Annotated in this window: 48 protein-coding genes (1 of these 48 cut by a window edge); 29 read left to right on the top strand and 19 right to left on the bottom strand. The window is 74.1% G+C overall.

Annotated features, from left to right (window positions below):
- Positions 1-598 carry the 3' portion of an amino acid ABC transporter ATP-binding protein gene (locus tag OG472_RS29270; RefSeq protein WP_383562873.1) on the top strand. 167 nt of this gene lie to the left of the window's left edge, so 598 of the gene's 765 nt are visible here — the last part of the coding sequence; its start codon lies beyond the left edge, outside the window; the stop codon is at positions 596-598.
- A 91-nt stretch (positions 599-689) separates the two neighbouring features.
- Here the strand turns inward: OG472_RS29270 and OG472_RS29275 are convergent, their stop codons facing one another.
- Entirely contained in the window at positions 690-1472 is a 783-nt protein-coding gene (locus tag OG472_RS29275) for a class I SAM-dependent methyltransferase (protein ID WP_401607825.1), read from the bottom strand.
- A gap of 82 nt (positions 1473-1554) precedes the next feature.
- On the opposite strand from OG472_RS29275, the gene OG472_RS29280 reads away from it, so the two are divergent.
- Positions 1555-2184 carry a CGNR zinc finger domain-containing protein gene (locus tag OG472_RS29280; protein ID WP_383562879.1) on the top strand — a complete coding sequence of 210 codons (630 nt, stop codon included), beginning with the start codon at positions 1555-1557 and terminating at the stop codon, positions 2182-2184.
- Here OG472_RS29280 and sodX read toward each other — a convergent pair.
- Positions 2088-2510 (bottom strand): nickel-type superoxide dismutase maturation protease, encoded by a 423-nt coding sequence (sodX, locus tag OG472_RS29285; protein ID WP_383562882.1) that lies wholly within the window; start codon positions 2508-2510, stop codon positions 2088-2090. The two genes, OG472_RS29280 and sodX, sit on opposite strands and share 97 nt — an antisense overlap.
- A 171-nt stretch (positions 2511-2681) precedes the next feature.
- Here sodX and sodN point away from each other — a divergent pair, with 171 nt between their 5' ends.
- Positions 2682-3077, top strand: coding sequence for a superoxide dismutase, Ni (gene sodN, locus OG472_RS29290; RefSeq protein WP_030709803.1), 396 nt, complete (start codon positions 2682-2684; stop codon positions 3075-3077).
- Between the two features lie 135 nt (positions 3078-3212).
- Here sodN and OG472_RS29295 read toward each other — a convergent pair whose 3' ends face one another.
- Positions 3213-3401, bottom strand: a complete 189-nt coding sequence (locus OG472_RS29295; RefSeq protein WP_030709801.1) for a DUF6104 family protein — start codon at positions 3399-3401, stop codon at positions 3213-3215.
- A gap of 106 nt (positions 3402-3507) precedes the next feature.
- Here OG472_RS29295 and OG472_RS29300 point away from each other — a divergent pair, with 106 nt between their 5' ends.
- From OG472_RS29300 to fxsT, 7 genes are all read left to right on the top strand, one after another.
- Entirely contained in the window at positions 3508-5700 is a 2193-nt protein-coding gene (locus OG472_RS29300; RefSeq protein ID WP_401606580.1) for a trypsin-like peptidase domain-containing protein, read from the top strand.
- 38 nt (positions 5701-5738) lie between these two features.
- A complete protein-coding gene (locus OG472_RS29305) occupies positions 5739-6791 on the top strand; it encodes an AAA family ATPase (RefSeq protein WP_405942214.1) in 1053 nt (350 codons plus the stop codon).
- 6 nt (positions 6792-6797) lie between these two features.
- On the top strand, positions 6798-10205 hold the full coding sequence (locus OG472_RS29310; RefSeq protein WP_405942215.1) for an SAV_2336 N-terminal domain-related protein: 3408 nt from the start codon (positions 6798-6800) through the stop codon (positions 10203-10205).
- 101 nt (positions 10206-10306) lie between these two features.
- The gene (fxsA, locus tag OG472_RS29315) at positions 10307-10501 is read left to right on the top strand and encodes an FxSxx-COOH cyclophane-containing RiPP peptide (RefSeq protein ID WP_383562895.1); all 195 of its coding nucleotides are present in this window, start codon (positions 10307-10309) and stop codon (positions 10499-10501) included.
- Positions 10502-10637: 136 nt separating this feature from the next.
- Positions 10638-12242, top strand: coding sequence for an FxsB family cyclophane-forming radical SAM/SPASM peptide maturase (locus tag OG472_RS29320; protein ID WP_405831954.1), 1605 nt, complete (start codon positions 10638-10640; stop codon positions 12240-12242).
- The gene (locus tag OG472_RS29325; RefSeq protein ID WP_401606567.1) at positions 12239-13495 is read left to right on the top strand and encodes an HEXXH motif domain-containing protein; all 1257 of its coding nucleotides are present in this window, start codon (positions 12239-12241) and stop codon (positions 13493-13495) included. The genes OG472_RS29320 and OG472_RS29325 overlap by 4 nt, the downstream gene beginning before the upstream one ends.
- Positions 13496-13568: 73 nt before the next feature.
- Positions 13569-16589: an FxSxx-COOH system tetratricopeptide repeat protein gene (gene fxsT, locus OG472_RS29330; RefSeq protein ID WP_405831956.1), complete on the top strand. Its 3021-nt coding sequence runs from the start codon at positions 13569-13571 to the stop codon at positions 16587-16589.
- A 23-nt stretch (positions 16590-16612) separates the two neighbouring features.
- On the opposite strand, the gene OG472_RS29335 is transcribed toward fxsT, so the two are convergent.
- The 5 genes from OG472_RS29335 to OG472_RS29355 form a co-directional block, all read right to left on the bottom strand.
- Positions 16613-17101 (bottom strand): hypothetical protein, encoded by a 489-nt coding sequence (locus OG472_RS29335; RefSeq protein WP_405942216.1) that lies wholly within the window; start codon positions 17099-17101, stop codon positions 16613-16615.
- 283 nt (positions 17102-17384) lie between these two features.
- Entirely contained in the window at positions 17385-21263 is a 3879-nt protein-coding gene (locus OG472_RS29340; RefSeq protein WP_401606558.1) for a multifunctional oxoglutarate decarboxylase/oxoglutarate dehydrogenase thiamine pyrophosphate-binding subunit/dihydrolipoyllysine-residue succinyltransferase subunit, read from the bottom strand.
- A 259-nt stretch (positions 21264-21522) separates the two neighbouring features.
- Positions 21523-22638, bottom strand: coding sequence for an ATP-binding protein (locus OG472_RS29345; protein ID WP_405942217.1), 1116 nt, complete (start codon positions 22636-22638; stop codon positions 21523-21525).
- On the bottom strand, positions 22635-23375 hold the full coding sequence (locus OG472_RS29350) for a response regulator transcription factor (protein WP_327416279.1): 741 nt from the start codon (positions 23373-23375) through the stop codon (positions 22635-22637). Before OG472_RS29350 ends, OG472_RS29345 begins: the two co-directional genes overlap by 4 nt.
- 192 nt (positions 23376-23567) lie before the next feature.
- Positions 23568-25325 (bottom strand): glycoside hydrolase family 3 protein, encoded by a 1758-nt coding sequence (locus tag OG472_RS29355; protein ID WP_405942218.1) that lies wholly within the window; start codon positions 25323-25325, stop codon positions 23568-23570.
- Between the two features lie 146 nt (positions 25326-25471).
- Here OG472_RS29355 and OG472_RS29360 point away from each other — a divergent pair, with 146 nt between their 5' ends.
- A complete protein-coding gene (locus OG472_RS29360) occupies positions 25472-26137 on the top strand; it encodes a TetR/AcrR family transcriptional regulator (protein ID WP_401606551.1) in 666 nt (221 codons plus the stop codon).
- A 56-nt stretch (positions 26138-26193) separates the two neighbouring features.
- On the opposite strand, the gene OG472_RS29365 is transcribed toward OG472_RS29360, so the two are convergent.
- On the bottom strand, positions 26194-26736 hold the full coding sequence (locus OG472_RS29365; RefSeq protein ID WP_401606548.1) for a hypothetical protein: 543 nt from the start codon (positions 26734-26736) through the stop codon (positions 26194-26196).
- Between the two features lie 36 nt (positions 26737-26772).
- Here OG472_RS29365 and OG472_RS29370 point away from each other — a divergent pair, with 36 nt between their 5' ends.
- From OG472_RS29370 to OG472_RS29390, 5 genes are all read left to right on the top strand, one after another.
- Positions 26773-28155: a hypothetical protein gene (locus tag OG472_RS29370; RefSeq protein WP_405942219.1), complete on the top strand. Its 1383-nt coding sequence runs from the start codon at positions 26773-26775 to the stop codon at positions 28153-28155.
- 601 nt (positions 28156-28756) lie between these two features.
- Positions 28757-29644: a sulfurtransferase gene (locus OG472_RS29375; RefSeq protein WP_405943217.1), complete on the top strand. Its 888-nt coding sequence runs from the start codon at positions 28757-28759 to the stop codon at positions 29642-29644.
- 87 nt (positions 29645-29731) lie between these two features.
- Positions 29732-30484, top strand: coding sequence for a DUF4097 family beta strand repeat-containing protein (locus OG472_RS29380; RefSeq protein ID WP_405831963.1), 753 nt, complete (start codon positions 29732-29734; stop codon positions 30482-30484).
- A 140-nt stretch (positions 30485-30624) separates the two neighbouring features.
- On the top strand, positions 30625-33021 hold the full coding sequence (gene lon / locus OG472_RS29385) for an endopeptidase La (RefSeq protein ID WP_405831965.1): 2397 nt from the start codon (positions 30625-30627) through the stop codon (positions 33019-33021).
- A 184-nt stretch (positions 33022-33205) separates the two neighbouring features.
- Positions 33206-33646 carry a MarR family winged helix-turn-helix transcriptional regulator gene (locus OG472_RS29390; RefSeq protein WP_383562940.1) on the top strand — a complete coding sequence of 147 codons (441 nt, stop codon included), beginning with the start codon at positions 33206-33208 and terminating at the stop codon, positions 33644-33646.
- A 28-nt stretch (positions 33647-33674) separates the two neighbouring features.
- Here OG472_RS29390 and OG472_RS29395 read toward each other — a convergent pair whose 3' ends face one another.
- The gene (locus OG472_RS29395; RefSeq protein WP_401606536.1) at positions 33675-34448 is read right to left on the bottom strand and encodes a protein phosphatase 2C domain-containing protein; all 774 of its coding nucleotides are present in this window, start codon (positions 34446-34448) and stop codon (positions 33675-33677) included.
- A 410-nt stretch (positions 34449-34858) separates the two neighbouring features.
- Here OG472_RS29395 and OG472_RS29400 point away from each other — a divergent pair, with 410 nt between their 5' ends.
- From OG472_RS29400 to OG472_RS29420, 5 genes are all read left to right on the top strand, one after another.
- The gene (locus tag OG472_RS29400; RefSeq protein ID WP_405831967.1) at positions 34859-38116 is read left to right on the top strand and encodes a nitrate- and nitrite sensing domain-containing protein; all 3258 of its coding nucleotides are present in this window, start codon (positions 34859-34861) and stop codon (positions 38114-38116) included.
- Complete coding sequence (locus tag OG472_RS29405) at positions 38113-38601, top strand: roadblock/LC7 domain-containing protein (RefSeq protein WP_401606531.1); 489 nt, start codon at positions 38113-38115, stop codon at positions 38599-38601. The genes OG472_RS29400 and OG472_RS29405 overlap by 4 nt, the downstream gene beginning before the upstream one ends.
- Positions 38598-38987 carry a DUF742 domain-containing protein gene (locus OG472_RS29410; RefSeq protein ID WP_401606528.1) on the top strand — a complete coding sequence of 130 codons (390 nt, stop codon included), beginning with the start codon at positions 38598-38600 and terminating at the stop codon, positions 38985-38987. The genes OG472_RS29405 and OG472_RS29410 overlap by 4 nt, the downstream gene beginning before the upstream one ends.
- A complete protein-coding gene (locus tag OG472_RS29415) occupies positions 38968-39597 on the top strand; it encodes a GTP-binding protein (RefSeq protein ID WP_401606525.1) in 630 nt (209 codons plus the stop codon). The genes OG472_RS29410 and OG472_RS29415 overlap by 20 nt, the downstream gene beginning before the upstream one ends.
- Before the next feature lie 90 nt (positions 39598-39687).
- Positions 39688-40962 carry a styrene monooxygenase/indole monooxygenase family protein gene (locus OG472_RS29420; protein WP_405831970.1) on the top strand — a complete coding sequence of 425 codons (1275 nt, stop codon included), beginning with the start codon at positions 39688-39690 and terminating at the stop codon, positions 40960-40962.
- Here OG472_RS29420 and OG472_RS29425 read toward each other — a convergent pair.
- From OG472_RS29425 to OG472_RS29435, 3 genes are all read right to left on the bottom strand, one after another.
- On the bottom strand, positions 40899-42077 hold the full coding sequence (locus OG472_RS29425; RefSeq protein ID WP_405831971.1) for an NlpC/P60 family protein: 1179 nt from the start codon (positions 42075-42077) through the stop codon (positions 40899-40901). The two genes, OG472_RS29420 and OG472_RS29425, sit on opposite strands and share 64 nt — an antisense overlap.
- 193 nt (positions 42078-42270) lie before the next feature.
- Entirely contained in the window at positions 42271-42666 is a 396-nt protein-coding gene (locus OG472_RS29430; protein WP_405831973.1) for an SHOCT domain-containing protein, read from the bottom strand.
- On the bottom strand, positions 42666-43073 hold the full coding sequence (locus tag OG472_RS29435) for a DUF6325 family protein (protein ID WP_319727316.1): 408 nt from the start codon (positions 43071-43073) through the stop codon (positions 42666-42668). Before OG472_RS29435 ends, OG472_RS29430 begins: the two co-directional genes overlap by 1 nt.
- Positions 43074-43169: 96 nt before the next feature.
- On the opposite strand from OG472_RS29435, the gene OG472_RS29440 reads away from it, so the two are divergent.
- Positions 43170-44537 carry an FtsW/RodA/SpoVE family cell cycle protein gene (locus OG472_RS29440; RefSeq protein WP_405942220.1) on the top strand — a complete coding sequence of 456 codons (1368 nt, stop codon included), beginning with the start codon at positions 43170-43172 and terminating at the stop codon, positions 44535-44537.
- Positions 44534-45997, top strand: coding sequence for a penicillin-binding transpeptidase domain-containing protein (locus OG472_RS29445; RefSeq protein WP_405831977.1), 1464 nt, complete (start codon positions 44534-44536; stop codon positions 45995-45997). The genes OG472_RS29440 and OG472_RS29445 overlap by 4 nt, the downstream gene beginning before the upstream one ends.
- Before the next feature lie 344 nt (positions 45998-46341).
- Here the strand turns inward: OG472_RS29445 and OG472_RS29450 are convergent, their stop codons facing one another.
- A complete protein-coding gene (locus tag OG472_RS29450; protein ID WP_401606507.1) occupies positions 46342-47457 on the bottom strand; it encodes a ferritin-like domain-containing protein in 1116 nt (371 codons plus the stop codon).
- A 168-nt stretch (positions 47458-47625) separates the two neighbouring features.
- On the opposite strand from OG472_RS29450, the gene OG472_RS29455 reads away from it, so the two are divergent.
- The 3 genes from OG472_RS29455 to OG472_RS29465 all read left to right on the top strand — a co-directional run bounded on the left by OG472_RS29455 (position 47626) and on the right by OG472_RS29465 (position 49624).
- A complete protein-coding gene (locus OG472_RS29455; RefSeq protein WP_401606504.1) occupies positions 47626-48555 on the top strand; it encodes a diiron oxygenase in 930 nt (309 codons plus the stop codon).
- Between the two features lie 78 nt (positions 48556-48633).
- On the top strand, positions 48634-49347 hold the full coding sequence (locus OG472_RS29460; RefSeq protein WP_319733962.1) for a helix-turn-helix domain-containing protein: 714 nt from the start codon (positions 48634-48636) through the stop codon (positions 49345-49347).
- A gap of 10 nt (positions 49348-49357) precedes the next feature.
- Positions 49358-49624, top strand: a complete 267-nt coding sequence (locus tag OG472_RS29465; protein WP_401606501.1) for a hypothetical protein — start codon at positions 49358-49360, stop codon at positions 49622-49624.
- A 380-nt stretch (positions 49625-50004) separates the two neighbouring features.
- Here OG472_RS29465 and OG472_RS29470 read toward each other — a convergent pair whose 3' ends face one another.
- The 3 genes from OG472_RS29470 to OG472_RS29480 form a co-directional block, all read right to left on the bottom strand.
- On the bottom strand, positions 50005-51312 hold the full coding sequence (locus tag OG472_RS29470; RefSeq protein WP_405831979.1) for a histidine kinase dimerization/phospho-acceptor domain-containing protein: 1308 nt from the start codon (positions 51310-51312) through the stop codon (positions 50005-50007).
- Complete coding sequence (locus tag OG472_RS29475; RefSeq protein ID WP_405831980.1) at positions 51309-52025, bottom strand: hypothetical protein; 717 nt, start codon at positions 52023-52025, stop codon at positions 51309-51311. Before OG472_RS29475 ends, OG472_RS29470 begins: the two co-directional genes overlap by 4 nt.
- Before the next feature lie 141 nt (positions 52026-52166).
- Entirely contained in the window at positions 52167-52799 is a 633-nt protein-coding gene (locus OG472_RS29480; protein ID WP_401606492.1) for a hypothetical protein, read from the bottom strand.
- A gap of 186 nt (positions 52800-52985) precedes the next feature.
- On the opposite strand from OG472_RS29480, the gene OG472_RS29485 reads away from it, so the two are divergent.
- Positions 52986-53795, top strand: coding sequence for a nuclease-related domain-containing protein (locus OG472_RS29485; protein ID WP_401606490.1), 810 nt, complete (start codon positions 52986-52988; stop codon positions 53793-53795).
- A gap of 320 nt (positions 53796-54115) precedes the next feature.
- Here OG472_RS29485 and OG472_RS29490 read toward each other — a convergent pair whose 3' ends face one another.
- Entirely contained in the window at positions 54116-55237 is a 1122-nt protein-coding gene (locus OG472_RS29490) for a Ku protein (RefSeq protein WP_405942221.1), read from the bottom strand.
- A gap of 31 nt (positions 55238-55268) precedes the next feature.
- On the opposite strand from OG472_RS29490, the gene ligD reads away from it, so the two are divergent.
- Positions 55269-56165 carry a non-homologous end-joining DNA ligase gene (gene ligD / locus OG472_RS29495; RefSeq protein WP_401611819.1) on the top strand — a complete coding sequence of 299 codons (897 nt, stop codon included), beginning with the start codon at positions 55269-55271 and terminating at the stop codon, positions 56163-56165.
- On the top strand, positions 56165-57079 hold the full coding sequence (locus OG472_RS29500; RefSeq protein WP_401612174.1) for an ATP-dependent DNA ligase: 915 nt from the start codon (positions 56165-56167) through the stop codon (positions 57077-57079). The genes ligD and OG472_RS29500 overlap by 1 nt, the downstream gene beginning before the upstream one ends.
- Positions 57080-57160: 81 nt before the next feature.
- Here OG472_RS29500 and OG472_RS29505 read toward each other — a convergent pair whose 3' ends face one another.
- On the bottom strand, positions 57161-57556 hold the full coding sequence (locus OG472_RS29505; protein WP_401611821.1) for a DUF6479 family protein: 396 nt from the start codon (positions 57554-57556) through the stop codon (positions 57161-57163).
- Between the last annotated feature and the right edge of the window lie 115 nt (positions 57557-57671).

A 57671-nucleotide genomic window follows, 5' to 3' on the forward strand; every position in this document is an offset into this window, starting at 1 on the left:
GGTCAACGCCGGACGGCTGTACGTCGACGGCCAGCTCGTCGGCTACCGCCAGAAGGGCGACAAGCTCTACGAGCTGAAGGACAGCGAGGTCGCGGCCCAGCGCCGGGACATCGGCATGGTCTTCCAGCGCTTCAACCTCTTCCCGCACATGACGGCCATCGAGAACGTCATGGAAGCCCCGATCATGGTCAAGGGCGAGTCCAAGGCGGTGGCGCGCGAGCGCGCCATCAAGCTGCTGGACCGCGTGGGCCTCGGCGACAAGGGCGGGAACTACCCCACCCAGCTCTCCGGCGGCCAGCAGCAGCGCGTGGCGATCGCCCGCGCGCTCGCCATGGAGCCGAAGCTGATGCTCTTCGACGAGCCCACCTCGGCGCTCGACCCCGAGCTGGTGGGCGACGTCCTCGACGTCATGCGGGACCTGGCCGAGTCGGGCATGACCATGATCGTGGTCACGCACGAGATGGGCTTCGCCCGCGAGGTCGGCGACAACCTCGTCTTCATGGACGGCGGCGTGGTCGTCGAGTCGGGCAACCCGCGCGACGTGCTGGGCAACCCGCAGCACGACCGCACGAAGGCGTTCCTGTCCAAGGTGCTCTAGCGCTCCGGCGCCCGGGTGCCCCGGTCGCACCGGCGGACAGGTGAGGGGCGGTACGGGATTCCCGTACCGCCCCTCACACGTGCTCAAGTCCCTACTTCAGACCTAGGACCAGCGCGTCCGAGGGGGAGCGCCAGACGGTACGGGCCTCCGCGAAGCCGGCTCCGAGCAGGGCGGCGGTGTGCCAGGCCTCGGGCGGGGTGTCGCCGTCCGCGTGCTCCCCGTAGATCGCGAAGCGCTGCTTCACCGGCTCCGCGAGGACCGGGTCCGCGGCGGCCAGGTCCCACCACTCGCGCCAGTCCAGCGCGCCGGCCGCCTTGGCCCGGTCCATCCCGGCGTGCCGGTGGGCGTGCTCGGCGGCGTCGATGCGGGGGGTGGCCGGGTCGGGCATGTGGTCGGCGTTCATGAACACCCCGCCCGGGGCCACCAGCGGCGCGAGCCGCCCGTACAGGACGGCGAGGTCCTCGCTGTGCAGCCAGTGCAGGGCGGTGGCGGTCAGGACCGCGTCGTAGGAGTCGTGGGGGAGGGCGGCGGGCCAGTCCGGGTCCTTGAGGTCGGCGGTGACGAAGGCGACCCGCTCGTCGCCGGCGAAGTGGCCCTCGGCGATGGCCAGCAGCGCGGGGTCGAGATCGACGCCCGTACTGGTGGCTCCCGGGAACCTCTTGAGGACGCGGTCCGTGATACTTCCCGTACCGCACGCGAGATCCAGCACCCGGGGGGTGGGTCCGACCAGGGCCTCGACCATGTCCAGCATCACCCGGAACCGCTCCTCGCGGTCGGGCATGTACCACTCCTGCTGGCGGTCCCAGCTGTCCTGCCAGGTCTGCCAGTACCCCGCGCCGGTGGCCGTATCTGCCGTATTCGCCGTATTCGCCATCACGAACCCCTCCATACGTAATACCCTCGAAGACGTCTCAGCCGTTACCGGAGACATTAATCCGCAGCCGTAAGGACTACAAGTGGAACTGGCCCATTACTCGGACTTCGCCGTGCGCCTGGTCAACACCGAGGAGCCGGCCCGCAACAAGGACGAGCTCACCTCCGTGGACGCCGTCCGTGCCCTGTTCGGCGCAAGCGTGCAGATGGCCCGCCGCGTCACCGACACCGACGTCACCCGCTTCCGCAACGTACGGGCCCGGCTGCGCGCCGTCTTCGAAGCAGCCGACGGCGGTGACCACGTCCTCGCGGTCGACCTGCTGAACTCGCTGCTCATGGAGTTCCCGGTCAGCCCCCAGGTCTCCGGGCACACGACCATCGGCGAGGACGGCCGCCCCGACTGGCACATCCACCTCGCCGAGCACCCCTCGAACGCATCGGCGGGCTACGCCGCCATGGCGGCCATGGGCCTGGCCTTCGCCCTCACCGAGCACGGCCCCGACCGCCTCGGCCTGTGCCAGGCCGCGCCCTGCCGCAACGCCTACCTGGACACCTCCACCAACCGCTCCCGGCGCTACTGCTCTGACCGCTGCGCCACCCGCGCGAACGTGGCCGCCTACCGCGCCCGCAAGCGGCTGGAGGCCGAGACGTCCGCCCGCAGCGGGCGCAGCGCCGACGCCGCCCAGGACAGCCGGGCCCTCAGCGAGCGCTGATCCTCCTCGCGCGGCCGGAAGCGCAGCACCGCCGTCGCCAGCACCAGCTCGCCGGGCACCGGCCCGTAGACGGTGCTGTCGCCGGTCTCGTTGTACGGGTTGTCGCCCAGCACCCACCAGCAGCCGCCCGGCCGCCGCTCCACCGCCCGCTTGATCACCAGCAGGTCCTGCTGGAAGGGATGGCGCAGCACCACCACGTCACCCGGACGGACGGCGGCCCCGTACCGGACCACCACCTGGTCCCCGTTGGTCAACGTGGGCACCATCGACGCCCCCGTCACCTCCACCACCCCGAACCGCTTCCGCGGGCGCCCGTTCTCCACCATGCGTGTCCTCCTCGTCACCCCCGCATGCTGCCGCACCGGTCCGTACATTCGCTCACCGGTCCGGCCGCGCCCCTGGACTTTTGTCCTAAGCCCATGGGGGCGCCCGCGAAATCCGGTTGTTCAGCGAGTAATCTCCCCCTTGAGAAGACGATCACGAGGAGGACAAACTCCATGCTTTCCCGCCTCTTCGCCCCCAAGGCGAAGGTCTCCGCCCACTGCGATCTTCCGTGCGGCGTGTACGACCCTGCCCAGGCCCGCATCGAGGCCGAGTCCGTCAAGGCCGTGCAGGAGAAGTACCAGGCCAACGACGACGCCGACTTCCGCGCGCGCGCCATCACCATCAAGGAGCAGCGCGCCGAGCTCGCCAAGCACCACGTCTCGGTGCTGTGGAGCGACTACTTCAAGCCCCCGCACTTCGAGAAGTACCCCCAGCTGCACACCCTGGTCAACGACACCCTGAAGGCCCTCTCGGCCGCCAAGGCGTCCAACGACCCGGCGACCGGCGCCAAGGCTCTTGAGCTCATCGCCGAGATCGACCGCATCTTCTGGGAGACCAAGGCCGCCTGATCCGGCGCCCGGTACCCCTGCTCGCGCCTGCCCCGTCGGCCGGCGCGACGACGAGAACGGCCCGACTGCCTTCTGGCAGCCGGGCCGTTCTCGTTCTCGCTCCTCGGCTCCGCATCCTGCGGATACGCGCCGTGCTCACTCGTCGGCGTCGTCGTCCTCGTCGTCCAGGCGGGCCAGCCAGGTGGCCAGGCGTTCCACCGGGACCTCGAAGTCCGGGTTCAGGTCGACGAAGGTGCGCAGCTGCTCGGCGAGCCACTCGAAGGTGACCTCCTCCTCGCCGCGCCGCTTCTCCAGCTCCTCGATGCCGCGATCGGTGAAGTACAAGTCGGGCTCCGTGCCGTGATGTGGGTGTGCAGGGGGTGTTTCCCGCCAGGATAATCCGCGGGGCCGAAGAGGCCTCCCGCCCGTGGTGTTCCCGGGGCTAGCCTGGATGCCCAACGAGCGGGGGGCGCGGATGAGGGACGGGCGCACGACCGGCTCGGCGCACGCCTTCGAGCTCCTCGAGCCCCTCGTCCAGGCCGCGACCGTACGCGTTCACGCCCCGCCGGGCGGGTATGACAACCCCGGCAGCCATCGGACCGGTCCCACGTGGGGGAGCGGTTTCTTCATCGCCCCCGGCTGGGTCCTGACGTGCGCGCACGTGGTCGGCGAAGGGGGTGCTGCGGTGCGTCTGACGGGACGCGAGGTCGGCATCACCTTCTCCTCCGGGGCCCACGGGGCGACCGGGACGGTCACCGGGCGCGTGGAGTGCGTCCTGCCCGAGCGGCTGGAGGAGCGGCGCCCCCGCCGGGGCGCCCTGTGGGACCTGCCCGACCTGGCGCTGCTCAGGGTCCTGGCCCCGGTGTCGCACGCCTGCGTCTGGCTGACGGACCGGTCCAGACCCCGCTTCGACGAGGTCGCCTACTTCGGCTGCACCGAGGACCTCGGCACCCCCGAGATCACCGGCCGCACCACCCGGCTGCGCGGCAGCGCCGGGAACGGCGCGGCCATCCGGCTCGGCGACGACGACGAGATCGACCCCGGCATGTCCGGCGGCCCGGTGGTGGACCTGGCCCGCGGGGAGGTCGTCGGGGTGCTCAAGGCCCGGCGGCACGGGGCGGGCGGCGGGCTCGCCGTGTCCGTCGTGCAGCTGCGCACGCTGCCGATGCCCGCGCGCGGCCAGGTCGGGCTCTACCGCCGCGTCATGCAGGCCCACGACCTGCACCACTACGACCAGCACCTCAGCGACCTCGACAACCGCCGGACCTGGACGGACGTCCACGGCGAGCTCCCGCCGGAGGAGGGCGCCCCCTACGGCGGCCGCGGCCGGCTCACCCCCGGCGAGCGCACCACCCTGTGCGGGCTGCTGGCCGAACTGCCCCCGCCGGGTTCCTCCGAGGTCGTACGGGCCCTGGTCGAGGCGGCCCGCGGGGAGGAGCCGGACCCGCAGCCGCCCGCCCCGCTGAGCTGGCGCGACGGGCTGGGGCTGCTGCACGACCCGCCCGGCGGGGCGGCGGAGGCCGTGGCCATGCTCCGGTACGCGACGGACGTGAGCGTGGCCGACTACCGGGAGCCGCCGACCCCGGGCGCGGACGAGGAGCTGTGGGACTGGATCCGTGCCACGGCCGAGCGGCTGTGGCGCCCGCTGCGGCGGGAGCTCGGCGAGCGCCACGAGCGGGGCCTCGCGGAACGGGAGCGGCGCCGGCGGGCCTCGGCCGGCCGGGCGGTGGGCGGCCCGGCACGGCGGGCCGGCGGGCTGCCGCCCGGGGCCTCGGTGCTGCTGGAGGTGTGGGCGCACGGCTGGGAGGACGTCTACGACTGGCGGGTCTCCGTACTGGCCGGCCCGGCACAGCCCGGGCGGGTCACCCCGGTGGACTCGGGCGTGCGCGCCACCCTGGCGGGCCTGCCGGAGGCGTTACGGGTCCCGCTCGCCGAGGCCTTCCGGCGCTGCGACACCCACGAGGCGGCGGCCCTGCTCGAAGTGGCCGTGGCCCCGGAGCTGTTCGGGCTGGCCGTGGACGAATGGGTGGTGGCGGGCGGCGTACCGCTGGGCGTGCAGCGGCCGGTGGTGCTGCGCCACCCCGCCGGGCGGACCGGGGCCGGGCACCCGGCCGATCCCGGGCGGTCGGCGGATCCCGGGGATCCCGCGGGCCGCGCGCATCCGGCGGATCCCGCGGACCCCGAGGGCCGCGCGCACCCCGGGACGGCCGCCCGGTGGGCGCGGGTGCAGGCGGGACCGCTGCTGGACGAACGGGCCGACTGCGTACGGGGGCGCCCGCGCAGCCCCGCCGCCGAATGGCTGACGGGACTGCCCGACAACACCGTGCCGGTGCACTGCCGGGCGGCCGACCAGGAGCCCACGCTCGGCTCGCTGCACGCGGTGCGGGAGGCCGGGTACGGGGTGGCAGTGACCCGGCGGCCCCCGCCGGATCCGGGGGCCTCGTGCGCGCCGTTCCACCGCGGGCTGCGGGAGGAACTGGCCGACGCCGGGCGGGCGGAGGTGCTGCCGCTGCGGCTGCAGGCGCTGCGGGGGCGGGCGCACGGGGCGGACCCCGACGCGTACTGGGCGGCCGGGACCGGGCTGGTGTGGGAGGACCCGGCGCGGCCGCTGCCGGACGACGAACCGCTGCAGGGCGACCTGTGACGGCACCGGGCCCGGCCGATTCGAGTGAGGGAGGGGCAATGAACGACGAGTGGCTCATATACCGGGGGGTCGGTGAGCCCCATGACGGGATCGACGCCCTGCCCGACCCGCCGCCCTGGCGGGACTTCGACGGCGGGCCGGTGGCGGAGCCGGGCGGGCCGGCCGCGGCCGTCGACGGCAACGTGGCCCGGCGGCTCGGGGCGCACCGGCAGGCCGCCGAGCTGCACCGGCCGGAGCCCGAGGAGCTGGAGGCCGTCAACGCGGCGCTGTACCTGCGGCGGCCGCTGCTCGTCACGGGCTTCCCCGGAACGGGGAAGTCCACCCTCGCGCACGCCGTCGCCCACGAGTTGAAGCTGGGGCGGGTGCTGCGCTGGCCGGTGGTGTCGCGGACCGTGCTGCAGGACGGGCTGTACCGGTACGACGCCCTCGCGCGGCTGCAGGACGTACAGCTCGCGGCGAGCGGGGGCGCGGAGGCGGGGCCGGCCGACGGGGCCCCGGGCGCGGCAGCCGGCACCGGGACGGCACCCGGCATCGGGAAGTACATCCGGCTCGGGCCGCTGGGCACGGCCCTGCTGCCCACCGGGCGCCCCCGGGTGCTCCTCATCGACGAGCTCGACAAGAGCGACATCGACCTGCCCAACGACCTGCTGAACGTGCTGGAGGAAGGGGAGTTCGCGCTTCCCGAGCTGGAGCGGGTCGCCGACTCCGAGCCCGAGGTGCAGGTGCTCACCGACGACGGGACCAAGGTGACCGTCCGCGGCGGCCGGGTCCGCTGCCGGGAGTTCCCCTTCATCATCCTCACCAGCAACGGGGAGCGGGACTTCCCGGCCGCCCTGCTGCGGCGCTGCATCCAGCTCAAGCTCGGGCAGCCCGGCGAGAAGCGGCTCGCGACCATGGTCCGTGCCCACCTCGGGGAGGAGGCCGCCCGGCTCGGGGCGGACCTGATCCGGGAGTTCCTCAGCCGCTCCCAGACCGAACTGGTCGCCGCCGACCAGCTGCTCAACGCCGTGTACCTGACCCACTACGCCTCCCCGCCCACCCGGGAGGACCTCGCGGACCTGCTCATCCAGCGCCTCGACCGTCCGAGGTGACGGGCCGTGCCGCCGCCCGCCACACCCCCGCCCGCCGTGCCCCCGGCCGCCGTGCCCCCGGCCGCCCACGGACCCGGCCCCGCATCCCGCCAGGCCGCCCAGGCCGCCCCGGCCGTCCCGGGCGCCCCGGGCGTCCGCGAACTGGCCGCGCTGCTGCGCGCCGCCGGGCTCGACCCGAGCGCCGAGGAACTCGCCGACGCGCTGTGGCTGGCCGGGCACATCCGCGGGCCGGGGACGGCCGCGCCGGGTGCACGGGAGCCGGACCGGGACCCGGACGAGGACGCCGAGGACCGGGCCGGCAAGCCCGTGGAGCCCGAACGGGAAGAGGCGGACGCCGATGATCCGGTCCGGCTCTACGCATCCGGGGCGCGCCGCGCCGCAGGCGCCGAGGGGGACCGGCCGGAGGAGTCGCCCGAGGAGTACGGAGTGCCCGTACGGGTGCCCCGGGCCGCCGCGCTGCCGCGCATCCTCGACATCCAGCGGGCCCTGCGCGCCCTCCAGCGGCACCGCCCGCCCGCCCCGCCCACCCGGCTGGTGATCGACGAACCGGCCACCGCCGAGGCCAGCGCCCGGGCCCTCGGCCTGGTCATCCCGGTGCTCCGGCCGGAGAGCCGGCGCGAGGCGACCGTACGGCTGGTGATGGACGCGTCGCCGTCGATGGCCGTGTGGCAGGACATGTTCGACGAACTGCGCTCGGTGTGCGAGCGGTTGGGGGCCTTCCGGGACGTCCAGGTGCACTACCTGCACCGTCTCGCGGACGGTAAGGCGGTCCTCGGGCGCAGCCCCGTACCCGGCTCCGGGCTGCGCTCCGGCGACCAGTTGCGGGACCCGACCGGACGGGCCCTGACCATGGTGGTCTCCGATTGCGCCGGGCCGCTGTGGCGCGAGGGTGCCGCGCAGCGGCTGCTGTACCGCTGGGCCGAGTGCACCCCGTGCATGGTCGTCCAGCCGCTGCCGCAGCGACTGTGGGGCCGCAGCTGGCTGCCGACCGAACGGGGCACGCTCACCCGGCTGGAGGGCGGCGGACAGAAGCTGAGGTTCCGGCCGGACCGGCCGCTGCCGCCCGGACGTCTCACGGGCGGGCTGACCGTGCCCGTGCTGCCGCCGAGCCCGACCGCCCTCGGGGCCTGGGCCCGGCTCGTCGCCGGACTCGGCACCGGGCCGGTACCGGCCGAGGTGGGCCGGGTGCTGGCCGACCATCCGGCCGCGCCCGTGCCGCCGCCGCGCGCGGTACGGCCGCCGCGCGAGCTGGTGGCGCGGTTCCGGTCCTCGGCCGCGCCCCGGGCCGTACAGCTGGCGGTGTACCTGTCGGCGGCGCCGCTGACGCTGCCCGTGATGCGACTGGTGCAGCGCACGATGCTGCCGGACTCGGAGCCCTCCGACCTGGCGGAGGTCCTGCTGAGCGGGCTGCTGCGGCGCAGCGGGCCGGGGCCGGGGCACTGGTACGAATTCGTCCCCGGGGTGCAGGACGTGCTGCTGGGACCACTGGGACGGGACGAGGCCGCCCTGGTGCTCAAGCACTGCTCGGAGTACGTGCTGGCGCACTTCGGGCGGGGCGTACGGAACTTCCCGGCACTCGCGGTCTCGCAGCTCACCGGGGTGCCGCCGGCGGTGGTCGACCCCGGGCCGCAGGAGGCCGAGCGGGTGCCCGAGGGGCGGCTCCCGCAGGCCTTCGCACAGGTTTCGGCCAAGGTGGTACGGCGCTACCTGCCCGGCATGCCGGAGCAGGGCCCGGCCCGGCGCGAGCCCCCTCCCGTCCCCGTACCCGGGCGGGCCGGGGCGGTGCGCGCCGCACGGGACCGGCTCGCGGACGCGGCCGCGGACGGCGGCGCGGACGGCGGGGCGCGGGCCCTGCACGAGGCCGTCGCGGTGCTGCGGCGGGCGGTGACGGCTCCGGTGGCGCCCGGCGACCCGCCGGAGGAGGCGGAGACCGAGCTGGCGGGCGCGCTGCTGCGGTTGTGGGCCGCCCAGCGGGACCCGGAGCTCCTCGCCGAGGCGGAACGGGCCGTGACCGGGCTGCTGACCCCGGCGGCGCGGGCGGTCCTCGGCCGGGTGCTGTACGAGCGGGCGCTGGCCCACGGCCCCGACGCGGAGCTGCTGGCCGAGGCGGACCGGGAGTTCGCGGCGGCGGGCGCCACGGCCGGACCGGAGCTGCGGCGGGACTGCGCGGTGCGGCGGGCCGAGACCCTGATCCGGCTGAGCGGGCTGCGCGCGGACGCGGGCGCGCTCCGGGAGGCCCGCGCGGCCCTGGAACCCCTGGCGGGACCCCCGGCCGCCCCCGGCGGTGCGCTCGACGGGGACCCGGACGCGCACCCGGATCCCTCGGAGCCCGCCCCGGACCCCGAGCTGCAGCGGGCCCTGGGCCGGGTCCTCCTGGCCCTCCTGCCCCGCACCGAGGACCCGGCCGCGCGCACGGTCCTGGCCGAAGAGGCCGCGGCCCGGCTGGCCGTGCCGGCCGCGGGCACCGGCCCGGCCGGGGGCAGGGTCGCCGAGGCCCGGGTGCGCGTGGACCTGGCCGGCGCGCTGCGGTACCTGCCCGCCCGGCTGGAGGAGGCGGCCGGCCAGCTGACCACGGCCCTGGCGCAGGCCGGCGGGGACCCCGAGCTGCGGGTGGCCGCCCTGGTGTGCCTGGCCCGGGTGCACCGGGAGCGGTACGCGCGGGACGCCGACCCGGCGGCGCTGGAGGAAGCGGCCGAGGCGTACGGCCGGGCCCGGCGGCTGATCCCCCGCGACGGGGAGGCCTTCGGGGAGCTGCTGCCCGAGTGGGGCGAGGTGCTCCTGGAGCGGGCGCGGGCCGCCGACGGGCGGCGGTTCACCGGGGCTGCCGTGCGCGTGCTGCGCGACAGCCGGGCCGCGGTCCCGCAGTCGGACCCGGGGGCCGCGCACCGGCTCGTGCGGCTGGCCACCGGGCTGCGGCTGCGGCACGCGTACGAGGGCGACCCGGTGGACCTGCGGGAGGCGGAGTACCTGCTGGAAGTGGCCGTCCGGCACAGCCGCTGCCCGCTGGAGCAGGCCCGGGCCTGGCGGGACCACGGCGACGTGCAGCAGGAGATCCACGGCCACACCCGGGCGGTGGAGCGCCTCGACCGGGCGGCGGACTCCTACCGGCGGGCCTGGCGGGCGGCCCTGGAGGCCGACCGCGAAAGCCGCGCAGGCCGTGACGACCCCGAAGGCCGGGAGGCCGCTGCCGGAAGCGAGGGCGCCGCCGTCCGGCTGGCGGCCCGCGTACAGGAGTCGCGGGGAGCGGTGCTGGAGCGCCTCGCCCGCCCCCGGGCGGCCCTGGACGCCTACCGCTCCGCCCTGGAGCTGTGGACGCGGCCCGGTGCGGGTGCCGAGGGCGAGGGCGAGGCCTACGCCGAAGGGCGGACGGAGGCACTCCGTGCCCGGGTGCGGGCCCTGGAAGCCGGGCTCTGATGGCGGCGGCCGCGAGCGGAGCGCGCTGTTTCCGAGGACCGGCCGCAGGGAAAGGGCAGTGGACCGTCCGGTCCGCGACGCGACAGGGGGAGCAGCGGCACATGGTGACGAAGCGGCAGGAAGCGGAGGCGGCGACCCCGGCGTGTCCCGGGCGCCTGCCCGACCTCTCCGGGCTGGACCTGGCCGCGCTGCGCGGGATCGACCATCCCGTGCTGGCCCAGGTGATCGAGGGCATGGTCGAGCGGGTGACGCATCCGGCCGAGATCCTCAACGCCTTCGACTCCGGGGTGACCTGACCGGCGCGCGTCTGATCCGCCCCACCTTGAATGCGAGTTGACCACTTTCCGCCGTTAGCCGGGACCGTCCGAAGGGCAGGGATGGACCGTCCGCCGGGGGTTGCCTCCCGGAGGCACGGGGGAGGAAGGCGGGGCGATGAGGCGAGCGGTCACGAGCGACTCCGTCCTGCCCGCGCCGCCCGCGCGCGGCGGCGCCGGCTCCGCCCCGCACCAGGACCCCGCCCGGCCGAAGCCGGACCCCGCCGCGGCGCAGCGGCTGCGCCACGCCCGGTACGCGCCCTGGCCCTATGCCCGGCTCGACGTGGCCGCGGAGCGGGCCGCGGGCCACCGGCCGCATCCGATCCGGCAGTTCGTGCTCAAGACGCGCAGCCGCTGCAACCTCGCCTGCACCTACTGCTACGTCTACGAGATGGCCGACCAGGGCTGGCGCGGCCAGCCGCCCGCCATGACCGCCGCCACCGCCGCCCGCGCCGCCGAGCGGATCGCCGAGCACGCCGCCGCCCACGCCCTGCCCCGCGTCGACCTGGTGCTGCACGGCGGCGAACCGCTGCTCACCGCCCCCGCCGCGCTGGCCGGGCCCGTCGAGGCCGTACGGGCCGCCGTGGCCCGGGCGGCCCCGCGCACCCGGGTCACCGCCACCGTCCAGACCAACGGCACCCTGCTCACCCGCGGCCGCCTCGCCGCGCTCGCCGCCGCCGGCATCCGCGTCGGCGTCAGCCTCGACGGCGGACTGCCCGCGCACAACACCCGGCGCGTGGACCACGCCGGGCGGCCCGGCTTCGGCGCGGCCGCCCGGGGCCTGCGCCTGCTGGCACGGCATCCGGACAGCTACGCCGGGGTGCTGTGCGTCGTCGACCTCGGCCAGGACCCGGTGGAGACGTACGAGTCCCTGCTCGCCTTCGCCCCGCCCAGCGTCGGGCTGCTGCTGCCGCTCGCCAACTGGAGCGCCCCGCCCCCCGGCCACCACCCGGGCCTGGCCCCGTACGCCGACTGGCTGCTCGCCGTGTTCGAGCGCTGGTGGCACGACGGGGTGCGGCGCACCCGGATCCGGCTCTTCGAGGAGATCATCGCCCTGCTGCTCGGCCTGCCCGCCGCCACCGAGACCCTCGGGCTCGCGCCCGCCGCCACCGCCGTGATCGAGACCGACGGCTCCATCGAACAGGCCGATTCGCTGAAATCCGCGTACGAGGGGGCCGCCGCGACCGGCATGAGCCTCGACACCCACAGCTTCGACGAGCTCCTCGACCACCCCGGCCTCGCCGCCCGCCAGCTCGGACGGGACGCCCTCGCCGCCGGATGCCGCTCCTGCGAGCTGGTCGAGGTGTGCGGCGGCGGGCACTACCCGCACCGCTACCGCGCCGGCGAGGGCTTCCGGCAGCCGTCCGTGTACTGCGCCGACCTCCAGGTCCTCATCCGGCACATCGCCGCCGCCGTCCACAGCGCCGCGCAGCCTTCCGCGGCGGCCGTCCAGAGCGCCGCGCAGCCCCCCGCGGCGGCCGTCCACAACGCCGCGCAGCCTTCCGCGGCGGCCGTCCACAGCGCCGCGCAGCCCCCCGCGGCGGCCGTCCACAACGCCGCGCAGCCTTCCGCGGCGGCCGTCCACCGCTCCGGGCAGGTGCCCGCGACCGCCGCCCGGCGCACCGCGCAGACCGTCGCCGAGCGAGCCGCCCAGGGCGCCCAGAGCGCCACCCGGCGAGCCGCCCGGGCCGCCGCCGCCCACCCGCCGGCGGTCGCCTCATGACCACCGCCCTCACCGCCTTCACCGTCTCCTCCCGCACCCTGCGCGCCCTCGCTTCCACCGAGCCCTCCACGGAAGGCACCCGCCTGGTCCGCGACGTGCGCCGCTCCAAACGCCTCGTCCTGCTGCGCGCGGTCCTCGACGCCGCCCCCGGCGGCCCCTCCGGGGAGGCCGCCGACCACTGGGCCCTGCTGGAGGAGGCCGAGCGCCGGGACGCGGGCGCCGTGCGCGACGTACTGCACTACCCGGCCACCGGGGTCTGGGCCGAGGAGACCCTGCGCCGGCTGCACGCCTCCTACGGCCCCCCGCCCGACCTCGGCCACCTCGGAGCCCTCGCCGTCGCAGCCGCCCTGCGCGCCGGCATCGCCTTCACCCACACCCTGCGGCCCCAGCAGGGCCGGCTCGTCCTGCCCACGCTCGGACTGCTGCGCCCGGACCGCCCCGGCCCGCTCACCCTCACCGAACGCTCCTGGGACCCCGACGACCCCGCCACCGTGCCCCTGCACGCCCTGCCCGGGGGCCGGACCGCCCTCGACGACCTCGACCCCTACCGGGCGCCCGGCCCCGCGCAGCCCGCCCCCGTCCGCCCCGCCCGCCGTCTCACCCCGAAGGGGCACAAGCGCTGGGACACCCAGTGGTCCGGCGCGCTCACCCTGCTCCTGCGGTACGACACCGTCCGCGCGGAGGAGACCGCACAACTGCTGCGCTCCGTCGTACCGCTGTCCGGCGGCTCCCGCTCCCACGGCGCCACCCTGCCCGCGGCCGCCGGCTCCGTCCTGGCCCGCGCGCAGGCCCCGCCCGCCCTGGCCGCCACCCTCGTCCACGAGGTCCAGCACGGCAAACTCGCCGCCCTCGCCGACGTCCTGACCCTGCACACCGCCGACCGCACGCCCCGCCACTGGGCGCCCTGGCGCAGCGACCCCCGCCCGCTGGAGGGACTCCTGCACGGCGCCTACGCCCACCTGGCCCTGGCCGGGTACTGGCAGCGCGCCGCCCTCTACGGGGCCCGCGGCGCCTGGGCCCAGCACGCCCGGATCCGCGCCCAGGTGGCCGCCGTCCTGCCCGCCCTGCGGGCCCACGACCGACTGACCGCCGCGGGGCGGGAGTTCACCGAGGCGATGGCCGCCGCCGAGCGGGCCATGGACGAGCTGCCGCCGCCCGGCGACCAGCACACCGCGGCCCGCCGGGCCGTCGACCGGGAGCGCCGCGCCTGGTGCGAGGCGCACCCCGAACTCGCCCCGTTCGCCCGCGGTTGAGGGCCGCGCCCACCGGCACCGCTGCGGTACCTTTTCAGTCCCGTCCACTGCCCGGAGCCCAGGGAGACGGCGCATGACCACCGGTAGTCGGCAGGACCAGGGCACCACCCCGCACCCGTACCCGCACGCCCAGCCGCAGCGCTTCGTCATCAGCTTCGCCGGGTTCAACCGCCCCTGGGCCGTGTGGATCGGCCACCGCCTGGAGGAACACGGCCACCGCGTCGCCCTCCAGCGCTGGGACCCGCAGAACAGCCCCGGCATCGCCCAGGCCCTCGACGACCTCGCCCGCTCCGGCAGCCGGGTCCTCCTCGTCCTCAGCGAGCGCTACTTCTCCGCCGGCACCCACGCCGACGAGGAGTGGAACACCGCCCTGCGCGCCGTCACCGACCGCCACCCCGACCGGTTCGCGGCGGTCTGCCTCACCGACGCCCCGCTGCCCAGTGCCGTCGCCGTACTGGAGAAGACCGACCTGTGGGGCCTGGACGCGTACGAGGCCGAGTACCGCGTGCTGCGCCGGCTGGAGCTGCCCACCGACCGGATCGGCACCGAGACCGGCCGCCGCGGACCCCGCTTCCCCAACGACCCGCCCGAGATCTGGGGCCGCGTGCCGCGCCGCAACCCGCGCTTCACCGGCCGCAACGACGTCATCGGCACCCTGCGCGAAGCGCTCGCCGAGGCACCGGCCGGCGCGTCCACCGTCACCCTGCTCGGCCTCTCCGGCGTCGGCAAGACCCAGGTGGCCACCGAGTACGCGTACCGCTTCGCCTCCGAGTACGACGTGGTGTGGTGGGTCCCCGCCGAGGACCGTCCCACCCTGCGCGAACGCCTCGCCGACCTGGCCCCCGCCCTCGGGCTGCCCCGGGGCGCGGGCAGCTACGGCGAGCAGATCCGGGCCGTCCTCGAAGCGCTGCGGCGCGGATCCCCGTACGGCCGCTGGCTGATGGTCTTCGACGGCTGCGACAACCCCGACGACCTCATCGACCTGCTGCCCTCCGGCGCGGGCGACGTGATCATCACCTCCCGCAACCGCGAATGGGCCACCCGGCACACCAGCCTCGTCGAAGTCCCCCTCTACGCCCGCCCCGAGTCGATCACCTTCATCCGCCGGCGGGCCCTGCGCCTCACCGCCGACGAGGCCGACCAGCTCGCCGAGGCCCTGGAGGACTACCCGCTCGCCCTGGACCAGACCGCCGGCTGGCTCGCCGACTCCCCGCTCCCGGTGGGCGACTACCTCGCCCTGCTGCAGCGCCGCATGGACTCCCACGAGGCCGTCACCGTCTCCGAGGACTACCCGCTGCCCTTCCCCACCGCCCTCGCCATACTCCTCAACAACGTCCGGGAGAACTTCCCCGACGCCCTCTCCCTGCTGCGCCTGTTCGTCTTCTTCGCCCCCGGGCCGGTGCCGCTGCGGCTGCTGCGCGAATTCCCCGCCGACGACGTGCCCGAGGAGCTCGCCGGGCTGATCAACGATCAGATCCGGTGGAACGCCGCCCTCAACAAGCTCGTCCAGTTCTCCGTCGTCCGGCTGGAGTACTCCGACCTGCCCCTGGAGGAGGGCGGCGGCGGGCTGGAGACCGTACAACTGCACCGCATGGTCCACGGGATCGTCCGCGAGAACCTCTCCGAGGAGGAGGCCGAACCGTTGGCCCGGGCCGTCCGGCAGGTCCTCGCCGCCGCCGACCCCGGCGGGCCCTCCGACTCCCGGCTGTGGCCCCGCTACGCCGAACTCGTCCCGCACCTGGCCACCTCCGGGGTGCTCACCAGCGGCAACCCGCGCATCCAGAACTTCCTGCTGCGCTGCCTGCGCTACCTGATCCTCGCCGGGGAGTACCGCACCTGCCTGCGGCTCTCCGAGGAGACCGACCTGATCTGGCGGGCCGTGCTCGGCGAGGACCACCCCAAGGTGCGCGAGCTCAGCTACCAGTACGGCAACGCCCTGCGCAACCTCGGCCTGTTCCGGCGGGCCGAGACCCTCACCAAGGCCGTGTCCGGCCGGCTCACCGCGGAGCGCGGCGACCGGGACCTGGAGAGCCTGCGCGCCACCAGCGCGTACGGCGGCGTCCTGCTGTGCATCGCGAAGTTCGAGCCCGCCCGGGAGATCTTCGAGCACTGCCTGAGCACGTACCGGGAGCTGCTCGGCGAGGACGACTCCGTCACCCTGGACGCCCAGAACAACCTCGCCGCCACCTACCGGCTCCTCGGCCGCTACCAGGACGCCTACGACCTCGACCTGGACACCCTGCGCCGCCGCGAGCGGGTCCTGAAGCCCCTGCACATCTCCACCCTCGCCTCCGGCATCGCCTGCGCCATGGGACTGCGGCTGATGGGCCGCTACCGGGAGGCGCAGACCCGGCAGGAACAGGGGGTCAAGCTGAACACGCAGGTGCTGGGGCTGGGCCATCCGCAGACCCTGCGCGCCGAGCACAACCTCGGGATGTGCCTGCGCCGTTCCGGGGACATCCCCGGCGCGGGCCTGCGGCTGCGGACCGTGTGGGAGCGGGCGACGCGGGTCTTCGGGGTCGACTACCCGTGGACCCTGATGGTCGCCTCCGACTACGCCACCTACCTGAGGGAGTACGGGGACATCGGCGAGGCCCGCCGGATCTCCGAAGAGGTGGTCCGCGGCTACCAGTCGCAGCTCGGCCTCGCCCACCCGTACAGCATCGGCACGGTCGGCAACCTCGGACTGGTGCTCCGCGCCCAGGGCGAGCGCGCGGAGGCCCTCTCCCTGGCGGAGCAGGCCCTCGTCGGCATGCGGGGTGCGCTCGGCGACCGCCACCCGTGGACCCTGGGCTGCGCCCTGAACGCCACCGGCCACCGCAACATCACCGGCCGGCTGGAGGACGCCCTGGACCTGAGCCGGGACACCCTGCGCACCGCGGAACAGGTGCTGGGCCCGGACCACCCGATGACGCTGAGCGCGCAGATCGCGCTCGCGGCCGACCTCCGTTCCGTACGGGAACACACGGAGGCCGCGAAACACGAGGACGCGGGCATCAAGGGCCTGACCCGCACCCTGGGCGCCCAGCACGTCCACACGGTCTCGGCGAAGCAGCAGACCCGCCCGTACTGGGACTTCGAGCCGCAGCCGTAGGGTGCGCGCGGCCCCCGGAGGGGCTACGCGCCCGGTATCCCGGTGGTGTGGGGGCCGTTGTCGACCTGCCTGCCCTGGCCCTTGACCCGGTCGCGCTCGTCGGGCGTGACGCATTTGACGTCGCCCTCCCACTTCTCACGCCAGACGTAGCCGGGCTTGCACGTGGACGGCCCGTAGGCGCCGCCGCCGGGCTGGCGGTTCGGGTTCTGCGCGTGGTTCCAGTCGCGTATCTGCGGCGTGACGCAGTAGGAGTCCCCGTCGTAGCTGTCGCGCCAGACGTAGCTGGTCATGCAGGTGTTCGGCCCGTAGGCGCCGCCGTGGCGCGAGACGTGAGGGTTGGGGTCGACGCCGGAGCTCACGCCGACCGCGGACCGGGGCGGTGGGGCGGCCGCCGCCGATGCCGGCAGCGCGACGGCTCCGCAGATGACGGCGGCGCAGGCGACGGGCATCACGAAGCGGGCGATCCGCTGCTCGGGCCGGGCGGGGGTCGGGGCGTGGACGGCGGTGGACATGCGGGCTCCTCGAAGGCGCGGGTCCGGCGGCGGAGGGCGCCGCCGGGTCTCTGACGGGGGTCCGTGCTCACGCGGTCGTCGCCGCGTGAGCACGTTTCCAGTACGCGCGACGTCGACGGTCCCGGTCACGTCACGCAAGGACGTGGCTTGACGGGACGGCGCGGCAGTGGTGGGCCACCGGGAGGATGCGCCGGCCCGGGCCGCCTGGCCGGGGCTGCCGGGCCCGGAACGCCGGAAGGCCCGGCCCCCGTGAGGGGCCGGGCCTTCCGGCGAGCTGCGAGGACTACGCCTCGAAGACCTCGTTCAGCAGGAGCTGCTGCTCCGCCTGGTGGCGCTTCGCGGAGCCGACCGCCGGCGACGAGCCGTGCGGGCGCGAGATGCGCCGCAGGCGCTCGCCCGCCGGGACGTCCGCGCCGACCGCCAGGTCGAGGTGGTCGATCAGGTTCAGCGCGATGAACGGCCACGCACCCTGGTTCGCCGGCTCTTCCTGGGCCCAGATGTACTTCGCCGCGTTCGGGAACTTGGCGATCTCCGCCTGGAGCTCCGCACCCGCGAGGGGGTACAGGCGCTCGATGCGGATGATGGCGGTGTCGGTGATGCCGCGCTTCTCGCGCTCGGCCTCCAGGTCGTAGTAGACCTTGCCGGCGCAGAAGACGACCTTGCGGACCGCGTTCGCGTCCACCGTGCTGTCACCGATGACCGGACGGAACGAGCCGGTCGTGAACTCCTCCGCCTTCGACGCCGCCGCCTTCAGACGCAGCATCGACTTCGGGGTGAAGACGATGAGCGGCTTGTGGTGCGGGTTGTGGACCTGCCAGCGCAGCAGGTGGAAGTAGTTCGACGGCAGGGTCGGCATCGCGACCGTCATGTTGTCCTGCGCGCACATCTGGAGGAAGCGCTCGGGACGCGCGGACGAGTGGTCCGGGCCCTGGCCCTCGTAGCCGTGCGGGAGGAGCAGGGTGACGCCGGAGGTCTGGCCCCACTTCTGCTCGGCCGAGGAGATGAACTCGTCGACGACGGTCTGGGCGCCGTTGACGAAGTCACCGAACTGGGCCTCCCAGAGGACCAGCGCGTCCGGGCGGGCCAGCGAGTAGCCGTACTCGAAGCCCATGGCCGCGTACTCGGAGAGCAGCGAGTCGTAGACGTTGTAGCGGGCCTGGTCGTCCGACAGGTAGAGCAGCGGGGTGTAGTCCTCGCCCGTCTCCCGGTCGATGAGGACCGCGTGGCGCTGGCCGAAGGTGCCGCGGCGGGAGTCCTGGCCGGACAGCCGGACCGGGGTGCCCTCCATCAGCAGCGAACCGAAGGCCAGGGTCTCGCCCATGCCCCAGTCGATGGTGCCCTCGTCGATCATCGCCGCGCGGCGCTGCAGCTGCGGCAGCAGGCGCGGGTGGACGGTGACGCCCTCGGGGATGGTGACCTGGGACTCGGCGATCCGCTTGACGACGTCCTGCGAGATCGCGGTGTTCACGGCGACCGGGAACTCCTGCGCGGTCTGCGCGGGCGTCACCGGGGCGCCGGCGGCCGGAGCCGTGGAGGCCTCGCGGACCTCCGCGAAGACCTTCTCCAGCTGGCCCTGGAAGTCCTGGAGCGCCTGCTCGGCCTCTTCCAGGGTGATGTCGCCGCGACCGATGAGGGACTCGGTGTAGAGCTTGCGCACCGAGCGCTTCTTGTCGATCAGGTCGTACATCAGCGGCTGCGTGAAGGCCGGGTTGTCGGACTCGTTGTGGCCGCGGCGGCGGTAGCAGATGAGGTCGATGACCACGTCCTTGTTGAACGCCTGGCGGAACTCGAACGCCAGACGGGCAACGCGGACGACCGCCTCCGGGTCGTCGCCGTTCACGTGGAAGATCGGGGCCTCGATCATGCGGGCCACGTCGGTCGCGTACATGGACGAACGCGAGGACTCCGGGGCGGCGGTGAAGCCGACCTGGTTGTTGATGACCACGTGCACGGTGCCGCCGGTGCGGTAGCCGCGCAGCTGAGACATGTTCAGCGTCTCGGCGACGACGCCCTGGCCGGCGAAGGCCGCGTCGCCGTGGAGCGCGAGCGGGAGGACCGTGAAGTCCGTGCCGCCCTTGTTGATGACGTCCTGCTTGGCGCGGGCGACACCCTCCAGGACCGGGTCGACCGCCTCCAGGTGCGAGGGGTTCGCGACGAGCGAGACCTTGATCTGCTCGCCGTCCAGGCCGGTGAAGGTGCCCTCGGCGCCCAGGTGGTACTTGACGTCGCCGGAGCCGTGCATGGACTTCGGGTCGAGGTTGCCCTCGAACTCGCGGAAGATCTGCGCGTACGACTTGCCGACGATGTTCGCGAGCACGTTCAGGCGGCCACGGTGGGCCATGCCGATGACGACCTCTTCGAGGCGGGCCTCGGCGGCCGAGTCGATGACGGCGTCGAGCAGCGGGATGACGGACTCGCCGCCCTCCAGGGAGAAGCGCTTCTGGCCGACGTACTTCGTCTGCAGGAAGGTCTCGAAGGCCTCGGCGGCGTTCAGGCGGCGCAGGATCCGCAGCTGCTCCTCGCGCTCCGGCTTGGAGTGCGGGCGCTCGATGCGGTCCTGGATCCAGCGGCGCTGCTTGGGGTCCTGGATGTGCATGAACTCGACGCCGGTGGTGCGGCAGTACGAGTCGCGCAGCACGCCGAGGATGTCGCGCAGCTTCATCATCGACTTGCCGGAGAAGCCGCCGACCGCGAACTCGCGCTCCAGGTCCCACAGGGTGAGGCCGTGCTCGGTGATGTCGAGGTCGGGGTGCTTGCGCTGCTTGTACTCCAGCGGGTCGGTGTCGGCCATGACGTGGCCGCGGACCCGGTAGGAGTGGATCAGCTCGAAGACGCGGGCGGCCTTGGTGACGTCGTCGTCGTGCGAGGCGTCGATGTCGCGGTTCCAGCGGACCGGCTCGTACGGGATGCGCAGCGCCTCGAAGACGTCGTCGTAGAAGCCGTTCTCGCCGAGCAGCAGGTTCGCGACGATGCGCAGGAACTCGCCGGAGGCCGCGCCCTGGATGACCCGGTGGTCGTAGGTCGAGGTCAGGGTCATGACCTTGGAGATGCCCAGCTTGTTCAGGGTGTCCTGCGAGGTGCCCTGGAACTCGGCGGGGTAGTCCATGGAGCCGACGCCCATGATGACCGACTGCCCGGGCATCAGGCGGGGCACGGAGTGCACGGTGCCGAGGCCGCCGGGGTTGGTGAGGGAGACCGTCACGCCGGTGAAGTCGTCCATCGTCAGCTTGCCGACGCGGGCGCGGCGGACGATGTCCTCGTAGGCCTGCCAGAACTCGAAGAAGTTGAGGGTCTCGGCCTTCTTGATGCCGGCGACGACGAGCTGGCGGTCGCCGTTGGGCTTCACCAGGTCGATCGCGAGGCCGAAGTTGATGTGCTCCGGCTTGACCAGGGTCGGCTTGCCGTCCTTCTCCGCGAAGGAGTGGTTCATGCCCGGCATGGCCTTGATCGCCTGCACCATCGCGTAGCCGATCAGGTGCGTGAAGGAGATCTTCCCGCCCCGGGCGCGCTTGAGGTGGTTGTTGATGACGATGCGGTTGTCGAACAGCAGCTTCACCGGGACGGCGCGGACGGACGTGGCCGTCGGCACTTCCAGGGAGGCGTTCATGTTCTTGGCTACGGCAGCCGACGGGCCGCGGAGCGTCACCAGCTCGGGGCCCGCGGGGGCCTCGGTGGCGGGCGCGGCCTTCTGGGGGGCTACGGCGGAGGGGGCGGGCGCGGCCGGTGCGGCGGCCGGGGCCTGGGAGGTGACAGTCACAGCAGGGGCACCAGAGGGGGTGGCAGGAGCAGGGGCAGGAGCTGACACAGGCGTGGGCGCGGGAGCCGGGGCGGCGGTCGCGGGCGCGGCGCTCGCCGCCCCCGTGGCGGCGTCGGCGACCTGCGGGGCCTGGGCGACGGTGGTGGCGGCCTGTGCGGAGGCGCCGTCCGTCGTCGTCGTGGGCTTCTCCGCACCGTCGGACTTCACCGGAGCGGCGACGCCCCCCGGCTTGTAGTCGGCGAAGAAGTCCCACCAGGCCCGGTCGACCGAATTCGGGTCCTGGAGGTACTGCTGATAGATCTCGTCGACGAGCCACTCATTGGCACCGAAGCCTGAGGCAGGGTTCTTCCCGCCCTCTGCTGCTTCGGTCGTGGTGCTCGAGTTACTGGGGGACTGTGGCGACACGGCGGCAACCGCCCTCTTCCGCTTCACAAGGTATGGACAGCGGGAATAAAGGCTACGCCTCCTGGACCGTGAGATGCAGACCGGGCGGGACATCCGTCGCGCAGGTCACATCGAACGGCGGGTTTCACCGCCTGGAATGGCGGGAAACAAGTGTGGTTCGGGTAGGGGGCACCGAGGTTGCGGCCCCCTTGGCTTCGCACCCCTGACGGACCCCGGGTACGTGTGGCCGAGATCATGTCCTTCCCACTCGAACCCTACGTCAACACGGAGCCTGCGAGCTGCCCGGAAGCGTGACGAGGATGCGGCAGCCGCGTGACGATTCGGCCACTCCGATCCGCCCCCCGTGCAGCTCCACGGCCCAGCGGGCGATCGCCAGCCCCAGTCCGGTGCCGCCGTCGCCCCCGCGGGCGCTGCCCCGGTTGAACCGCTCGAAGACCCGGTGGCGCTCCGCCTCCGGGATGCCGGGACCCTCGTCCCGCACCTCCAGGACCAGGCCGCCGGGCGCGTCGCCGGCCCGGGCGCGGACCGTGACCCGGCCGTGCGGGGGGCTGTGCTTGACCGCGTTGTCGATCAGGTTCGCCACCACCTGGTGCAGGCGCTCGTTGTCCGCGTACGCCCACAGCTCGGGCGGGAAGACGTCCAGGTGCAGGTGCACGTCATTGCGGGTGTGCCCGCCCGAGCCGGAGAGCAGCCCCGGCCGTCCGGCGGCCGCCAGCCGCGACTCCTTCAGCACCCCCGAGAGGTACGGCCACACCTCGAAGCGGCGGGCGCGCAGCGGGACCACGCCGTTGTCCACCCGGGACAGGTCCAGCAGGGTCTCCACGAGCCCGCCGAGGCGCTCGGTCTGCTTCAGCATCGTGCGCATGGTCTCGGGATCGGCGGCCGAGACCCCGTCCACCACGTTCTCCAGCACGGCACGCAGCGCGGCGATCGGCGTGCGCAGCTCGTGCGAGACGTTGGCGACCAGCTCCTTGCGGTGCCGGTCCACGGCCTCCAGGTCGTCCGCCATGAGGTTGATGGTGGAGGCCAGGTCGCCCAGCTCGTCGCGGCGCCCGGCCCCGCGCACCCGGCGGGTGTAGTCGCCGTGGGATATCGCCCGGGCCACCGTCGTCATGTCGTCCAGCGGGGCCGTCAGGCTGTGCGCCACGAACTGCGTGATCAGCATCGAGGCGATCACCGAGAAGACGGTGATGAAGCGCAGCTCGGTGTCGGTGCGCAGGGCCACCAGCAGCAGGCCGGTCGTGATGAAGACCGAGACCACCACCAGCGTGCCCAGCTTGGTCTTGATCGAGAACGGCGAGAAGGGCCGCAGCCCCCCGGCGGGCCGCTGCCGCTGCCTTTGCCGCTGCCTCGGTCCGGCCGGCGGGCCGCTCACGGCTGGGCCGGGGTCTCCAGGGCGTACCCGACGCCGTGGACCGTACGGATCCGCTCCGCGCCGATCTTGCGCCGCAGGGCCTTGATGTGGCTGTCGACCGTACGGGTCCCGGACGCGTCGGCCCAGTCCCACACCTCGGCCAGCAGCTGCTCCCGGGAGAGCACCGCCCGCGGGGTCCCCGCCAGGCACACCAGCAGGTCGAACTCGGTCGGCGTCAGGTGCACGTCCTCGGTCTGCACGCGGACCCGGCGCTGCGCGTGGTCGATCTCCAGATCGCCCAGGCGCAGGGTGGCCCCGCGCGGGGTGTGCGCGGCGATCGTGGCCCGCTCCACGCGGCGCAGCAGCACGTGGACCCGTGCGGCCAGCTCGCGCATCGAGAACGGCTTCGTCATGTAGTCGTCCGCGCCGACCCCGAGCCCCACCAGCAGGTCGGTCTCGTCGTCCCGCGCGGTGAGCATCAGCACCGGGACCGGCCGCTGTGCCTGGACCCGGCGGCAGACCTCCAGTCCGTCGAAGCCGGGCAGCATGACGTCCAGGACCAGCAGCTCCGGCAGCCAGCTCTCGGCCGCGGCGACGGCGGCAGGGCCGTCCGCCGCCGTCTGCACCTGGAACCCCTCGGCGCGCAGGCGGGCCGCGATGGCCTCGGCGATGGTGTGGTCGTCCTCGACGACGAGCACACGCCGCTGGGCGCCGGGTGTCGCCGCGGCGCCGTTGTGCGTGGTGTGTGTCTGTTCCATGTCCGCCCCTGAAGATCCCGCGTGAATGGGGTGCAGCGTAGAGGAGGCACCGGCCTGCGGCTACGTGGGGTTCGGACATGGCATATGTGCTGGAGCAGCGTAAGCGGAATGATATGTACCGGGTGCCGGACCCCCCACGGGACCGGCACCCGGCGGGCGGGACCGGTCAGGTGCCCCGCCGTCTGCGGCCCCTCAGAGGGCCAGTCCGTGCCCGTGCGGGAAGACGGGGTCGAGGGTGTCGTTCGGCACATCGGGACGGGAGGCCGCGACCGCTTCCATCGAGCGCGGGAGCTCGAAGGGGAGGCGGCCCTGCGGGACGGCGCGGCCGAAGGCCACGTCCAGCAGGGCGGCGTCCGAGGCGCCGTAGTCGGCGATCAGGGCGGCCGCGCGTTCGGCGATCTCCGGGATGACGGCGGCCCGCTCCAGGTTGATGCAGACCAGGGTGGGGACCCGGTCCAGGAGGGCCAGGATCTCGGCCAGCTCCGGCTCGGGGAAGGCCAGCGAGCCCGAGTGGAAGAAGGACTCGAAGAGGTTCTCCCGGGGCTCGTACGGGGTCCGCAGGCGCAGGACGGCCAGGTCCGCGCCGGCCGGTCCGTCGACCACCTCGCCGTACCCGGCGGCCACCGCCTCGTCCACGCCCCGCACGTACAGCCTCGGCCGCCCGCGCAGCGGCAGCAGGCCGTCCGGATTGGTGAGGACGGTCAGGGAACGGCGCTGGGCCGCGTCGCCCAGGGCCGCGAAGTCGGCCCGGCCCACGGTCTCGGCCGCCGCGTCCGGGTCCACGTACGGGTTCTCGAACAGGCCGAGCGCGAACTTCTCGCGCAGCAGCCGGCGTACGGACTCGTCGATCCGGGACTCGGCGACGCGGCCCGAGCGGACCAGCTCCACCACGACCTCCGGGCACTGCTCGCCGCCGAACTGGTCGCAGCCGGCCTCCAGGGCGCGGGCCGCCCGCTCGGCCACGCTCAGGTGCTCCACGCCCCAGGCGCGCGCCGGATGCACCTGCCCGAAGATCGTCGCGTCGTTGAGCAGCCCCCAGTCGGTGCAGACGATGCCGTCGAAGCCGAGCTCCTCCCGGAGCAGGCCGGTGACCACGCCCTTGCTGAAGCCGAAGCCGACCTCCTCCCAGTCCGTGCCCATCGGCTGGCCGTAGTACGGCATCATCTGCGCGCACCCGGCGGCTATCGCGGCCTTGAACGGCTCCAGGTGGTGCTCCCGCATGCCGCCCGGGTAGACCTGCTCCTTGCCGTGCGCGAAGTGCGGGTCCTCGCCGTCCTTCTGGGGGCCGCCGCCGGGGAAGTGCTTGACCATGGCGGACACCGATCCGGGGCCGAGGGCCGGGCCCTGGAGGCCGCGTACGTACGCCTGGACGAGCCGGGCGGTCAGGTCGGCATCGGAGCCGAAGGTTCCGGTCTGGCGGGCCCAGCGGGGCTCGGTGGCCAGGTCGATCTGCGGGTGCAGGGCGACGCGGAAGCCGACGGCGAGGTACTCGCGGCGGACGGTGTCGGCGAACCGGTGGACGAGCTCGGGATCACCGATCGCGGCCAGGCCCAGCGCCTCCGGCCAGGCGGAGAAGGCGCCGGCGTTGAAGGAGGCGCCGATGTTGTCGGTGAAGGCGTGGCGCGGGTCGGTCGAGAGGGTGACCGGGATGCCGAGGCGGGTGGCCGCGGCCATCTCCTGGACGGTGTTCTGCCACCGGGCCATCTCGAAGGCCCCGTAGGTGCCGAGCAGGTTGAAGTGCGACAGGAAGCGGTCCTCGACCAGCTCGGGCGTGGTGAAGGGGAGCATCGAGCCGTCGGTCTCGGTGACCGGGCTGCCGTCCGCGTTCATCATCAGCATCGAGTGGAAGAGCTGGCCGGCCTTCTCCTCCAGCGTCATCCGGGAGAGCAGATCGGCCACGCGCCGGTCGACGGGGAGGGAGGCGTCCTGGTACTCGGGGATTGCGTTCACGGCGGGGCTCCTGGACTGCGTGACCGGGCGGATCGGCGGCGTGGCGTCACGGTAGAGGTGGAAACCTTGTACCCGCTAGGTTTTTGAAAAGTGACCTGGATCACTCCCCGTGAGGGCGGGAACGGGCGGCGTCTAGGGTGGTGCGCATGGCACGGGACACGGGGCGGGCGGCTCCGAAGGGCGCCGGGCGCGGGACCTACGCGGTGGGCGACGCCCGCCGGCAGAAGATCCTCGACACCGCCGTCGAGCACTTCGCGCAGTGGGGCTTCCACGCCTCCTCGCTGGCCCGGATCTCGGCCGGCTGCGGAATCACCCAGGGCGGGCTGCTGCACCACTTCCGAGGCAAGGAGGACCTGCTGCTTTCGGTGCTCGCACAGAGCGAGCGGCACGACGTGGAGCGGCTCTTCGGCGAACCCGCCGCATCGGTCGCCGCGTACTTCACCACCCTCGTGGGCCTCGCCGCGGACAACGAGCGGCGGCCCGGGATCGTCCGGATGTTCAACACCCTGGTCGGCGAGGCCGCCGACCCCGGGCATCCCGCCCACGGGTACTTCGAGCAGCGCTACGCCCGCGTGCTCGGCCACACCGTCGACGTGCTGGAGGCGGGCGTCGCGCGCGGCGAACTGCGCCCCGACGCCGACTGCGAGGCCGCCGGACGGGAGATCATCGCCGTCATGGACGGCCTGCAGATCCAGTGGGTGCTGACGCCCGGGAACGTGGACATGCCGGCCCGGCTGCGCGGGTTCCTGGACCGGCTGCTGCGGGAGCTCTCGGCGGCCGGGACGGACCGGCCGGCCCCGGCCGTGTCCTAGGCAGGGTGTCCCGGGCCGGGCCGTTTCCTGGGCCGGGTGTCCCGGGCCCTGGTGTCCTAGCCCGCCGTGAAGGAGGGCAGGGCGTCCACCACCTTCGTCAGGGCCGGCGGCAGGGAGCCCTGGTCGCCCGCCACCTCGTAGCCGCCGTGCACGAAGGCGTAGAAGTAACCGTCGTAGATCGTGGGGCCGCCCGTGGCGACCCTGGGCAGGTGGGCGAAGTCCGCCTCCTGCAGGGCGGTGCGCAGGGTGGCGAGCCCGGCCTCCGGCATCGTGCCGGTGCGCTCCTGCTTCGCCTTGGCGTCCAGCAGGGTCCAGGAGCCGTCGCCCTTGACGATGAGGGTGTGGGTCTGGCCGGCGAAGCCACCGCTGCGGGTGACGCGGACCAGGGTCTCGCCGGGGGCGGGGACCCGGCCGGCCGTGGGGCTCGCCGTGGGGCCCGGGCTCGTTCCGGAGCCGGGGGCGCTCCCGGTCGGACCCGGACGCGACTCCGCGGACGCCTTCGGGGGCGTGCCGTCACCGTCGCCGGAGGGGGACGGTCCGCATCCCGTCAGCAATGCCGCAGCCAGTACCAGGCCCGCCGCCGCTCGTAACGCGCCCACACCCACCTCCGCAGTCACTCCCGTCCAACCCCGAGTATGGAGTCCGCACACCCGTTCCGACAGCCCACGGAGGCCGACATCAGCCGGATCGCCCCCTGGCGACTGCTGCCGCCGCTGCTCGCCGTGGTCCTCGGCCTCTGGGGCCTGGAGCGCAACGGCAGCATGTGGCGCGACGAGTCCGTCACCTGGCAGGTGGCCCACCGGCCGCTCGGCGGGATCTGGGAGCTGCTGGGCGGCGTCGACGCCGTCCACGGCCTGTACTACCTGCTCATGCACGGGGTGTTCCAGCTCTGGGACGGCGGCCTGTGGGCGCTGCGGCTGCCCTCCGTCGCCGCCACCGCGCTCGCGGCCGCCGGGGTGGCCGCCGTCGCCCACCGGCTGGTGGGGGAGCGGGCCGCGCTGATCGCCGGCTGCGTGTACGCCGTCCTCCCGCCCGTACAGATGTACGCCCAGGAGGGGCGCTCGTACGCCCTGGTCGCGGCCGCCGTGGTGTGGGCGACGTACCTGATGCTGCGGGAGCGGTGGGCGGCGTACACGGTGGTGCTGCTGCTCGGCTGCTGGCTGCACGAGTTCGCCGTACTGGCCCTGCTCGCCCACGCCTTCACCGCGTGGCGCTCGCGCGGCTGGCGGTGGAGCGCCGCGGCCGTGCTCGTCCTCCTGCTGCCGCTGGCCGTGGTGAGTGCCCGGCAGGCCGAGCAGCAGCTCGGCTGGCTCGGCAGGCCGAGCTGGCAGGACTGGACGGCGTACGGGGTGGTGGGCGGCGCGGCCCTGCTGCTCGCGCGGGGGGCCGCGAAAGACCTCGTTCGGGTGGCGCTGCCCCTCACCCTGCTGCCGCCCGGGCTGCTGATGGTGATCTCCCTGCTGCACCCCTGGTACGTCGACCGGTACGTGCTCTATGCGCTGGCCGGACCCGCCCTGCTGGCCGGGGCGAGGCTGGCGGCGGCTCGCGGGTGGTGGCCGTGGGTGCTGGCCGGGGCGCTGCTCGTGCCGTTCGGCATCTGGTCGGTGTGGCTCCGTACGCCCGAGAGCCGCAAGGACGACGTCCTCGCGGTGGCCGCGGCGGTCCGGGAGCGGGCCCGGCCGGGGGACGCGGTGGTGTTCATGCCCTCGCGCCGGCGCGAGTGGCTGCTCTCCTCGCCCGAGACGTACGCGGAACTGCGCGACCTGGCTCTGGACCGCACCCCGGCCGCTTCGCACAGCCTCCAGGGCACCGAGCTGCCCCCGGACCGGATCCGCTCGGCCCTGCTCGCCTCGCCGCGGGTGATCGCCCTGCTGGACCCGCCCGGTCAGCCGCTGGACCCGTATCCGCGGGAGGCGGTCAAGCGGGAGGCCCTGGCCACCCGGTTCGAACTGTGCTCGACGACCGCCGTCCGCGGAGCCCGCATCGCGGTCTACGCCCACCGGGGCGCCTGCCGCTGACCCGGCCCGGCGGGTGCCGGCCCGCGTCCGCGCAGGGGGCGCCTGTTGTTGGCGTGCCTGCAGGCGGGCCGGTGTGCGGGCCGGTGCGCGGGCTGGTGTGCGGGCCGACCTGTCGGACGGGTGTCCCGGATGCCGCGGGTGCGCCGACCTGCGCTGGAACTGGTGCCGGCGGTCGGGCGGGTGCCCTGGCCCGGGTCCGCTCGCGGGGGCGCCCGGCGCCGGCGTCCCTGCAGGCGGGCCGGTGCGTGGGCTGGTGCGCGGGCCGACCTGCGGGGCGGATGCAACGGGTCTGCATGCGACCGGCGTGGCTGCCGCCGCCGCTGACCCGCCCGGCCGGCGCCCTGGGGCGCGGAGGAGGATGGGGCGACCCGCGTCGCACAGCCGGAGGTGCCGAATGCCCACGCCCCAGAACGCCGCGCCCCAGGAGCCCGTACCCGCAGCGGTGGGCGAACCGGCGCCGGGAGGACGGGCGGCCGGCGAACCGGCGGGACCGCTCGCCGGCGCGCCGCGCGGGTCGGAGACCGGGGCATGGGGCGGGGCGGAGGCCGGACGGCTGCCGAGGGCGGAGGCCGAATCGCCTTCCGGGCCGGAGGCCGGACGGATGCCCGGGTCGGGGGCCGGGTCCGAGGCCGGACCGCTGCCCGGGTCCGAGGCCGGACCGCTGCCCGGGGCGCTCGTCGGGGTGGAGTGGCTGGGCGGGCGGCTCGGGGCGGCCGGGCTGGTGGTTCTCGATGCCTCCGTCGGTGCCCACCGGGGTGCGGAGCGTCGGATTCCGGAGGCTCGCCCCTTCGACCTCGACGGAGCCCTGTCCGACCACGAGGCCCCCGCCCCGCACACCATGCCCGGGGCCCGGGCCTTCGCCGAGGCCATGCGCGCGCTCGGGGTCTGCGACTCGGACACCGTCGTCGTCTACGACGGCGCCGGGATCTACTCCAGCGCCCGCGCCTGGTGGATGCTGCGCGCCATGGGCTTCGACCGGGTCGCCGTCCTCGACGGGGGACTGCCCGCCTGGACCGCCGCCGGCCTGCCCGTCGAGGACACCGGCCCGGCCTACGACGGCCCGCGCGGCTCCTTCACCCCGCGGCCCCGCCCCGGGCTGCTGGTCGGCGCCGAGGCCGTCGCCGCGGCCCTGGCCGATCCGGCAGCGGCCGTCGTCGACGCCCGCACCCGCGGGCGCTTCGCCGGCACCGCCCCCGAGCCCCGCCCGGGCCTGCGCGGCGGGCACATGCCGGGCGCGGTCAACCTGCCGTTCGGCGAACTCCAGGACCCCGACGGCCTGATGCGCCCGGCCGGGGAGCTCCGCGCGGCCTTCGCGGAGGTCGTGGGCGGGCGCGAACGCCTCTACTTCAGCTGCGGCTCCGGGGTCACCGCCTGCGTGCTGGCCCTCGGCGCCGACCTCGCCGGATACGGACAGCTCGCCGTCTACGACGGCTCCTGGAGCGAGTGGGGCGTGCCCTCGCCGCTGCGCCCGGTCGTGACCGGCCCGTAGGCGCCCGGCCGGCGGGGGGTTAACCCCACCCGGGGTCCGGGTACCGGCCCCATCGGCCCGGCGGCGGCGGCGCGCGAGGATCGGTCCATGACTTCTCACGCCGCGTCACACCGCCTCGTCCGCACCGCGGTCGCCGTCCTCGGCGCCGGATTCCTGCTGGCCGGCTGCTCCTTCTCGGACGGACCGAAGAAGACGGCGACCGCCGACACCACGGTCACCGAGGCGGTCACGGCGGTCGAGGTGACGGACGCCCGGGCGGGCTCGATCGAGGTCACCCCGGGGACGGGTCCCGGCGTCACGGTCCGCCGCACCGTCCACTACCGCGGCGACCCGGCCCCCGCCCCCGGCCAGCAGGTCAGCGGGGGCGTGCTCACCTTCTCCAACGGCTGCTCCGGCAGCTGCTACATCGACTACCGCCTGGAGGTCCCCGCCTCCGCCAGGGTCAAGCTGGAGAGCAGCAGCGGCCGCATCACCGTCACGGGCGTGGCGGCCGCCGAGGTGGAGGCCGACTCCGGCGAGGTCCGCGCCGAGCGCATCACGGGCCCGCTGAAGATCCGTACCTCCTCGGGCGACATCATCGCGGCCGGCCTGTCCGGCCCGAACGCGGACGTCCACTCGGACTCGGGCGACGCCCGCATGGACTTCACCACGGCCCCGTCCTCGGTGCTCGCCGAGACCACCTCGGGCGACGTCACGCTGAAGGTCCCCACGGCCCCCTACCGGGTCGACGTCTCCACCACCTCCGGCGCCCGCGACATCACGCTGGGGGCGGACCCCTCGGCCCCCTCCCGGCTCTCCGCGAAGACCACCTCGGGCGACGTCCGGATCTCCGCCGTGTGACGGCCGCCACGAGAACGGCCTCCACGCGCTCCCACCGGCCCCCACCCCTGTTCGCCCCCGGCGAACGGGGGTTGGGGAACATCGGGGGGCGCACATGCATTGAGTCGGCATAGCTCAACTTCACTGCCGGAGGGAAGATCATGGCTTCGACGTCCGCCACACTCACCCTGCCCGTACTGCCGCTCGACGACGAGGTCGTGCTGCCCGGAATGGTCGTTCCGCTGGAGCTGTCCGACGCCGAGGTGCGCGGGGCCGTGGAGGCGGCACAGGCCGCGGCGGGCACCGGGAAGCCGCGGGTGCTGCTCGTGCCGCGGATCGACGGGAAGTACGCCGCGACGGGTGTGCTCGGGACGGTCGAACAGGTGGGGCGGCTCTCCGACGGGGACCCCGGGGCGCTCATCCGAGGCCGCGGCCGGGTCCGTATCGGCGCCGGCACCACCGGACCCGGGGCCGCCCTCTGGGTCGAGGGCGAGACCGTGGACGAGCACGTGCCGGACCCGCTGCCGGGATCCGTGGCCGAGCTCGTCAAGGAGTACAAGGCACTCGCCACCAGCTGGCTCAAGAAGCGCGGCGCCTGGCAGGTCGTGGACCGGGTCCAGCAGATCGAAGGGGTGTCCGCGCTGGCGGACAACTCCGGGTACTCACCGTTCCTGACGGTCGACCAGAAGGTCGAACTGCTGGAGACCGCCGACCCCATCGCCCGCCTCAAGCTCGCGATCAAGGCGCTCAGCGACCACCTCGCCGAGCAGGACGTGGCGGAGTCCATCGCCAAGGACGTGCAGGACGGCGTCGACAAGCAGCAGCGGGAGTTCCTGCTCCGGCGGCAGCTGGAGGCCGTACGCAAGGAACTGCGCGAGCTGAACGGGGAGAAGGACGGCGAGGAGTCCGACGACTACCGGGCCCGCGTCGAGGCCGCCGACCTCCCCGAGAAGGTGCGGGAGGCCGCGCTCAAGGAGGTCGAGAAGCTGGAGCGGGCCAGTGACCAGAGCCCGGAGGGGTCCTGGATCCGCACCTGGCTGGACACCGTGCTGGAACTGCCCTGGAACGAGCGCACCGAGGACCGGTACGACATCCAGGGGGCCCGGGCGGTGCTGGACGCCGAGCACGCCGGCCTGAGCGACGTGAAGGACCGCATCACCGAGTACCTCGCCGTCAGGAAGCGGCGCAGCGAACGCGGCATGGGCGTCATCGGCGGCCGCCGCGGCGGGGCCGTGCTCGCGCTCGTCGGGCCGCCCGGAGTCGGCAAGACCTCCCTCGGGGAGTCGGTCGCCCACGCCATGGGCCGCAAGTTCGTGCGCGTCGCCCTCGGCGGCGTCCGCGACGAGGCCGAGATCCGCGGCCACCGCCGGACCTACGTCGGCGCCCTGCCCGGCCGGATCGTCCGGGCCATCAAGGAGGCCGGGTCGATGAACCCGGTGGTGCTGCTCGACGAGATCGACAAGGTGGGCTCCGACTACCGCGGCGACCCGGCGGCCGCCCTGCTGGAGGTCCTGGACCCGGCGCAGAACCACACCTTCCGGGACCACTACCTGGAAGTGGAGCTCGACCTGAGCGACGTCGTCTTCCTGGCCACCGCCAACGTCCTCGAGGCCATCCCGGAGGCGCTGGCCGACCGGATGGAGCTCGTCCGCCTCGACGGCTACACCGAGGACGAGAAGGTCGTCATCGCCCGCGACCACCTGCTCCCGCGCCAGCTGGAGCGCGCCGGCCTCGGCTCCGACGAGGTGGTCCTGCAGGAGGACGCCCTGCGCAGGCTGGCCGGGGAGTACACCCGGGAGGCGGGCGTCCGCACCCTGGAGCGGTCCATCGCGCGCCTGCTGCGCAAGGTCGCCTCCCAGCACGAGCTGGGCCGGCGCGAGCTGCCCTTCAGCATCGGCGCCGACGACCTGCGCGCGCTGATCGGACGCCCGCACCACGTGCCCGAGTCCGCCCAGGACCCGGCCGAGCGGCGCACCGCGGTCCCCGGCGTGGCCACCGGCCTCGCGGTGACCGGCGCCGGCGGCGACGTGCTGTTCGTGGAGGCCTCGCTGGCCGACCCGGAGACGGGCGCCGCCGGCCTGACCCTCACCGGCCAGCTCGGCGACGTCATGAAGGAGTCGGCGCAGATCGCGCTGAGCTTCCTGCGCTCGCACGGAGCGGAACTGGAGCTCCCCGTCGCCGACCTGAAGGACCGCGGCGTGCACATCCACTTCCCCGCGGGCGCCGTGCCCAAGGACGGCCCGAGCGCCGGCATCACCATGACGACCGCGCTCGCCTCGCTGCTCTCCGGACGGCAGGTGCGCACCGACGTGGCCATGACCGGCGAGGTCTCGCTGACCGGGCGGGTCCTGCCGATCGGCGGGGTCAAGCAGAAGCTGCTGGCCGCGCACCGGGCCGGGCTGACCACGGTGATCATCCCGAAGCGGAACGAGGCCGACCTGGACGACGTCCCGGCGGAGGTGCTGGAGGGGCTGGAGGTGCACCCGGTGACGGATGTGCGCCAGGTGCTGGAGCTGGCCCTGGCACAGGCGGAGGCGGAGGTCGCCGCCGCGGCGTGACGGAGGGCCGCACGGCCCGCCGGGTGCCTCCCTCGCACTCCGCGCGCCCTCTGCGCGCCCGCCCCGCGCCCCCTCACACGGCCCGGCTCCCCGCTCCGGCGGGGTCCCGGGCCGGCGGCGCGCGCCCTGCGAAATACTGGCCCCTCACCCACCGAGGTGCCACACACCATCAAAGGAGCGGGACGTGCACGGGAGCGAAGACCAGGAGTTCCTTGCCCTGGAGCGGGAGCTGTCCGTCTTCCTCCGGCGGGCCCGCGCCTCCTCCGGCGAGATGGCCCGCGAACTCCACCCCGAGCTGGAGCCCGCCGCGTACGGGCTCCTCGTACGCCTGGAGGCGGCCGGCCGGCAGCGGGCCACCGACCTGGCCGCCTACTTCGGGGTCGGCAAGGCCACCATGAGCCGGCAGCTGCGGGCCCTGGAGGTCCTGGGCCTCGTGGCCCGCGAGCCGGACCCGGCCGACGGCCGGGCCTTCCTGGTCGGCCTCACCGAAGAGGGCCGCGAGCGGTTCCTGCGGGTGCGGGGCGCACGGCGCGAGCAGTACATGCGCAAGCTCGCCGACTGGGACCGCGGCGAGGTGGCGGAACTGGCCCGGCTGCTGAACCAGCTGAACGCGGGCGCCGAGTAGGGGCACCGGCCCGACCCGCGCCCGGGCTCTAGAGCTCGGCGTAGACCGCCGACGCGTCGTCGTGCCGCTTGTACCGGGCCGACGGCCGGGCCGGATCACACTCGATGGCGCGGACCCGGCCGATCAGGCCCTCCGCACCCTCCTTCCGCAGCACCGCCATGCACTCGGACCAGTCGCCCTCCCCGAACGTGTCCGTCCACCGGCTCGCCCCGTCCGTGAGCGCGGCCACCGCCCGCACCTGCCCGCGCGGGGTGCGCCCGGTCACCGCCCGGGCCGCCACCGACGGGTCCGCGGCCGCCGTGAAGAAGCCGCCCTCCGCGTTCCGCAGCGCGTCCGTCGCCGCCACCGAGCGCAGCACCTCGCGCGGCAACCGGTCCAGCCGGTCGTCGAGCACTGCCGTCACCTCGCCCCCGGGCGCCTGGAGGAGCAGTACGGAGTCCGAGAGCACGAGGTGCTCCACATGGGTCTCGTCCCAGCGGACCACGACGACCGTCGCCTGCGGCGTGCGGACGTGAGAAAGGTCACAGGTGTCGCGGTGGGCCTCGGCCGTGGCGCGGACGGACTCGGCCAGAATCCGGTCCAGCGTCATGTCCCGCCGCGATCCGGACAGTTCGGTCAATCGGCCGCCGAGGCGGGCCGCGAACCACGGAACTCCGTGCACGCAGCCGTCCTCGCCGCCCGGCGGGGTGACCCCGTCCAGGGCGACCAGGACCCCGCCGCCCGAAGCGGGGATCGCGGCCGACACCCAGTCCTCATTGGGGCGTTCTTCGCTGCCGGGGGCCGAGGCGAGGTCGATGCGCATGCCGCCATTCTGCCGGGCGGGGGCCGAGCCGCACCCTCAGGTCCGTACCAAAGCGGGAGGAGGCGAGCGGGCCCGTACGCGAACCGTCCCGGGCCCGGGCCGGGAGGGCCCGGGCGGGGCGCCGGCGGGCGGGCGGACGTGTGGGCGGGCATCCTGCCAAAGCCCGTATCGATCTTTCAACCACCTGTCCACGGAGGCGCCCTGTGACAGGGTGCCCGAGTTGGTTGCCAAGTCATGCGTGATGTTCACTCGTTCGAGTGGCCGGGTGGGCGATGTGCGGCTCTCTCCCCAACACGCTGCAAAGGTCTGAGGCGGTACGAGGGGGCAGGGGGCGTTTACTTGTTGACCGGCCGTTACCTCGGCCACACGAGTAGACGAGCACAAGCACACGTACAGGATTGCGAGCACCGGTGCAGAAGAAGCGGTCTCGGAAGAACGGCACCGCCGCAGACGGCCCGGCCCCCGCAGGACGCCGCGTCCGCGTGCGCCGCAGGCTGGTCGTCGGCGTCGCCGTCGCCGGCCTCACCGTCCTCGCGGCAGGCACACCCGCCGTCGTCACCGCCGCGAGGGAGCTGAACGACTCCCAGCGGCTGGTCACCCTCGCGGAGCAGACCGGGCAGATCCTCACCGTCGCGCACGTCCTCGCCGACGAGCGCGACGCCGTGGTCGAGTACGCCGCCAAGGGCCGGCCCGGCGCCGCCAGGGGCGCCCTCCAGGAACGCATCCTGCGCACCGACCGGCAGATCGCCGAGGCCGCGACCGAGGTCGACGAGCCCCTCGCCGTGGCCCTCGCCCGCGTCGCGACCGTCCGTACCGAGGCCATCGACGGCAAGGGCACCCCCCTCGCCGCCCACCAGGCCTACACCGGCGTCATCACGGAACTCCTCGCCCCGGGCGACCGGCTCGCCGAGCTGACGCCGCCGCGCGCCGAGGCCGCCCTCACCACCACCCGCCCGCTCGCGCCGCTGGGCCAGGCCGTGGAACAGGCCTCGGCCACCCGCGGCCTGCTGCTCGCCGGGCTGGCCGTCCCCCGCGGCGACCAGCTCCCGGGCTCGGCCGCGGCCGACGAGCTCACCACCGCCGCCCAGCGTTCGCGCGTACGGGAACTGGCCGCCCTGGACGACTTCGCGCGGGCCGCACGGCCCGACGTGCGCCAGACCCTCACCGCCACCGTCACCGGCCCCGAGGTCAAGACGGCCGACGACTTCCTCAAGCGGCTCACCGACCGGCCCACCCTGGCCCCGGCCGACCGCAAGACCGACGGGGCAGCCGTAGGCAGCGCGCTCACCGCCCGCATCGACCGGATGCGGACCGTCGAGTCCACCCTCGCCGGCCAGCGGGCCTCCGCCCTGGCCTCCCTGCGCGACGACGACGTGACCCGGCTCGAAACCCTGGTCGCCCTGCTCGGCCTGCTGTTCCTGATCGCCGTCGGCGTCTCGACCGCGGTCGCCCGCTCGCTGACCCGGCCGCTGTCGGTCCTGCGGCGCGGCGCGGCGCGGCTGGCGACGCCGGAGGGCTCGGTGGAACCGGTGCGGTTCACCGGCCGCAACGACGAGTTCGCCGAGGTCGTGCGCCACCTGAACGCGGTGCGCGACCAGACGGTCTCCCTGCACACCCGGATCGCCGGGCTCGACGCCGACCGCCGCCGGATCATCGGCCGCAACGAGGCGCTGACCGCCAGCCGGGACGTAGTGGAGGAGGAGCTGGCGAAGCTGCGGACGGGGCTGGAGGAGCACCGCCGCGTCATGTCGACGACCTCCGTCTCGCTTTCGCTGCGGACCCTCGGCCTGGTCGAGCGCCAGCTCGCGGTCATCGAGGAGCTGGAGTCCAAGGAGCAGGACCCGGACCGGCTCGCGACCCTGTTCAAGCTCGACCACCTGGCGACCGTGATGCGCCGCCACAACGAGAACCTGCTGGTCCTGGCCGGGCAGGAGCACGGCCACGGGCAGGTGCTGCCGGTGCCGCTGGTCGACGTGATGCGGGCCGCCGTCAGCGAGATCGAGCGTTACGACCGCGTCGACCTCGCGGCGCTGCCCTCGTACACCCAGGTCGCCGGGCACGCCGCCGACGACCTCTCGCACGTGCTGGCCGAGCTGCTGGAGAACGCGACCACGTTCTCGCCGCCGGACATCAAGGTGAAGGTGTCCGGCTGGACGCTGGACTCCGGTGACGTGGTGCTGTCCGTCGTGGACGAGGGCATCGGGGTCACCGGCGACCGGCTGGAATCGCTGAACTCCCGGCTGTCCACGCCCGAGGCGTACGACGAGGAGCCCGAGGCCGAACACGGCCTGGGCCTCGGCCTGTACGTGGCCGGCCGGCTCGCGGCCCGGCACGGGGTCACCGCGGAACTGCGCGCCGGGCGGCACGGCGGGACCGAGGCCCTGGTGGTCGTCCCGGCGGCGCTGCTGCCCGCCACCCCGCCGGTCTCCCCGGTCCACACCCTGGCCATGCCGGGCGCGCCCGCGCTGCACCTGCCGGGCGTGATCGCCGAGGCCAACGAGAACACCCTCCCGCCCCGCCGCCGCGGCACCCACGCCGCCCCGGACCCCACCGAACCGGCCGCCACCGATGCCGCGGAACCGACTTCCGCCGCCCCGGCCGCCGAGGCTGCCGCGGATGCCGCCGAACCGGCCGCCCCGGCTTCGGTCGATGTCGCCGAACCGGCTGCGCTGGCTGATACCGATCTCGCTGAACCGGCCGACCTGGCTTCCGCCGAACCGGTCCTCCCGGCTTCGGTCGATGTCGCGGGATCTGCCACCCCGGCTGCGGACCCGGCGGAGCCCACCGCTCCTGAGACCGACGCCGCCACGGAGCCCGAGCTCCCGGCCGACGACGCCGCCTCGCCCGCGGAGCCCGCGGCACCGGCTGCGGCAGAGGCCGCGTTCCCCGCTTCCGAAGAGCCCGCCGTCGCGGCTCCGGCCGACTCGGAGGCGGAGTCCGCCTTCCGCGTGCCCGCCACCGCGGTGGCCCCGGTGACCCTGGCCGAGGCCCTCGCCGGCCCCGCCATCCCGGCCGAGGCCGCGGAGTCGACCGCCGACGCGCAGGCCCCGCTGCCGGCTGCCGCCGAAGCCGGACTGCCCCCGGCAGACCAGATCTTCACCGTCGCACCCCCCGCAGGGGACGTCCCCGCGGACCAGATCTTCACGGCCGAGCCCCCGGCAGGGGACCTGGCGGAGCAGGCCTTCACGGCCGAACCCCCCGCAGGGGACCTGGCGGACCAGGTTTTCACGGCCGAGCCCCCCGCAGGGGACGTCCCCGCGGACCAGATCTTCACGGCCGAGCCTCCCGCAGGGGACCTGGCGGAGCAGGACTTCACCGCCGAGCCCCCCGCAGGGGACCCGCACAGGCATGCCCCCGCCGAAGGCAACTGGCTTCCCCGTCAGGGCAGCCACCCCGCCGACACCGCCGACGCCGTCACCGACAAGGGCCTGCCGAAGCGGACCCCGCGCACCGTCACCGCCGGGCGCGCGGAGGACGTACGGCCGCCCGAGCCGCCCCGCCGGATCGACGCCGACGAACTCCGGCGCCGGCTCGGCGGTTTCTACCAGGGAGCCCAGGACGGGCGGCGCGTCGTCGCCGCCGAGCTCGCCCAGGAGCACGCGCAGGACCAGGGGCAGGGACACAGCAAGACCGACCAGGGGGACACCGCACAGGAGGCACGCACATGACCGCGCCCAGTACGTACGGACTGAGCACCCAGGCCCGCAACCTGCAGTGGCTGCTGACCGACCTGGTCGAGGAGGTGCCCGGCGTCAACTCCGTCGCCGTCGTCTCCTCGGACGGGCTGCTGCTCCTGTCCTCGGAACCGGCGACGGGCGGCGCGGGCGAGCCAGCGGCCAACGCCAGGCCGAAGGGCCCGCGCGGGGCGTCCGCCGACCTCGCCACCATCGTGTCCGGCCTCGGCAGCCTCACCACCGGCGCCGCCGCCCTCATGGAGACCGGCGCGGTCAAGCAGACCATGGTGGCGATGGAGCACGGCTCCGTCTTCGTCATGGCCATCAGCGACGGCTCACTGCTGGGCGTGCACGCCACCCCCGACTGCGACATGAGCGTCGTCGCCTACCACATGGCCCTGTTCGTCGGCCGTGCCGGCCACGTCCTGACCCCCGAAGTCCGCAGCGAGCTGCGCCAGTCGATGGAGAACACCCCGTGAGGAGTACGGCCTCCGACCGGCTGCCGATACGCGGCGCCGACCGCCGCCCCGCCCGCGTCCGCCCGTACTCCCTCACGGGCGGCCGCACCCGGTTCACGCAGGTCCTGAACGTCGAGACCTTCGTCGCCGCTCTGGACACCAAGGTGTCGCAGCCGCGGAAGCCCGACCGCATGCCCGAGATGCCCGCCATCGTCGAGGTCTGCCGTCGCATGCGCACGATCGCCGAGATAGCCGCGCTGCTGAAGCTGCCGCTCGGTGTGGTCCGCGTGCTCGTCAGCGACCTCGCGGACCAGGGCCGGGTCCGGGTCTACGGGACCGGCCACGGTACGGGCCGCCCCGAACGCGCGCTGCTCGAAAGGGTGCTCAGTGGTCTCCGCCGTCTCTGATCAGCCGATGCCGCCGGCCGTGGACGACGAGCCCGTCCAGCCCTGGCAGTACGACCGCTCCCGCGCCCCCGTCGCCGTCAAAGTGCTGGTCGCGGGCGGTTTCGGCGTCGGCAAGACCACCTTCGTCTCCTCCGTCTCCGAGATCACCCCGCTGCGCACCGAGGCGGTGATGACCCAGGCCAGCGTCCCGACCGACGACCTGTCCGGCACCCCGGACAAGAACACCACCACCGTCGCCATGGACTTCGGCCGCGTCACCCTCGACGACGACCTCGTGCTCTACGTGTACGGGACCCCGGGCCAGGAGCGGTTCTGGTTCATGTGGGACGACCTGGTGCGCGGGGCCATCGGCGGGCTCGTGCTGGCCGACACCCGCCGGCTGCGCGACTGCTTCCCGGCCCTCGACTACTTCGAGACCTGCGGGCTCCCGTACGCCGTCGCCGTCAACCACTTCGACGGCTCGCAGTCGTACGAGCCCGAGGACGTGCGCGAGGCGCTGAGCGTTCCGGCCCACGTGCCCGTCGTGATCATGGACGCGAGGCGCCGGCACACCGTGATCGAGTCCCTGCTGGCCCTGGTGGGCCACGCCCTCGACACCACTCCCGAATAGCCCGCAGACCCGTGGACCCGCAGACCTGCAGACCCGCAGGCCTGTGGGCCCGCACGCCCGTATCCCGTAGACCCGAATCGAGAACGTGAGATGCGCAAGATACTCGTCGTGGGAGCCGGCCAGTCCGGTCTCCAGCTCGCCCTCGGCCTCCAGGCGAAGGGGTACGAGGTCACCCTCATGTCCAACCGGACGGCGGACGAGATCCGCACCGGCCGGGTCATGTCGACGCAGTGCATGTTCGACTCGGCGCTCCGGCACGAGCGCGACCTCCAGATCAACTTCTGGGAGCAGCAGGCCCCGAAGATCGAGGGCCTCGGAGTCTCCGTCGCCGCCCCCGACGCGGGCCGCGCCATCGACTGGCTGGGCCGCCTCAAGGGGTACGCGCAGTCCGTCGACCAGCGCGTGAAGATGGCCGGCTGGCTGGACACCTTCGCGCAGCGCGGCGGGCAGCTCGTCATCCACGGCGCGTCCGTCGCCGACCTCGACTACTTCTCCCGTACGTACGACCTGGTGCTGGTCGCCGCCGGCAAGGGCGAGCTGGTGTCGATGTTCGGGCGGGACGCGGCGCGGTCCCCGTACGACGCCCCGCAGCGCGCGCTGGCCGTCTCGTACGTGCACGGGCTCGGGCCGCGCGCCGAGCACCCGGACACGGAGGCCGTGCGCTGCAACCTGGTCCCGGGCGTGGGCGAGCTGTTCGTGATGCCGACCCTGACCACCTCGGGCCGGGCGGACATCCTGTTCTGGGAGGGCCTCCCGGGCGGTCCGCTGGACGTCTTCAAGGGGGTCACGGACCCGGCGGAGCACCTGGCGCTCACGCTGGAGCTGATGGAGAAGTTCACGCCGTGGGAGTACGCCCGGGCGACGAAGGTGGAGCTGACGGACGCGGGCGGGACCCTGGCCGGGCGTTACGCGCCGGTGGTCCGCAACCCGATCGGGCGGCTGCCCGGCGGCGGGCTGGTGCTGGGCGTCGCCGACGTGGTCGTCGCCAACGATCCGATCACCGGGCAGGGCTCGAACTCCGCCGCCAAGTGCGCGGCCTCGTACCTCTCCTCGATCCTGATGCACGGGGACAACCCGTTCGACGAGGCGTGGATGAAGGCGACCTTCGACAAGTACTGGTTCACCACGGGCAAGCCGGTGACCCAGTGGACGAACGCCATGCTGGGCGTCCCGCCGGAGCACGTGTTCAACCTGATCGGCGCGGCCGGGCAGCTGCAGCCGGTGGCGGATCGATTCGCCAACGGCTTCGACAACCCGGCCGACTTCGACGCGTACTTCTACGACCCCGAGGACGCGGCGGACTACGTGGCCGAGGTCGCCTCGTCGGTCGCCGCATCCTCGGCGGGCGCCTCCTCGGACGAGTAACCGGCGTCCCCGTCCCCAGCCGTGCCGGTCGCGTCCGCCCCGGGCAGCGGCGGGGGAGTGAACTCGGCGAGCGGCGTGCCGCCGGGGTCCGGGCGTACGGCGCCGAGCAGCGGATTCGCGGCGAGGGGCGAGACCTTCACCTTCGCCCCCGGCCGCGGCGCCTGGATCACCTTGCCCTCGCCCACGTACAGGGCCACGTGCGTGGCCTTGGGGAAGTAGACCACCAGGTCCCCGGGGCGGAGCTGGTCCAGCGGCACCTTCGGCAGCTGCGCCCACTGCTCCTGGCTGGTCCGCGGGATGCTGCGCCCGGCGTGCGCCCAGGCCTGCGAGGTGAGCCCGGAGCAGTCGAAGGACCCCGGGCCCTCGGCGCCCCAGACGTACGGTTTGCCGATCTGCGCCGCCGCATAGGTGAGGGCGGCGCCGCCGGCCGCGGTCGGGGTGCCGGTGCGGGCGGGGAGCCGGCCGGAGTCCAGCAGATCGCGCTGCGCGGCCGCGGTGTTCTTGTCCTCCTGCGCGCCGAGCCGTGTGAGCTGCTCCGGAGTCAGTGAGGCGAGCACCCGCTCGACCTCCTTGAGCTGCGCCGCGACCTCATCCTGGTGGAGCTTCTGCCGCGCCGCCAGGGTCTGCCGGGTGTCCAGGGCCTTGCGGGCCCGGACGGCGAGCTCGTCGGCCTTCTTCTCGCCGCGCGCGAGCCGGCGGAGCACACCGGCCCGCCGCGCGCCCTCGCGGGCGGTGAGCCGACGCTGGTCCAGGGCCGCCTGGGGAGTGCCGGCGAGCAGCATCCGTGCGTAGGGGGACAGGCCCCGGGTGCCCTGGTACTGCTCCCGGGCCAGCCGCCCGACGAGGGCCCTCTCGGAGTCGAGGGCGGTACGGGCCCGGCCGAGGTCGGCGGTGCGCTGCCGCTCCTCCTCCTGGCCGGCCTTGAGGGCGACTTCGGTGGCGTTGTACGCCTCGGTGGCCTCCTCGGCCTTCTGGTAGAGCCCCTGCAGACGGGTGAGCAGGACCCCGACGGACTCCGCCTCGGGGCGGGCGGGCTCGGCCCCGGCATGCGGGACCGGTCCGGCGACGAGGAGCGCCGCGGCGATGCAGACGGCGCGAAGCGGCCGATGTGACATGGGATCACCTCCGAGGCGCCCGATGCTGCCACGGCCGGTATGACAAATCGCCCAACGGTGTCGGCCGGTCGCGGGGCGCCACCCGGTTGGCGCAGGGCCCGCGGTGGCCCGCGCCGGTCTCCGGCGGCCGCCCCGGCCCCGGCGTCCGGGCGCCGCACCGCGAAGAGCCCGGCCGCGACGCGCCCGCGCGGCGTCAGTCGCGCAACAGGCGGGCCTTGGCCGCAGTGAACTCCTGCGGGGTCAGCAGGCCCTCGCGGGCGAGGTCGGCCAGTTGCCGGAGCTCCGCCACCAGAGGGGTCGGCGCGGGCGAGGTCGTCGTCGGGGCGGCCGTCCCCCCGTATCCCCCCTCGTCCTCCGGCCCGGGTTCGGCCTCAGGCTCAGGCATCGGCTCCGGTTCCGGTTCCGCCGGAGCCTGCGCAGCCTGGACGGCCCGCGCCAGCAGGCCCCGGCGTGGCGGTTCCACCGGGCCCACCGCGCCCGTCGTGTCCTCCGCCGCCCCGGCCGCCCGCGCCAGCAGGCCCCGTAGCAGCGGGCGGCCCGCCGGGCGCTGGGCCGGGCGGACCGTCGCGCCCACGGGCCGGATGAACATCAGGCCACCCCCGCCCGGGGGTCCGCCGGGATCCGGTCCGGCGGGATGCGGACCGAGCCGACGATCCGTCCGCCCGCCGCCCGTACGGCGACCGCCGCGTCCTCGGCCCACACGTGCTCGACCACCAGCAGCAGCGCGCAGCTCCCGCGCTCCAGCAGCCCCGCCGCCTCCTGTACGTCCTCCGGTCCGATGAGCCGTGCGACGTCCCGCCCCGTCAGCAGGCCGTGCAGCTCCACGAACTCGTCGAACTCGGCCGCGAGCACGTCGCCCGAGGCGGTCCTCGTCGCCACGAGCCCGTCGATCAGCCGGACCACCCCCGTCTTGCGCAGCCCCATCACGGCCTCGATCGCAGGAACCCGCAACTGCTCCTCGGGGAAGGCGAGGACGATGAATTCCACGGGTCCCATACGCCTCGGCTCCTCACGTGTGACCGTTTTTGACGACTCTTCGGCACACTATGACATAAGCGGACATACCATCCGTCTGCTTGCTACGTTTCGCGTATGACCGCTCTGACGGCGAAGGTGACGGAGCCCGCGCCCCCGCCCCCCGACGCCGGCGCCCCCAAGCGCCGCGGCGTCGAGCTGACGCTCCTCGCCGGCGCCGTCCTGGTCTCCGTCATCGGCCACCTCTACGTCGGCCTCGCCACCACCGGCCACGTCCCCCGCCTCGCCGGCCGGTACGCCACCGGGCTCGCCGCCGCCGCGCTGCTCGCGCACCTCGCCGTCCGCTTCAGGGCCCCGTACGCCGACCCGCTCGTGCTGCCGATCGCCGTCCTGCTCAACGGGCTCGGTCTGGTCCTCATCCAGCGCCTCGACGCGACCACCCCCGGCCACCTCACCGCCGGGGACCAGCTCCGCTGGTCCGCCCTCGGGATGGCGCTCTTCGTCCTCGTCGTCGCGCTGCTCCGCGACCACCGCGTGCTGCAGCGCTACGCCTACCTGTCGGTGGCCGCAGCCCTCGTGCTGATGCTGGTCCCCGTCTTCTTTCCCGCGGTCAACGGTGCGCACATCTGGATCCGGTTCGCCGGACTCTCCTTCCAGCCGGGGGAGTTCGCCAAGATCCTGCTCGCCGTCTTCTTCGCCGCCTACCTCGCCGCGAACCGCACCGCCCTCGCCCTCACCGGCCGCCGGCTCTTCTGGAAGCTGCGCCTGCTCCCGGGCCGCGTCCTCGGTCCGATCCTCACGATCTGGCTGCTCAGCGTCGGCCTGCTCGTCCTGGAACGGGACCTGGGGACCTCGCTGCTGTTCTTCGGACTCTTCGTGATCATGCTGTTCACCGCCACCGGGCGGATCGGCTGGATCGCGATCGGACTGCTGCTCGCCGCCCTCGGCGCGTACGCCGTCGGGACGTTCGAACCGCACGTGCACAGCCGCGTCGACGACTGGCTGAATCCTTTCGCCTCCATCGACCGCGGCGAAGGCCCCGGCCAGCTCGCCCAGTCCCTCTTCGCCTTCGCCGCCGGCGGCCTGCTCGGCGCCGGGCTCGGCCACGGCCACTCCTTCCTCATCGGCTTCGCCGCCAAGTCGGACTTCATCCTCGCCACCGCCGGCGAGGAGCTCGGCCTCGTCGGCCTCGCCGCGATCCTGCTCCTCTACGGACTCCTCGTCGCCCGCGGCTTCCGCGCCGGCCTCGCGCTGCGCGACCCCTTCGGCCGACTGCTCGCCACCGGGCTCGCCTCGATCGTCGCCCTCCAGGTCTTCGTCATCGCGGGCGGAGTCACCGGGCTGATCCCCCTCACCGGCATGGCCATGCCCTTCCTCGCCCAGGGCGGCTCCTCCGTCGTCACCAACTGGATCATCGTCGCGCTGCTGGTCCGGCTGAGCGACAGCGCACGCAGGCCCCGCCCCGCCGACGAGGGGGTCCAGTGATCCGCTACATCCGCTGGTGCGCGTACTTCTGTGCGCTGCTGCTCGTCGCCCTGCTGGTCAACATCGCCCGCGTACAGGTCTGGGAGTCCGCCGCCTACGGCGCGAACCCGGCCAACAAACGCCCCGCCATCGAGCGCTACGCGAAGCCGCGCGGGGACGTCCTGGTCGACGGGCGGCCCGTCACCGGCTCCCGCGACAGCGGCCAGCTGCTGCGCTACGAACGCACCTACACGAACGGCCCGCTCTACGCGCCCGTCACCGGCTTCTCCTCCCAGACGTACGGGACCAGCTTCGTGGAGCGCGCCGAGGACGCGGTCCTGTCGGGCACGGACCCCGGCCTTTCCGCCTTCCCGCTCTGGTACGACCTGGCCCGCGGCCGCCCGGCCGGCGGGAACGCCGCCACCACCGTCCGCTCCGGCATGCAGCTGGCCGCGTACGCCGGGCTCGCGGGCAAGCGCGGGGCGGTCGCCGCCGTCGAGCCGGCCACCGGGAGGATCCTCGCGCTGGTCAGCAGCCCCTCGTACGATCCGGCGGAGCTGTCCGGGACGGGCACGCGGGTGAAGGCGGCCTGGGCGCGGCTGAACGCGGACCCGGCCAGGCCCATGCTCAACCGGGCCCTGCGCGAGACGTACCCGCCCGGCTCCACCTTCAAGATCGTGACGGCGGCGGCCGCCCTCGACGCGGGCGTGGTCACCGACGTGGACGCGCCGACCGAGACCCCCGACCCGTACCCCCTCCCCGGCACCAGCACCCTCCTGCCGAACGCGGGCACGGGCTGCCAGGACGCCTCGATGGCGGACGCCGTGCAGTGGTCGTGCAACACGGTGATGGCGAAGATCGGCGTACAGGTCGGGCTGCGCGGGATGGTGGAGGCGGCCCGCCGCTTCGGATTCAACGGGGAGGCGCTGCGGGTGCCCTCCTGGGTGTCCCGGTCGAACTTCGACACCGACATGAGCCAGGACCAGCTGGCCCTGTCCTCCATCGGGCAGTTCAACACCCGGGCCACGCCCCTGCAGATGGCGATGGTGGCGGCGGCCGTCGCCAACGGCGGCGAGCTCAAGGCGCCCTACCTGGTGGAACGCACCACCCAGGACGACGGCTCCCCGGTCCGGCGCGGGGACCAGCGCAGCCTGGGCCGGGCGATGAACCCGGCCACCGCACTGCGGATGCAGGAACTGATGGTGAAGGTGGTGGAGAACGGGACGGGCCGGAACGCGGCGATCCCGGGCGCGGTCGTCGGCGGCAAGACCGGCACCGCACAGCACGGAGTCGGCAACGCCGGTACCCCGTACGCCTGGTTCATCTCCTGGGCCAAGGCCGAGGGCACGCCGCTGCCGGCGGTCGCGGTGGCGGTGGTGGTCGAGGACGCGGCGGCGGACCGGGGCGACATCAGCGGCAACAGCGCGGCCGCGCCGATCGCGCGGGCGGTGATGGAGGCGGCGCTGGCCGCGGGCACATGATCCCCGCGGGCCCCGGACGGCCGGTCGGTTCAACGGGGGCGGGCGGCGTGAGGGGTCTCGCGATGATGTTGGCTCCGGGAACCGTTCGGGCCCTTCCTCACCTCTGCCGCGGGGGTGTGGTGCGCCCGCCGGCCCTGCCCCGTCTCTCTCAGATCCTGCCGGGTCGGGTGTGTGCCGGGGCGCTCCCCGCAGGGCGTCGAACGCAAGGTGCCTCGGCCCGCCGACCCCCCGACACGTTCGGCGCCCGAGGAGACGCCCCGGCGCGCGCCCGGCCCCCTGGCAACGGGCCCCCGGGCCGCGGCCCCCGACCCGGCCCCGGCCCCGCCCCCCGGTGATCCGCAGCCCTAGCCGGAGGCGCCATCGGCGCCCTCCCGCACCGTCGCCTCGACCTCCGCCACCCGCCGCGCCTCCTCGGCCGCGAACCGCTCCCGGTCCAGGACCTCGGCGATCTCCTCGTCCTGGCTCATCAGCAGGTCCAGATTGGAGTCGCCCATCTCGAAGACGCCCATGTCCACGTAGGCCCGCTGGAGCCGCTCACCCCACAGCCCGATGTCCTTCACGCACGGCACGATCCGGCTGAACAGCAGCTTCCGGAAGAGGTGCAGGAACTCCGACTGCTCGCTGAACTGCTCCGCCTCCTTCCTCGGGATGCCGAAGTTCTCCAGCACCTCCACCCCGCGCAGCCGGTCCCGCATCAGGTAGCAGCCCTCGATCACGAACTCCTCGCGCTCGCGCAGTTCGGCATCCGTCAGCTGCCTGTAGTAGTCCCGCAGCGCCATCCGCCCGAAGGCCACGTGCCGGGCCTCGTCCTGCATCACGTACGCCAGGATCTGCTTCGGCAGCGGCTTGTCCGTCGTGTCGCGGATCATGCCGAACGCGGCCAGCGCCAGCCCCTCGATGAGCACCTGCATGCCCAGGTACGGCATGTCCCAGCGGGAGTCGCGCAGGGTGTCGCCCAGCAGCCCCTGGAGGCTGTCGTTGATCGGGTACAGCATCCCGACCTTCTCGTGCAGGAACCGCCCGAAGACCTCGGCGTGCCGGGCCTCGTCCATGGTCTGCGTCGCTGAGTAGAACTTCGCGTCCAGGTCCGGCACCGACTCCACGATGCGGGCCGCGCACACCATCGCGCCCTGTTCGCCGTGCAGGAACTGGCTGAAGTTCCAGGCGGCGTAGTGCCGGCGCAGTTCGCCCTTGTCCTGCTCGGTGAGCTTGGCCCAGTGCCGCGTGCCGTAGAGCGTCAGCGCCTCGTCGGGGGTGCCGAGCGGATCGTGCGGGTCCACCTCGATGTCCCAGTCGATGCGCTTTGCGCCGTCCCACTGTTTGTCCTTGCCCTTCTGGTAGAGGGCGAGGAGCCGCTCGCGGCCGTCGTCGTACTCCCAGCTGAAGCGGGCGGAGCCGGCGGCGGGGACCTGCCAGACGGCTTCGCCCGGGTTCTCGGTGTAGAGCTCGTGCGTCGACACTGACGCCCCCTCGTCTCACGTACTGCCGTGCGGGACCGGATGGTTGGCAGGGTCACACGTTGGTAGACACGGGGTCAACAAGTCGTGCGCGGGGGATTGACGACCTTGCTGACAGGCAGTCTCATAAGAGGCGACCGCCGGTAACTCGACCACGAGGTGTCCGAATCCATGACGACCGTGACCGAACGAGCCGCGCTCAGGGACGCCCTCGGCCTGCTGAAGGACCGGGAGCAGATCGCCGAGCGACTGCTCGAATCCTCGGCCAAGCACTCCTTCGACCCCGACAAGGAACTCGACTGGGACGCCCCCACGATCGAGGGCAAGTACTACTGGCCGCCCGAACTGCTCTCCCTCTACGACACCCCGCTGTGGAAGAAGATGGGGGAGGAGCAGCGCATCGACCTCTCCCGGCACGAGGCGGCGGCGCTCGGCTCGCTCGGCATCTGGTTCGAGATCATCCTGATGCAGCTGATGGTCCGGCACATCTACGACAAGTCCCTGACCAGCAATCACGTGCGCTACGCACTCACCGAGATCGCCGACGAGTGCCGCCACTCGATGATGTTCGCCCGCATGATCAAGCAGAGCGGCAGCCCCGAGTACCCGGTCTCCCGCCTCAACCACAACCTCGCCCGGATCCTGAAGACCGTCTCCACCACCCCCGGCTCCTTCGCCTGCACCCTCCTCGGCGAGGAGATACTCGACTGGATGCAGCGCCTGACCTTCCCGGACGAGCGCGTCCAGCCGCTGGTCCGCGGGGTCACCCGGATCCACGTCATCGAAGAGGCCCGGCACGTCCGGTACGCCCGCGAGGAACTGCGCCGCCAGATGCTGACGGCCCCGCGCTGGGAGCAGGAGCTCACCCGGATCAGCTGCGGCGAGGCCGCCCGCGTCTTCTCCCTCGCCTTCGTGAACCCGGCCGTCTACGACAACGTCGGCCTGGACCGCCGCGAGGCCGTCGCCCAGGTCAGGGCGAGCGGCCACCGCCGCGAGGTCATGCAGACCGGCGCCAAGCGGCTCACCGACTTCCTCGACGACATCGGCGTCCTGCGCGGGGTCGGCCGGAAGCTGTGGAAGAGCTCCGGACTCCTGGCCTAGGCCCTGTCCTGGCATCGCGCGGCCGCGGAGATCGCCCGGGCAGGGCCCGGGCGGCCGACGTCGGGCTACCCTGCGGTCATGACCGTACGCGCCTACCGCAGGCTCAGCGTCGAGGAGCGGCGAGCCCAACTCCTCGACGCGGCCCTCTCGCTGTTCGCGCACCGGGCGCCGGAGGAGGTCTCGCTCGACGACGTCGCCGAGGCCGCCGGGGTCTCGCGCCCGCTCGTCTACCGCTACTTCCCGGGCGGCAAACAGCAGCTCTACGAAGCCGCCCTCCGCTCGGCGGCGGACGTCCTCGAACTCTGCTTCGCCGAACCCCAGCAGGGTCCCCTGACCCAGCGCCTGGCCCGGGCCCTCGACCGCTACCTCGCCTTCGTCGACGAACACGACGCCGGCTTCGCCGCCCTCCTCCAGGGCGGCAGCGTCGTGGAGACCTCCCGCACCACGGCGACGGTGGACGGCATCCGCCGGGCCGCGGCGGACCAGATCCTCGTCCACCTGGGCGTCCCGTCCCCCGGCCCCCGGCTCCGCATGATGGTCCGTACGTGGATCACGGCGGTCGAGGCGGCCTCCCTGATATGGATCGACGAGGGCAAACAGCCGGAGGTCGACCGGCTCCGGGACTGGCTGCTGGACCAGTTCATCGCCCTGCTGACGGCCACCGCGGCCACCGACCCCGAAACCGCGGCGGCCGCCCGGGCCGCGCTCGCCCTGGAATCGGCGGACGGCCCGGTCGGGGTCCTGGCCCGCCGCGTGATCCCGGTGGTCTCCGAGGCCGCCCACCTGCTGTGACACTGGTGGGGTGAGAAGCCAACCGACCCCCTTCGAGGGCGGCCCGATGGACGGCCGGGTCCTCCCGATCCTCCTCGGCACGACCGGCCACCCCCCGAAGTGGTACGAGATCCCCGTCCCGACGCCCGACGGCCCGCCGACGGTGCTGCTGTACGAACGCGTCCCCGCGGGCTACTCCAAGCGCCTGGGCCTCCAGAAGGGATGGAAGTACGAATTCCGCCCGACGGGCCAGAAGCCGAAGCCCCGCTGGCCCTGGACGAAGACCCCCCGAACCTGACGGTGGCCTCGCCGGCGGCACGCGCTCCCCACGGGGACGGGTGTGTGTCGGGGCGCCGGTGGCCTCGCCGGCCGAAACGCAGCGGCCATAGGGGCGGCACGCCTGCCCCCTCCCCGCCAGCCGCTCCCCATGGGGACGGGTGTGTGTCGGGGCGCTCCCCGCAGGGCGTCGAACGCAAGGTGCCCCGGCCCGCCGACCCCCCGCCACGTTCGGCGCCCGAGGAGACGCCCCGGCGCGCGCCCGGCCCAGGCCGCCTGCGGACGCACCCGCCAGGGGAGCCGCACCCGCGGGCCGAGCCCCCGCCAGGGGAACCGCACCCGCCCGCCGAACTTCGGCCAGCAACCCGCCAGGGGAGCCAAACCCACCCGCCAAGCCTCCGGCTAGGAGCCCGGCAGGGAGAGGACCGCCAGGCCCCCGCCGCCCTCCGCCCGGCGGAACTCCAGCCGTGCGCCGATCGCCGTCGCCTGCCCGACCGCGATCGTCAGTCCCAGCCCGTGGCCCTTGCCGCCGCCGCTGCGGAAGCGCTGCGGGCCGTGTGCCAGGAGGTAGTCGGGGAAGCCGTCGCCGTGGTCCCGTACGGTCACCACCGGCCCGTCCACCGTCAAGACCACCGGCGGCCGGCCGTGCCGGTGGGCGTTGGCCACCAGGTTCCCCAACACCCGTTCCAGCCTGCGCCGGTCCGTCTCCACATGGGAGTCCCGGACGATCACCACCTCGGTGTCCGTCCCCGATGCCCGCACCACCCGCCCGGCCAGCCGCCCCAGCTGGTGCAGATCGGTCTCCACCGCCTCGCTGCCCGAGTCCAGCCGGGAGATCTCCAGCAGGTCCTCCGTCAGCTGCCGCATCGTCCGTACCCGCTCGCGCACCAGCTCCGTCGGCCGGCTCTCCGGCAACAGCTCCGACGCCGCCTGCAACCCCGTCAGCGGCGTGCGCAGCTCGTGCGCCACGTCCGCCGTGAACCGCCGCTCGCTCTCCAGCTTCGACTGCAGGCTCCCCGCCATCGTGTCCAGCGCCCCGGCCACCGTCGCCACCTCGTCCTGGTGCCGCGAGGGGTCCTTCGTCCGCGGGTCGTCCACCCGCGCGTCGAGGTCGCCCTGGGTGATCCGCCGCGCCACGGTCGCCGTCTGGTGCAGCCGCCGGGTCACGCGGGTCACCGCGAACGCGCCGACCAGCAGCGTTCCGCCGATCGCCAGCACGGACGAGCCGATGATCGCGTGGTCGAGCCCGCTGATCGTGCGCGCGCTCTGCCCGTAGTCGACGGCGGTCGCCAGCGCCCGGCCGTCCGCCGGCGCGGCCGCCCACATCAGGGCGCGGCCCTGGTGGTCGGCCACGACCGTCCCCCGCTGCCCGCTGAGGGCGAGCGCCCGCAGCTCCGGCGGCAGCCCCGCGGGATCCAGCCCGGCGTCGCGCGGCAGGGCCTCGCCCGCCTCGTACGCGCGCGAGACGTCGTGCAGTTTGCCGAGCGCCTTCTCGCGCGCCGTGGCCACCGTCTGCCGGGTCACCTCCACGTGTACGAGCACACCCAGCACGGCGGCCAGCGAGCAGCACATCACCACGATGAAACACGCCGACTTCCAGGTCAGCGTGGCCGTCCAGGCGGGCAGCTTCGGTCGCGGCGCCGCCTTCGGCTCCGGCTTCGGTCTCGGCTCCGCCTTCGGCCTCGGCTCCCGCTCCGCCTTCGATCTCATGGCCGGACCGGCGCGGGGCCGGGCCCGCGGCTCGCCGGGCCCTGCGGACCCGAGGGCACCCGCACGATCTGCTCGCGCGTCGGCAGCATGGTGAGCTGCTTCTCGTCCCAGGACCAGGCGGTGATCAGCTCGTAGCCGCGGTTCCCGCTGGGCACCCGCAGGACCACGTCCCGCCCGGCCAGTTCCACCGAGACGACGGTCTCCGTGGTCGCCATGATCCGGTTGAGCCGTCCGTCGGGATCCGCGGTGTACACCCGTACGGACATCATCTTGTCGGGGAGCTCGATGCCGACGATCAGCTCGTCCTTGCCGTTGCCCGTGAGGTCCCGGTAGTACGGCGTCAGCACCGGGCACACCGCGGCCTCCGCCTCCGCCTCCGCGTCCTCGCCCTCGTCCTTCCCGCAGGACCTGATCGCGGCCGCGGTCTCGGGCGGCATCCCGTCGGCACCGACGCCGGTGTTCGGGTGGGCCCGCAGCTCCGCCTGGACGAGGGCCACCGGGTCGACGCCGTGCACGTCCTGGTCGTGGACGGGCGGGATCCCCTTGACGTACTCGGGCGGGGCCCCACCCGGATCGGCAGGCGGTACGGACGCCCCCGCGCGGTCGGGCCACAGGTGGACGGGCCCGCTCGCGGTCGGCGTGGCGCCGGCGCCGACCAGCCCGCCGGTGTCGCCGCAGCCCGCCAGCAGCGGAAGCAGGGCCAGGGCCGGCAAGGCGCGGAACGGGGAAGGGAAAGGGAACGGGAACCGGCGGGACGTGCGATGACTGCTCACAACTTCCCGTGCCTTCCTGTCCGCGCTACGACGACGGCCGATCTCGTCAACCATATGCGGAGGTACACCCCTTTTGGGATGTCAGCTGTCCGTGCGCCCACGGCGCAGCATCGCGAAGCCGAGCCCGGCGGCGCCGACGGCCGCGATCCCGCCGCCGGCCGCCAGCAGCAGCACACCGTCGCCCGGCCCGTCGGCCAGCGTGCTCAGGCGCGGCGCGTCGGCGGGCCGGGAGGCGAGGTCGCGGAGGCGGCCCGTCGCCGGCTGCTGCGGAGCCGAGGCGGGGAGCACGTGCCCGCTGCGCGTACCGGTCTTGTGCCCGTCGCCCGCGACGGCGTGCCCGCCGCCCTGCGCGGCGTTGTCACCGACCCAGGAGGTCAGCCGCCCGGTGGAGTCCAGCGCCGCGTGCAGGTCCCCGGCCGAGGCGAAATCGGTGATCCCGTCACGGCTGGTCAGGGTGGCCGCCCTGGCGCCGTCGGCGGTCAGGATCTCGGCCTGGTACGCGCCCTTGGCGATGAGGTAGACCCTCGCCGTGGACTCGTCGTCCGCGAGGGACAGGCTCTTGACCAGGACCCGCGACGGGGCCGCGGAGTGCGCGGACGAGGCCGCCGGCACCCCTTCGGCCAGCGCGGCGGCGGTCGGCAGCGCCAGCAGACTTGCGGCACATGCGGTCACGGCGGAGGCGCGAACGAGGGTGCGGCGGCTGACGGTGCTCACGGGAAGCCCTTCGGTGCTGGTCAGGACCTGGCGCGTCCAGGTGGGACAAACGTAGGCGTCGGCCGTTGCGGCCGAGCCCCGGACGTGTAACAGCGAAGTCGCAACGTTCCGTCGGAGTCGTTACACAACCGAGGGATTGTGGTGCGGCGTTCCGGCTGCTCCCATGGACGGCGGGGGGTGAGGGCGATGCGCGGACTCAAGGTATTGCCGAGCGGCCGGCCCGGCCGCGGCCGGCTGTACGTCAACCTGCCCGACGGGCAGGCGGTTGCCTGGTACGACCGGCAGGCCAACCGGATCAGCGTGCTCGCGGACGACCACCGCGAGGCGATCCTGGCGGTGCTGCGCCCCTATCTGAGCGGGACCGTCTCGATCGGCCCGCCCCCGGTCCCGACGGCGGCCGGCTTACGGAGGCTCGCCCTCCCGCCGGACGCGGACCTGGCCCCGAACCGCCCGGGCGAGACCCTGCTGGGCGAGCTGGAACACGGCTCGGCGGGCACCCGTGCCCGGCACCGGCTGCGCCAGGACCTCGCCGCGCAGCAGCGGATGGGCGACGCCTTCGACGCCTTGGAGCCGGACGGCTGGCGGACCCTGCACTGCGTTCCGCTCCCGGGCCTCGGCAGCATCGACCACCTGCTCATCGGCCCGGCCGGCATCTTCTGCGTGCGTACGATCCCGGGCCGGCGCCAGCGCGCGGCGGTCGGCGACCTCCTGCTCACGGTGGGCCGCGCCGAACCCCGCCCGGACCCCCGCTGGATCCGCCGCGCGGCGGCCCGCGCGTCCCTGGCCCTGACCGCCCGGGTCACCCCGGCCCTGGCCCTGGTCGACGCCTCCCGCATCGACAAGGCCCCCACGGTCCGCGACATCCGCATCCTCCATCCCCCCACGGCCACCCCGGACCTCACGGGATCCCCCACCACCCTCAAACCCCCGGAAATCGAATCCCTCTTCGCCCAGGCCCGCGACACGAGAACCTGGCTACCCCCACACACCACCTGAACCAATCCAGCCCGGCCGGCGCTTGAAGCGCACGCCACCGGGCCACGCGCCCCGACTGGGCTTGCCGCACCTCACCGCGGCTGCGCGCCCCGACTGGGCCGCGCAAATCCAGCCCCGCCCGCGTTTGAGGCGCACCCCACCGGGGTCGCGCGCTCCGACTGGGCTTGCCGCACCTCACCGCGGCGGCGCGCTCCGACTGGGCCGTACAAATCCAGCCCCGCCGGCGTTTGAGGCGCACCCCACCGGGGTCGCGCGATGCAGCGGGGCCGCACGAGACCAGCCTCGCCGGCGTCTGAGGCGCGGGGCCCGCCCCCGCCCCCTCAGGCGGAGGACCGCTTGCGCGGCGTCGCCGCCTTCTTCGAGGCCGCACCCGTCTTCTTCGCAGCCGCGGCCCCGGTCTTGCCCCCGGTACCACCCGAAGTCGACTTGCCCGCCGCCGACTTGCCCGTGGTCGCCTTCTTCTTCGTAGCGGCCGCCGCCGTTTTCTTCGCCGAAGCAGCCGTGGACTTCTTCCCGCCCACCGCCTTCGGCGCAGCCGCAGCCGCACCGCCGGTCCTCGCCCCCGCCCGCGCCTTGCGCCGTATCGGCGTCACCTCGGCCCCGGCCTCGCCCCCGGCACCCGCACCCGCCTCCGCCTCCGCACCCGCCTCCGCACCCGCCTCCCCCCGAGACGCCTTCGCCGCCCGCACGCTCTTCTCCAACGCCGCCATCAGGTCGATCACCTGCCCCCCGGCCGGCTCCAGCACGGCCTCCGCCGGCTCGAACCCGCCCCCGGCCTTCGCCGCGATCATCGCCTCGACGGCATCCCGGTAGTCGTCGTGCAGCGAGTCCATCTCCACCTCGCCCAGCGTCGCCATCAGCGCGTCCGCCAGGTCGAGTTCGGCCTCCCGTACGGACACGGTGACCTCGGGCGCCACCCCTTCCGGCGCCCGGATCTCGTCCGGCCACAGCAGCCCGTGCATCGCGATCACGTCGTCGACGACGCGCAGCATGCCCAGCCGCTCCCGCCCCCGCAGCGCGTACTTGGCGATCGCGACCTTCCGGCTCCGTTTCAGGGCCTCCCGCAGGAGCGTGTACGGCTTCGCAGCCGTCGCCCCGTTTGCCGCGAGGTAGTACGCCGCGTCCATCTGCAGCGGATCGATCTCGTCGGCAGGTACGAACGACATGATCTCGATCGTCTTCGCGGTCGCCAGCGGCAGCTGCGCCAGGTCCTCGTCCGTGATCGGGATGACCGACCCGTCGGCCTCCTCGTACCCCTTGCCGATCTCGGCGCTCGGCACCTCCTCGCCGTCCAGCTCGCACACCTTGCGGTAGCGGATCCGCCCGCCGTCGTCGAGGTGGATCTGGCGGAAGGAGATCGAGTGGCTCTCGGTGGCGTTCACGAGCTTGATCGGAATGCTGACCAGGCCGAAGGAGATCGCCCCGTTCCATATGGATCGCACGGTTCCTCCTGTTTCGTGGCAGTCTCATCGTATGACGCCGATCACCATGGTGGAGGGCCGTCGCATCGCGCTCAGCAATCTCGACAAGGTCCTGTACCCGGAGACCGGCTTCACGAAGGGCGAGGTGCTCCACTACTACGCCACCGTCGCGGGCCCGCTTCTCGCCCACGTCCACAACCGGCCGGTGTCCTTCCTGCGCTATCCCGACGGACCGGACGGCCAGCTCTTCTTCACCAAGAATCCGCCGCCCGGCACACCCACCTGGGTGAAGACGACCCCCGTGCCCCGCTCCGACGACCTGTCCGCCGAGCAGGTGGTCATCGCCGACCTGCCCTCCCTCATGTGGGCCGCCAACCTCGTCGTGGAGCTCCACACCCCCCAGTGGCCCGTCGGCAGCCCCGCCGTCGCCGACCGGATGGTCCTCGACCTCGACCCCGGCGCGCCCGCCACCGTCGTCGAGTGCTGCGCCGCCGCGCTCTGGCTGCGCGAACGGCTCGCCGCCGACGGCCTGCACGCCTACGCCAAGACCTCCGGCTCCAAGGGCATGCACCTGGCCGTGCCGCTGGAGCCGACCCCGTCCGCGCAGGTGTCGGCGTACGCGAAGCAGCTCGCCCAGGAGGCCGAGCGCGAGCTCCCCGACCTGGTCGTGCACCGCATGGCCAAGGCCCTGCGCCCCGGCAAGATCTTCGTCGACCACAGCCAGAACGCCGCCGCCAAGACCACCGCCGCCCCCTACACCCTGCGCGCGCGGGCCCGGCCGACCGTGTCCGCGCCCGTGTCCTGGGACGAGGTCGAGGCCTGCCGGACCCCCTCCGGGCTGGTCTTCCTCGCCGACGACATCGCGCCGCGGCTGGAACGCGACGGGGACCTGTTCGCCCCGCTGACCGACCCGGAGCGGGCCGGGAGACTGCCCGGGGGCCGGCCGTGATCCGCGTCGCGCTGGCCGCCGCCGTACGCACCCTGCCGCGCGCGGCGGGACTGGCGTACGAGCCGAAGTTCGACGGCCACCGGCTGGTGATCGTGCGCACGGCCGAGGACGTCGTCCTCCAGGCGCGCTCCGGCCGCATCGTGACCAGCGCCTTCCCCGACCTGGCCGCGGCCGCGCTGCTGTTGCCCGCCGCGACGGTCCTCGACGGCGAGGTGGTGGTCTGGCACGCCGGCCGCACGGATTTCGCCCTCGTCCAGCGGCGGGCTGCCGCCACGCCCGCGCGGGCCGCCGTACTCGCCCAGAGCCTGCCGGCCTCGTACGCCGCCTTCGACGTGCTGGAACTGGCCGGGCTCGACCTGCGCGCCCGCCCGTACGAGCGCCGCCGGGCACTTCTCGTCGACCTGCTCATGCCGCTCGGGCCGCCGCTGCAGCCCGTGCCGATGACGACCGACCCGGAACTGGCCGCCACCTGGTACGAGACCCTGCCCGCCAGCGGGATCGAGGGCCTCGTCGTCAAACGGCTGGACCAGGCCTACCCGGCCGGACGGCGCGGCTGGCAGAAGCTCCGGCACACGGACGTCCGGGACGCGGCGGTGGTCGGCTACACCGGGACCCCGCGCCGGCCGCTCGCCCTGGTCCTCGTCCTGCCGGTCGGGGACGAGACCCCGCTGGTGTCGAGCCCGCTGACGGCGGCGCTGCGCGCGGAGGTGGCGGCGGAGGTGGCCTCGCGCACGGCGACGGGCACGACCACGGCCACGACCACGGCAACTGCCCGTCCTCTCGCCACAGTCACGGCGATCGGCCTCGGGGAGGTCCCCTTCCGGCCGCTCGACCCGCCGCTCACGGCGGAGGTCCGGCATACCTCGACCCGGCACCCGCCCCCGGAAGTGCTCCGGCTGCGCTCAGACCTCTGACCCGCGCTTCCCGCGCGGGTCAGAGGTCTGCCGGGTGGCCGGTCGCCGGTTGCCGGGTCAGGCGTGCGCTCCACTGCCGGCTCAGGCGTGCGCTCCACGCCCCGCGTCCGGGGGAGACCCCGGCTGCGGGTGCGGGCCCGGCCCCTCGGGCTGCTCGTACCCGGCCTCGCGCTCCTTCCGGACGTCCTCCGGATGACTGGAGGTCGTGGAGCCGAAGTTTCCGTAGCCCTGCATTTCGTGCGGCCTCAGGCCACCCTCGGGGATCTCCACCGGATCCCGCTCCTCACGGACCTCGTAGACCGCCCCGCCGTTGGGCAGGTGCGGCTGTTCCTCCGTGGTGGGCGGCGGCGGTTCCTTCGCCCGCACCCGCTGGCCCAGCTTGAATCCGCCGAGCAGCAGGGCGACGACGACCAGCCCGACGAACAGGAACCACGCGATGTTGAGGAGGATCGCGTCCACGCTCAGGATCGTGTCCATGCTGCCCAGTTTCGCTCACTTCATCCAGATCCGCGCACTTCCGCCCCGGATGCCGTACGGCATCCGGGGCGGAAGAGGCGGTCCCAGGCCCGGACCCGAGGGCGGATCCGGAGGC

The sequence above is a fragment of the Streptomyces sp. NBC_00207 genome (assembly GCF_045160965.1).
Classification (GTDB): Bacteria; Actinomycetota; Actinomycetes; order Streptomycetales; family Streptomycetaceae; genus Streptomyces.

Excerpts from the sequence above, each read along its gene's own strand:
- OG472_RS29370 (WP_405942219.1), top strand. The coding sequence starts at position 26,773 with ATGGAGTCCGCACACCCGTTCCGACAGCCCACGGAGGCCGACATCAGC.
- OG472_RS29320 (WP_405831954.1), top strand. The coding sequence starts at position 10,638 with ATGAGGCGAGCGGTCACGAGCGACTCCGTCCTGCCCGCGCCGCCCGCG.
- OG472_RS29350 (WP_327416279.1), bottom strand. The coding sequence starts at position 23,375 with ATGGAACAGACACACACCACGCACAACGGCGCCGCGGCGACACCCGGC.
- OG472_RS29380 (WP_405831963.1), top strand. The coding sequence starts at position 29,732 with ATGACTTCTCACGCCGCGTCACACCGCCTCGTCCGCACCGCGGTCGCC.
- OG472_RS29325 (WP_401606567.1), top strand. The coding sequence starts at position 12,239 with ATGACCACCGCCCTCACCGCCTTCACCGTCTCCTCCCGCACCCTGCGC.
- OG472_RS29375 (WP_405943217.1), top strand. The coding sequence starts at position 28,757 with ATGCCCGGGTCGGGGGCCGGGTCCGAGGCCGGACCGCTGCCCGGGTCC.
- OG472_RS29440 (WP_405942220.1), top strand. The coding sequence starts at position 43,170 with ATGACCGCTCTGACGGCGAAGGTGACGGAGCCCGCGCCCCCGCCCCCC.
- OG472_RS29360 (WP_401606551.1), top strand. The coding sequence starts at position 25,472 with ATGGCACGGGACACGGGGCGGGCGGCTCCGAAGGGCGCCGGGCGCGGG.
- OG472_RS29420 (WP_405831970.1), top strand. The coding sequence starts at position 39,688 with ATGCGCAAGATACTCGTCGTGGGAGCCGGCCAGTCCGGTCTCCAGCTC.
- fxsA (WP_383562895.1), top strand. The coding sequence starts at position 10,307 with ATGGTGACGAAGCGGCAGGAAGCGGAGGCGGCGACCCCGGCGTGTCCC.
- ligD (WP_401611819.1), top strand. The coding sequence starts at position 55,269 with ATGACGCCGATCACCATGGTGGAGGGCCGTCGCATCGCGCTCAGCAAT.
- OG472_RS29470 (WP_405831979.1), bottom strand. The coding sequence starts at position 51,312 with ATGAGATCGAAGGCGGAGCGGGAGCCGAGGCCGAAGGCGGAGCCGAGA.
- OG472_RS29505 (WP_401611821.1), bottom strand. The coding sequence starts at position 57,556 with ATGGACACGATCCTGAGCGTGGACGCGATCCTCCTCAACATCGCGTGG.
- OG472_RS29275 (WP_401607825.1), bottom strand. The coding sequence starts at position 1,472 with ATGGCGAATACGGCGAATACGGCAGATACGGCCACCGGCGCGGGGTAC.
- OG472_RS29485 (WP_401606490.1), top strand. The coding sequence starts at position 52,986 with ATGCGCGGACTCAAGGTATTGCCGAGCGGCCGGCCCGGCCGCGGCCGG.
- OG472_RS29405 (WP_401606531.1), top strand. The coding sequence starts at position 38,113 with ATGACCGCGCCCAGTACGTACGGACTGAGCACCCAGGCCCGCAACCTG.
- OG472_RS29435 (WP_319727316.1), bottom strand. The coding sequence starts at position 43,073 with ATGGGACCCGTGGAATTCATCGTCCTCGCCTTCCCCGAGGAGCAGTTG.
- OG472_RS29460 (WP_319733962.1), top strand. The coding sequence starts at position 48,634 with ATGACCGTACGCGCCTACCGCAGGCTCAGCGTCGAGGAGCGGCGAGCC.
- OG472_RS29335 (WP_405942216.1), bottom strand. The coding sequence starts at position 17,101 with ATGTCCACCGCCGTCCACGCCCCGACCCCCGCCCGGCCCGAGCAGCGG.
- sodN (WP_030709803.1), top strand. The coding sequence starts at position 2,682 with ATGCTTTCCCGCCTCTTCGCCCCCAAGGCGAAGGTCTCCGCCCACTGC.
- OG472_RS29455 (WP_401606504.1), top strand. The coding sequence starts at position 47,626 with ATGACGACCGTGACCGAACGAGCCGCGCTCAGGGACGCCCTCGGCCTG.
- sodX (WP_383562882.1), bottom strand. The coding sequence starts at position 2,510 with ATGGTGGAGAACGGGCGCCCGCGGAAGCGGTTCGGGGTGGTGGAGGTG.
- lon (WP_405831965.1), top strand. The coding sequence starts at position 30,625 with ATGGCTTCGACGTCCGCCACACTCACCCTGCCCGTACTGCCGCTCGAC.
- OG472_RS29395 (WP_401606536.1), bottom strand. The coding sequence starts at position 34,448 with ATGCGCATCGACCTCGCCTCGGCCCCCGGCAGCGAAGAACGCCCCAAT.
- OG472_RS29300 (WP_401606580.1), top strand. The coding sequence starts at position 3,508 with ATGCCCAACGAGCGGGGGGCGCGGATGAGGGACGGGCGCACGACCGGC.
- OG472_RS29425 (WP_405831971.1), bottom strand. The coding sequence starts at position 42,077 with ATGTCACATCGGCCGCTTCGCGCCGTCTGCATCGCCGCGGCGCTCCTC.
- OG472_RS29305 (WP_405942214.1), top strand. The coding sequence starts at position 5,739 with ATGAACGACGAGTGGCTCATATACCGGGGGGTCGGTGAGCCCCATGAC.
- OG472_RS29430 (WP_405831973.1), bottom strand. The coding sequence starts at position 42,666 with ATGTTCATCCGGCCCGTGGGCGCGACGGTCCGCCCGGCCCAGCGCCCG.
- fxsT (WP_405831956.1), top strand. The coding sequence starts at position 13,569 with ATGACCACCGGTAGTCGGCAGGACCAGGGCACCACCCCGCACCCGTAC.